General features: G+C 58.5%; 47 protein-coding genes (2 of these 47 running past the window's edge). 27 read left to right on the top strand and 20 right to left on the bottom strand.

Annotation, left to right across the window (positions count from 1 at the left end):
- The 3 genes in view from xdhC to xdhA are tightly spaced (at most 28 nt apart) and all read right to left on the bottom strand, a layout consistent with a single transcriptional unit that may run on beyond the window.
- A protein-coding gene (gene xdhC, locus KHU30_RS09470; RefSeq protein WP_211442417.1) for a xanthine dehydrogenase accessory protein XdhC crosses the window boundary here: on the bottom strand, positions 1-512 show its beginning. 589 nt of this gene lie to the left of the window's left edge; only the first 512 of its 1101 coding nucleotides appear in the window; the start codon lies at positions 510-512; the stop codon falls past the left edge of the window.
- 14 nt (positions 513-526) lie between these two features.
- Positions 527-2890, bottom strand: coding sequence for a xanthine dehydrogenase molybdopterin binding subunit (gene xdhB, locus KHU30_RS09465; RefSeq protein WP_211442416.1), 2364 nt, complete (start codon positions 2888-2890; stop codon positions 527-529).
- A gap of 28 nt (positions 2891-2918) precedes the next feature.
- A complete protein-coding gene (gene xdhA, locus KHU30_RS09460; protein WP_211442415.1) occupies positions 2919-4484 on the bottom strand; it encodes a xanthine dehydrogenase small subunit in 1566 nt (521 codons plus the stop codon).
- Between the two features lie 557 nt (positions 4485-5041).
- Here xdhA and KHU30_RS09455 point away from each other — a divergent pair.
- Positions 5042-6343, top strand: coding sequence for an NCS2 family permease (locus KHU30_RS09455; protein ID WP_211442414.1), 1302 nt, complete (start codon positions 5042-5044; stop codon positions 6341-6343).
- A gap of 28 nt (positions 6344-6371) precedes the next feature.
- Positions 6372-6515, top strand: coding sequence for a hypothetical protein (locus KHU30_RS09450; protein WP_211442413.1), 144 nt, complete (start codon positions 6372-6374; stop codon positions 6513-6515).
- Between the two features lie 89 nt (positions 6516-6604).
- Here KHU30_RS09450 and KHU30_RS09445 read toward each other — a convergent pair whose 3' ends face one another.
- The 5 genes from KHU30_RS09445 to rocD all read right to left on the bottom strand — a co-directional run bounded on the left by KHU30_RS09445 (position 6605) and on the right by rocD (position 14504).
- Complete coding sequence (locus tag KHU30_RS09445; RefSeq protein ID WP_211442412.1) at positions 6605-7345, bottom strand: hypothetical protein; 741 nt, start codon at positions 7343-7345, stop codon at positions 6605-6607.
- Positions 7346-7434: 89 nt separating this feature from the next.
- On the bottom strand, positions 7435-8331 hold the full coding sequence (locus KHU30_RS09440) for an SGNH/GDSL hydrolase family protein (protein ID WP_211442411.1): 897 nt from the start codon (positions 8329-8331) through the stop codon (positions 7435-7437).
- A gap of 165 nt (positions 8332-8496) precedes the next feature.
- Positions 8497-12258: a methionine synthase gene (gene metH / locus KHU30_RS09435; protein ID WP_211442410.1), complete on the bottom strand. Its 3762-nt coding sequence runs from the start codon at positions 12256-12258 to the stop codon at positions 8497-8499.
- 132 nt (positions 12259-12390) lie between these two features.
- On the bottom strand, positions 12391-13269 hold the full coding sequence (locus KHU30_RS09430) for a dimethylarginine dimethylaminohydrolase family protein (RefSeq protein WP_211442409.1): 879 nt from the start codon (positions 13267-13269) through the stop codon (positions 12391-12393).
- On the bottom strand, positions 13266-14504 hold the full coding sequence (rocD, locus tag KHU30_RS09425; RefSeq protein ID WP_211442408.1) for an ornithine--oxo-acid transaminase: 1239 nt from the start codon (positions 14502-14504) through the stop codon (positions 13266-13268). The genes KHU30_RS09430 and rocD overlap by 4 nt, the downstream gene beginning before the upstream one ends.
- Before the next feature lie 246 nt (positions 14505-14750).
- Between rocD and KHU30_RS09420 the strand changes: the two genes are divergently transcribed.
- The 3 genes from KHU30_RS09420 to KHU30_RS09410 all read left to right on the top strand — a co-directional run bounded on the left by KHU30_RS09420 (position 14751) and on the right by KHU30_RS09410 (position 16521).
- Positions 14751-15230, top strand: a complete 480-nt coding sequence (locus KHU30_RS09420) for an Lrp/AsnC family transcriptional regulator (RefSeq protein ID WP_230411132.1) — start codon at positions 14751-14753, stop codon at positions 15228-15230.
- A gap of 171 nt (positions 15231-15401) precedes the next feature.
- Positions 15402-16034 carry a cysteine hydrolase family protein gene (locus KHU30_RS09415; protein ID WP_211442407.1) on the top strand — a complete coding sequence of 211 codons (633 nt, stop codon included), beginning with the start codon at positions 15402-15404 and terminating at the stop codon, positions 16032-16034.
- 70 nt (positions 16035-16104) lie between these two features.
- Entirely contained in the window at positions 16105-16521 is a 417-nt protein-coding gene (locus KHU30_RS09410; protein WP_211442406.1) for a tautomerase family protein, read from the top strand.
- Between the two features lie 8 nt (positions 16522-16529).
- On the opposite strand, the gene KHU30_RS09405 is transcribed toward KHU30_RS09410, so the two are convergent.
- Positions 16530-16835, bottom strand: coding sequence for a 2Fe-2S iron-sulfur cluster-binding protein (locus tag KHU30_RS09405; RefSeq protein WP_211442782.1), 306 nt, complete (start codon positions 16833-16835; stop codon positions 16530-16532).
- A 137-nt stretch (positions 16836-16972) separates the two neighbouring features.
- On the opposite strand from KHU30_RS09405, the gene KHU30_RS09400 reads away from it, so the two are divergent.
- Positions 16973-17128 carry a DUF3096 domain-containing protein gene (locus tag KHU30_RS09400; protein ID WP_098494411.1) on the top strand — a complete coding sequence of 52 codons (156 nt, stop codon included), beginning with the start codon at positions 16973-16975 and terminating at the stop codon, positions 17126-17128.
- A gap of 12 nt (positions 17129-17140) precedes the next feature.
- Here the strand turns inward: KHU30_RS09400 and KHU30_RS09395 are convergent, their stop codons facing one another.
- A complete protein-coding gene (locus tag KHU30_RS09395) occupies positions 17141-18043 on the bottom strand; it encodes a LysR family transcriptional regulator (RefSeq protein ID WP_211442405.1) in 903 nt (300 codons plus the stop codon).
- Between the two features lie 70 nt (positions 18044-18113).
- The gene (locus KHU30_RS09390; protein ID WP_211442404.1) at positions 18114-19169 is read right to left on the bottom strand and encodes a BMP family ABC transporter substrate-binding protein; all 1056 of its coding nucleotides are present in this window, start codon (positions 19167-19169) and stop codon (positions 18114-18116) included.
- Positions 19170-19463: 294 nt separating this feature from the next.
- On the opposite strand from KHU30_RS09390, the gene KHU30_RS09385 reads away from it, so the two are divergent.
- A complete protein-coding gene (locus KHU30_RS09385; RefSeq protein ID WP_211442403.1) occupies positions 19464-20228 on the top strand; it encodes a class II glutamine amidotransferase in 765 nt (254 codons plus the stop codon).
- Positions 20229-20261: 33 nt separating this feature from the next.
- Here the strand turns inward: KHU30_RS09385 and KHU30_RS09380 are convergent, their stop codons facing one another.
- Complete coding sequence (locus KHU30_RS09380; protein ID WP_211442402.1) at positions 20262-21029, bottom strand: exodeoxyribonuclease III; 768 nt, start codon at positions 21027-21029, stop codon at positions 20262-20264.
- Positions 21030-21263: 234 nt separating this feature from the next.
- Here KHU30_RS09380 and pyrE point away from each other — a divergent pair, with 234 nt between their 5' ends.
- Both pyrE and KHU30_RS09370 read left to right on the top strand, forming a co-directional pair.
- Complete coding sequence (gene pyrE / locus KHU30_RS09375; RefSeq protein WP_061945005.1) at positions 21264-21929, top strand: orotate phosphoribosyltransferase; 666 nt, start codon at positions 21264-21266, stop codon at positions 21927-21929.
- A 140-nt stretch (positions 21930-22069) separates the two neighbouring features.
- Positions 22070-22660 carry a DUF4124 domain-containing protein gene (locus tag KHU30_RS09370; RefSeq protein WP_211442401.1) on the top strand — a complete coding sequence of 197 codons (591 nt, stop codon included), beginning with the start codon at positions 22070-22072 and terminating at the stop codon, positions 22658-22660.
- A gap of 67 nt (positions 22661-22727) precedes the next feature.
- On the opposite strand, the gene gatB is transcribed toward KHU30_RS09370, so the two are convergent.
- From gatB to gatC, 4 genes are all read right to left on the bottom strand, one after another.
- Positions 22728-24188 carry an Asp-tRNA(Asn)/Glu-tRNA(Gln) amidotransferase subunit GatB gene (gene gatB / locus KHU30_RS09365; protein WP_211442400.1) on the bottom strand — a complete coding sequence of 487 codons (1461 nt, stop codon included), beginning with the start codon at positions 24186-24188 and terminating at the stop codon, positions 22728-22730.
- A gap of 105 nt (positions 24189-24293) precedes the next feature.
- Positions 24294-24815 carry a hypothetical protein gene (locus KHU30_RS09360; RefSeq protein WP_211442399.1) on the bottom strand — a complete coding sequence of 174 codons (522 nt, stop codon included), beginning with the start codon at positions 24813-24815 and terminating at the stop codon, positions 24294-24296.
- Positions 24816-24831: 16 nt separating this feature from the next.
- Positions 24832-26298: an Asp-tRNA(Asn)/Glu-tRNA(Gln) amidotransferase subunit GatA gene (gene gatA, locus KHU30_RS09355; protein ID WP_211442398.1), complete on the bottom strand. Its 1467-nt coding sequence runs from the start codon at positions 26296-26298 to the stop codon at positions 24832-24834.
- A gap of 95 nt (positions 26299-26393) precedes the next feature.
- A complete protein-coding gene (gene gatC, locus KHU30_RS09350; RefSeq protein ID WP_211442397.1) occupies positions 26394-26696 on the bottom strand; it encodes an Asp-tRNA(Asn)/Glu-tRNA(Gln) amidotransferase subunit GatC in 303 nt (100 codons plus the stop codon).
- A 247-nt stretch (positions 26697-26943) separates the two neighbouring features.
- Here gatC and KHU30_RS09345 point away from each other — a divergent pair, with 247 nt between their 5' ends.
- The 11 genes from KHU30_RS09345 (at position 26944) to KHU30_RS09295 (ending at position 38563) form a co-directional block, all read left to right on the top strand.
- Positions 26944-27987: a rod shape-determining protein gene (locus tag KHU30_RS09345; protein ID WP_041742639.1), complete on the top strand. Its 1044-nt coding sequence runs from the start codon at positions 26944-26946 to the stop codon at positions 27985-27987.
- A 167-nt stretch (positions 27988-28154) separates the two neighbouring features.
- Entirely contained in the window at positions 28155-29165 is a 1011-nt protein-coding gene (gene mreC / locus KHU30_RS09340; protein WP_211442396.1) for a rod shape-determining protein MreC, read from the top strand.
- Complete coding sequence (gene mreD / locus KHU30_RS09335; RefSeq protein ID WP_211442395.1) at positions 29162-29674, top strand: rod shape-determining protein MreD; 513 nt, start codon at positions 29162-29164, stop codon at positions 29672-29674. The genes mreC and mreD overlap by 4 nt, the downstream gene beginning before the upstream one ends.
- Before the next feature lie 63 nt (positions 29675-29737).
- Complete coding sequence (mrdA, locus tag KHU30_RS09330) at positions 29738-31735, top strand: penicillin-binding protein 2 (protein WP_211442394.1); 1998 nt, start codon at positions 29738-29740, stop codon at positions 31733-31735.
- A 32-nt stretch (positions 31736-31767) separates the two neighbouring features.
- Entirely contained in the window at positions 31768-32880 is a 1113-nt protein-coding gene (rodA, locus tag KHU30_RS09325; RefSeq protein WP_211442393.1) for a rod shape-determining protein RodA, read from the top strand.
- 75 nt (positions 32881-32955) lie between these two features.
- The gene (locus tag KHU30_RS09320; protein ID WP_211442392.1) at positions 32956-34068 is read left to right on the top strand and encodes a septal ring lytic transglycosylase RlpA family protein; all 1113 of its coding nucleotides are present in this window, start codon (positions 32956-32958) and stop codon (positions 34066-34068) included.
- A gap of 228 nt (positions 34069-34296) precedes the next feature.
- The gene (gene phnC / locus KHU30_RS09315; RefSeq protein WP_230411133.1) at positions 34297-35142 is read left to right on the top strand and encodes a phosphonate ABC transporter ATP-binding protein; all 846 of its coding nucleotides are present in this window, start codon (positions 34297-34299) and stop codon (positions 35140-35142) included.
- Positions 35143-35208: 66 nt separating this feature from the next.
- Positions 35209-36183: a phosphonate ABC transporter substrate-binding protein gene (phnD, locus tag KHU30_RS09310; RefSeq protein WP_211442390.1), complete on the top strand. Its 975-nt coding sequence runs from the start codon at positions 35209-35211 to the stop codon at positions 36181-36183.
- 27 nt (positions 36184-36210) lie between these two features.
- Complete coding sequence (gene phnE / locus KHU30_RS09305) at positions 36211-36990, top strand: phosphonate ABC transporter, permease protein PhnE (protein WP_407928050.1); 780 nt, start codon at positions 36211-36213, stop codon at positions 36988-36990.
- 137 nt (positions 36991-37127) lie between these two features.
- The gene (locus tag KHU30_RS09300) at positions 37128-37619 is read left to right on the top strand and encodes a GNAT family N-acetyltransferase (protein ID WP_211442388.1); all 492 of its coding nucleotides are present in this window, start codon (positions 37128-37130) and stop codon (positions 37617-37619) included.
- Between the two features lie 92 nt (positions 37620-37711).
- Positions 37712-38563 (top strand): D-hexose-6-phosphate mutarotase, encoded by an 852-nt coding sequence (locus tag KHU30_RS09295; protein ID WP_211442387.1) that lies wholly within the window; start codon positions 37712-37714, stop codon positions 38561-38563.
- Between the two features lie 261 nt (positions 38564-38824).
- Here KHU30_RS09295 and KHU30_RS25145 read toward each other — a convergent pair whose 3' ends face one another.
- Positions 38825-39319, bottom strand: a complete 495-nt coding sequence (locus tag KHU30_RS25145; RefSeq protein WP_211442386.1) for a pilin — start codon at positions 39317-39319, stop codon at positions 38825-38827.
- A 1305-nt stretch (positions 39320-40624) separates the two neighbouring features.
- Here KHU30_RS25145 and KHU30_RS25550 point away from each other — a divergent pair.
- From KHU30_RS25550 to KHU30_RS09275, 3 genes are all read left to right on the top strand, one after another.
- Positions 40625-46438, top strand: a complete 5814-nt coding sequence (locus KHU30_RS25550) for a calcium-binding protein (RefSeq protein ID WP_211442385.1) — start codon at positions 40625-40627, stop codon at positions 46436-46438.
- A gap of 92 nt (positions 46439-46530) precedes the next feature.
- Positions 46531-48738 carry a type I secretion system permease/ATPase gene (locus KHU30_RS09280; protein ID WP_211442384.1) on the top strand — a complete coding sequence of 736 codons (2208 nt, stop codon included), beginning with the start codon at positions 46531-46533 and terminating at the stop codon, positions 48736-48738.
- Positions 48739-48747: 9 nt separating this feature from the next.
- The gene (locus KHU30_RS09275) at positions 48748-50169 is read left to right on the top strand and encodes an HlyD family type I secretion periplasmic adaptor subunit (RefSeq protein WP_211442383.1); all 1422 of its coding nucleotides are present in this window, start codon (positions 48748-48750) and stop codon (positions 50167-50169) included.
- A gap of 57 nt (positions 50170-50226) precedes the next feature.
- Here the strand turns inward: KHU30_RS09275 and fmt are convergent, their stop codons facing one another.
- Both fmt and def read right to left on the bottom strand, forming a co-directional pair.
- Entirely contained in the window at positions 50227-51180 is a 954-nt protein-coding gene (fmt, locus tag KHU30_RS09270; RefSeq protein WP_211442382.1) for a methionyl-tRNA formyltransferase, read from the bottom strand.
- 102 nt (positions 51181-51282) lie between these two features.
- Positions 51283-51813 carry a peptide deformylase gene (gene def, locus KHU30_RS09265; protein ID WP_211442381.1) on the bottom strand — a complete coding sequence of 177 codons (531 nt, stop codon included), beginning with the start codon at positions 51811-51813 and terminating at the stop codon, positions 51283-51285.
- Positions 51814-52019: 206 nt separating this feature from the next.
- Here def and KHU30_RS09260 point away from each other — a divergent pair, with 206 nt between their 5' ends.
- The 3 genes from KHU30_RS09260 (at position 52020) to KHU30_RS09250 (ending at position 54962) form a co-directional block, all read left to right on the top strand.
- The gene (locus KHU30_RS09260; protein ID WP_211442380.1) at positions 52020-53093 is read left to right on the top strand and encodes a LysM peptidoglycan-binding domain-containing protein; all 1074 of its coding nucleotides are present in this window, start codon (positions 52020-52022) and stop codon (positions 53091-53093) included.
- 104 nt (positions 53094-53197) lie between these two features.
- Positions 53198-54310, top strand: coding sequence for a DNA-processing protein DprA (dprA, locus tag KHU30_RS09255; RefSeq protein ID WP_329956665.1), 1113 nt, complete (start codon positions 53198-53200; stop codon positions 54308-54310).
- A 172-nt stretch (positions 54311-54482) separates the two neighbouring features.
- Positions 54483-54962, top strand: a complete 480-nt coding sequence (locus tag KHU30_RS09250; RefSeq protein ID WP_098494386.1) for a DUF494 family protein — start codon at positions 54483-54485, stop codon at positions 54960-54962.
- On the opposite strand, the gene KHU30_RS09245 is transcribed toward KHU30_RS09250, so the two are convergent.
- Complete coding sequence (locus tag KHU30_RS09245) at positions 54959-55183, bottom strand: hypothetical protein (protein WP_211442379.1); 225 nt, start codon at positions 55181-55183, stop codon at positions 54959-54961. The two genes, KHU30_RS09250 and KHU30_RS09245, sit on opposite strands and share 4 nt — an antisense overlap.
- A gap of 48 nt (positions 55184-55231) precedes the next feature.
- Here KHU30_RS09245 and KHU30_RS09240 point away from each other — a divergent pair, with 48 nt between their 5' ends.
- Positions 55232-57671: the 5' portion of a DNA topoisomerase III gene (locus KHU30_RS09240; RefSeq protein WP_211442378.1), read on the top strand. Its footprint extends 194 nt past the window's final position; 2440 of the gene's 2634 nt are visible here — the first part of the coding sequence; its start codon is at positions 55232-55234; its stop codon lies beyond the right edge, outside the window.

Here is a 57671-nt window from a genome sequence, read left to right as displayed (position 1 = left end):
CAGGCGCCAAGCGCCTTGGCGGACGGGGCCAGCAAGGACGGCAAGGTAGGCAAACGTCCCGGCCCGTGCAGGCGCGCGCCGTCGGCGTCGCACATGGCGGGTGGCGCCGCGTCGTCCAGCGCCACCAGGCGCCAGCTGTCTTCCGCGTCGCGCAGGCGGCGCTGCAGGAAACTGAAGTAGTCAGCCGAGGCGGAAGTCACGCGCTCAAATGCCAGGTGCACCACGCCGCCGCAGCACTGGCCCAGCGAGGGGCCGAGAGAAAAGCGCTGCAGGCGCCGTTCGCGGCTCAGCGACAAGCCTTCTTCCAGCATCTCGCGGGCGATCCTGACGGCTTGCAGTTCGAGGTGGCCGCCGCCGATGGTGTCGAACTGGCCAACCGCGGTCACCACCATTTTTGCGCCCGGCTCACGCGGCCCGGAGCCCTCGACCTGCGCCACGGTGACCAGGATCGCCGTCGTGTTCTGCGAGGTTTGCGTGATCAGCGTCGTGAGCGCTTCCAGCCAGTTGCTCATGGTGTGACTCCGGATCAGGCCGCGCGCGCCATGGCGCGGACCGCATCGACCGATTTAAGGATCGCTTCGCTGGTGGCCGGCGCATTCAATGGCGGATTGAAACGGTTGCCGCCGACGCTGGCGACGGCATCGCGGATCGCGAAAAAGACCGAGAACGGCAGCAGCAGCGGCGGTTCGCCAACCGCCTTGGAGCGGTGGATGCTGTCTTCGACGTTGCGGTTCTTGAACAGCTTGACGCGGAAATCCTGCGGGCAATCCGAGATGGCCGGGATCTTGTAAGTCGACGGCGCATGCGTCATCAGCTTGCCGTCCTTGTTCCACCACAGTTCTTCGGTGGTGAGCCAGCCCATGCCCTGGATGAAGGCGCCTTCGACCTGGCCGATGTCAATTGCGGGATTGAGCGACTGGCCGGCATCGTAGAGCGCATCGGCGCGCAGCAATTTCCATTCGCCGGTAAAGGTGTCGACCACCACTTCCGACACCGAAGCGCCGTAAGCGTAATAGGAGAACGGCCGGCCGGTCATGGTTTTCGGATCCCAGTGCAAGCCCGGCGTGGCGTAGAAGCCGTCGGACCACAATTGCACCCGTGACAGGTAAGCCTTTTGCGCCAGTTCGCCGAAGGCCAGGCTGTGCTCGCCCAGATGCACCGCGCCGGCGGAGAATGTAACTTCCTTGGCGTCGCCGTTGTGCAATTTGGCGAAGAATTCCGCCAGGCGCTGGCGAATCGTATGCGCCGCATTCTGCGCCGCCTTGCCGTTCAGGTCGGCGCCGGTGGAGGCCGCGGTGGCCGAGGTATTGGCCACCTTGCTGGTGTCGGTGGCGGTGACGCGCACCAGTTCCAGCGGAATCCCGAGTTCGTGCGCCACCACCTGCGCCACCTTGGTGTTGATGCCCTGGCCCATTTCGGTGCCGCCGTGGTTCACCAGCACCGAACCGTCGGTGTACACATGGACCAGCGCGCCGGCCTGGTTGAAGTGGGTGACGTTGAAGGCGATGCCGAACTTGACCGGCGTCAGCGCCAAACCTTTTTTCAGTACCGGGCTGCTGGCGTTGAACGCTTCGACCGCGGCGCGCCGCCGGCGGTATTCGCTGCTCGCTTCCAGTTCGGCGACCAGCTCATGGATCACATTGTCGACGACCTTCTGGCCGTACTGCGTGACATTGCGGCCCTCTTCGTCGTTGCGGCCGTAGAAATTCAGCTTGCGGATGTCCAGCGCGTCGCGTCCCAGGTTGCGGGCGATTTCATCGACGATGTATTCGATCGCAATCGCGCCCTGCGGGCCGCCGAAGCCGCGGAAAGCGGTATTCGACTGGGTATTGGTCTTGCCGCACATTGCCTTGATGTCGACGTCGGACAGGTAATAGGTGTTGTCGAAGTGGCAGACGGCGCGGGTAGCCACCGGCGCCGACAAGTCGGCCGAGAAGCCGGCGCGGCTGACCATCTCGACGCGGGCGGCGACGATGCGGCCGGCGTCGTCGTAGCCGACTTCATAGTCATAGTGGAAGCAGTGGCGCTTGCCGGTCACCATCATGTCGTCGTCGCGGTCGGCGCGCAGCTTGACCGGACGCTTCAGCTTGGCGGCGCCGATTGCCGCTGCCGCGGCCCACAAGGCCGATTGCGATTCCTTGCCGCCGAAGCCGCCGCCCATGCGCCGGCATTCGACCACGATATTGTGCGAGTGGACGCCCAGCGCATGCGCCACCACGTGCTGCATTTCGGTCGGGTGCTGGGTCGAGCACAGCACCAGCATGCCGTTCTGTTCTTTCGGGATGGCGTAGGAAATCTGGCCTTCCAGGTAAAACTGCTCCTGGCCGCCGACATACAGCTGGCCGCTGACGCGGTTGGGCGCTGTTTCAAACGCCCGTTGCGCATCGCCGCGCGTGAGCCGCATCGGCGGCAGCACGTACGATTTCGCCGCGTGCGCGGCCTGCGGCGTCAGGATGGCTGGCAGCTCTTCGTAATCGATGACGACCTTGCGCACCGCGCGCCGCGCATTGTCATGGCTGTCGGCGATGACGACGAAGATCGGCTGGCCGACATATTCGACCAGGCCTTCCGACAGGATCGGATCGTCGTGGATGATGGGACCGCAATCGTTGGTCCCGGGAATATCGGCGGCAGTGAGGACCGTGACCACGCCTGGCGCGCTGCGCACGGCGTCAAGATTGATCGAACGGATGCGGGCGTGGGCCTTTTGCGACATGCCGAGCGCGGCATGCAGCGTGCCTTGCGCTTCCGGGATGTCGTCGGTATAGGTTGCTTCGCCCAGCACATGCAGCACCGCCGATTCGTGCGGACGCGATTGGCCGACTTCCGCCCAGGCTGCGGAGTGCTGTTGCGGCTTGGCTTGCATAAAAACTTCAGTTTGCTTGTTCATGACGTCTACTCTTTATCTTCGTCGCGGCTTAGGCGCACACGAAAGGATTGACCTGGTCGGTACGCAACGGGGCTTCGATACGGGTTTCCAGCCAGAACCGACGCAGCAGGTTTTGCGAGGTCTTCATGCGGTACTCGCTGGAAGCGCGCATGTCCGACAGCGGCTTGTAGTCATCCGACATCAACGCCACCGCGGCTTCCATCACTGCTTCGCTCCAGACCTGGCCGCGCAGGGCGGCTTCAGTGAGCGCCGCGCGTTTCGGCGTGGCCGCCATGCCGCCGAAGGCAATCCGGATATCGCTGATCTTGTCGCCATCCAGCGTCACGGAAAATGCGGCACAGACGGCGGAAATATCCTGGTCGAAGCGTTTCGCCAGCTTGTAGGTACGGAAGCGCTGGCCGGCATGCGGCAATGGAATCCGCACGCTTTCGACGAATTCATCGGCCTGCATGTCTTTTTTCATGTAGTCCAGGTACAGCGCTTCCAGCGGCATCACGCGTTGTCCGTTCGGGCCGCGCAGCACGACCTGGGCGCCAAGCGCGATCAGCCACGGCGGCGAATCGCCGATCGGCGAGCCGTTGGCGACGTTGCCGCCCAGGGTGCCGGCATTGCGGATCGGCAGCGAGGCAAAGCGTTGCCACATCTCGGACAGCTCAGGATAGTGCTTGCAGATTTCGGTGTAGGCATCGTTCAGGGTGACGCCGGCGCCGATCTCGATCTGCTGCTGGTTGACGCTGAGGCTGTTCAGTTCGGCCACCTGGCCGAGATAAATGATGTCGCCCAGGTCGCGCATCTGCTTGGTGACCCACAGGCCGACGTCGGTCGAGCCGGCCAGGATGCGCGCGGCCGGCAGCGCGGCGCGCACTTCGACCAGTTGCGCCAGCGTGCGCGGCGCGTAGAAAGTCTGGCTGCCGTTGCGATAGACGAACATGTCGTCGCGCTGCAAGGGTTGCAGCGCATGTTGCAGCGCCTGGCGGTCGAAGCCGACCGCCGGCAGTTCGCCCATGCGGTGGGCAGCGTCGATGATGGGCCGGTAGCCGGTGCAGCGGCACAGGTTGCCTGACAAGGCGATGTCGATGTCTTTACGCAGCAGGGGTTGCGCTTGCTGCTGCTGTTGTTGCGGCTGGCATGCGCCCTTGGCCGAGCCGCAGGCAGGCGCCTGGCTGCCGTCATTCTTCAGGTACAGGTCCCACAGCGACATCACGAAGCCCGGCGTGCAGAAGCCGCATTGCGAGCCGTGGCATTCCACCATTGCCTGCTGCACCGGATGCAGGGCGCCATCGTTCTGTTTCAAGTCTTCGACGGTATACAAAGCTTTACCGTCCAGCGTCGGCAGGAACTGGATGCAGGAATTGACCGATTTCAGCGTGACGCCGTCCGCAGTCTGCTCGCCGATGACCACGGTGCAGGCGCCGCAGTCGCCCTCGGCGCAGCCTTCCTTGCTGCCGGTGCAATGCAGGTCTTCGCGCAGGTGCTGAAGGATGGTGCGGGTAGGCGCAGCCTGATCCACCGTATGGACTTCGCCACGATAGTAGAAGCGGATGACGCTATCGGCCGAGGAATTAGATGCGGACGTAGACAAGACGATCTCCATTCTGGTTTGGCGACTGTTGCAAAATGCTGCCTATCTGATCGTATTGCCTGGCTGCGGTGCAGGGACTACGTAGGGCTAGGCTGACTTTGCAACGGCCTATTAATTATGAGCTCAGATTAGCATTTGCGCCGGTGCTCCATATAGCGAAAGGGCTCATATCAATTATCTTCAGAATGGAATAGAGATCGCATATCTAATTCCAGTTAGCAAATAAAGGGGGCGTTTACGGGGCGGCGCCTCGATTCTGTGGTTTCTTTGATAATGCATGCGGGTTGCAGCATGGCTGCCATTCCTGAAAGCGGCGTGCAATCCGGACCAAGAGGGGATGTATTTAGCGTTGCGGCAGGGTTCTAACGGGCGCTGAGAGCGGTTATCATCACGCTGGAATAATTGATATTTACCCTGGAGCATATTTGTGACCCCATTCAGTACCCCACCAGTTTGCCGGAATCCTGCCAGCCGCCGCGCAGAATGGCAGCGCGGAAACCAACTATATATACAGACACAGTCCGGCCGGGCCGCTGCCGTCTCTGCTCAATAATCAAGGAGACACCAGAATGCAGTTTCTCGAAAATTTCTTCAAGCTGAAAGAAAACGGCACCGACGTCCGCACCGAACTGATCGCCGGCCTGACCACTTTCCTGACGATGGCTTACATCATCTTCGTCAACCCGGCGATCCTGGGCGACGCCGGCATGCCGAAGGGCTCGGTGTTTGTCGCCACCTGCGTGGCGGCCGCGATCGGCACACTGATCATGGCGCTGTACGCCAACTATCCGATCGCGCTGGCGCCCGGCATGGGGCTCAATGCCTACTTCGCCTACGCGGTGGTGAAAGGCATGGGCGTATCCTGGGAAGTGGCGCTGGGGGCGGTCTTCATCTCCGGTTGCCTGTTCATCATCGTCAGCCTGGTCGGCATCCGCGGCCTGATCGTCAACGGCATACCGCCCACCATACGGATTGCCATCACTGCCGGCATCGGCATGTTCCTCGGCTTTATCGCACTCAAGAGTTCCGGCCTGGTGGTCGCCAATCCGGCTACCTTCGTGCAGATCGGCGATCTGCACCAGATTCCGGTGATCCTGTCCATCCTCGGTTTCCTGCTGATCGTGGTGCTGGACCATCTCAAGGTCAAGGGCGCGATCCTGATCGGCATCCTGGCCGTCACCGTGCTGAGCTTCGTGGTGGGCGGCAATACGTTCAACGGCGTGGTGTCCATGCCGCCATCGATAGAGCCGACCTTGTTCAAGCTCGACATCATGGGCGCCTTGTCGATGGGGATACTGAATATCGTGCTGGTGTTCTTCCTGGTGGAAATGTTCGACGCCACCGGCACTATGATGGGCATCGCCAACCGCGCCGGCCTGCTGGTCAACGGCAAGATGGCACGGCTGAACAAGGCCTTGCTGGCGGACAGCACAGCGATCGTGGCCGGCACTTTCCTCGGCACCTCCAGCACCACCGCCTATGTCGAAAGCGCTGCGGGGGTACAGGCAGGCGGCCGTACCGGCCTGACTTCGCTGGCGGTCGGCGTCTTGTTCCTGGCCGCCTTGTTCATCTCGCCGCTGGCCGGCGCCGTGCCGGCCTACGCCACCGCGCCAGCCTTGTTCTATGTGGCCGGACTGATGCTGCGCGAACTGGTGCACCTGAACTGGGAAGATTCCACCGAAAGCGTGCCGGCTGTCATTACTGTGCTGATGATCCCGTTCACCTATTCCATCGCCAACGGCATCGCCTTCGGTTTCATCGCCTATGCGGCGCTGAAGCTGTTCACCGGACGCGCCAAACAGGTGCCGGCAATGGTCTGGATCATCGCGGCGATTTTCCTGTACAAGTTCATCCACCTCGGTGGCGATTGATCGGTTGTTTGTGAAGAGAAACTATTGGATGAAACCAGAAAACTGGAAAAGCGCCGCAATAGGCAAGGCGAGCGTCGTAGGCATCATGTTTTTCCTACTGCAAGGATGCGCCTGGATCACGCCGTGCTTCACCAAGGGCGAACAATGCCCGCAGGTCAGGGCGCATAACTGACCGTTGATGTCGGCCGCATTCCGCGCCTGCAAGCCCCGTCGTCGACGGGGCTTTTTTACGCCGGCCGATTTGTGCCGGAGCGGCAAGCGCTAATTCGCCACATTCGCCAGATCAGCCTGCAACTGGGCAAAATCGAAGCCAGGCGCAAAATCGGCAATACTGGCTTCGGCCGGCAGGATGGCGTAGGCCTCGTCGACGCAGGCATCCCACCACTCCCAGGTCGCCTTCTGCACATTGCCCCAGGTCAGGACCGTGACGCCGGCAGCGTCATACGCCACCGCATACACTGCGTGGCCATCGTTGGTCAGCTTGCCCGGTATCCACGGCTGGCGTGCCTCGAATTCCTGCAGGCAGTTTTCCTGCACCTGGAAACCCAGATAGACACCGCCGAACAATTGAATCGCCTGCTGGATGTGGGTGCGGTTCTTGACGTCGATACTGGTGTAGGCGTAGATCTTCTCACCGGCAAAAGCAGTCTTGCGCCAGTAATTCAGCACCTCGAGCTCGCTCAGTCCGGAGTCGACGCCGCCGGTCAGGTGCATGTAAAGCTTCACTACCGCTTGTTTGGCGGGGATTTTCTGCGTACCGACCAGGCCGTTGTAGGTCGTGATTGCGTGGGCCAGGGCGGCGATGGTGCAGTCCCCCAGCGTATCGTTGCCGTCCATGGGAAACAATTGCGTCGGGTCGCTTGCGCTCAATTTCTGATAGACACGCGCCAGCACGTCGTAGGAGGCTGGCGGCGGCGCCAGTTCGGCACCCAGGTAGTTCTTCAGGCGCAGCGTGCGGTAGTCATGTTTCGGCGGGTGTTTACCAAAGCGGAGTGAAGGCATGGAGCGGATTCCTCAGGGATAAGATCGGGCTTGCCTGCGCTAGCCGACGGTTGGGATGATTGGCGGATTTGCTGCAGTCCGCCGGCTGCTTAAATATGTCCGGAAAAACGCTGCCCCAGCGCGCCGACAAAGCGGGCGGCGAGTTTCTTGAAGCCGGCCGGATAGGGGTGCAGTTCGTTGGCCCAGTCAGTGCTGGCCAGCGTGCCCTGGGTTTCGATCAGGATGAAATTGTTGGCGGGCGCCGCCGCCAGTGCGCGCAAGGTGGCGGCGAAGGCGATCAGCGCCTGCTGTACAATCGCGCCGCCCTGGTCGGCAGTCCAGCCGGCGAAGGCCAGCGATGGCAGCAACCAGGGACCGGCGCACGCCGGATGGCTGCCGTTGGGGATGGCAAAATCATAGCAGTGGCCGAAAATCGGTACGCCCGGCGCGTACTTGTCGCGCAATGCAAACAGATCGAGATAGGATGCTTCGATCATGGCCAGCAGCCTGGGGAAACGCTGCCGGTCAAGGCCGCTGCCGCCGGCGCCGGCGTCATCCAGGAAAATGCAGAACTTGTCGCCGGCAATGTCGTTGCCGCCGCCGGAAAACAAGATGGCGTCGGGCTTGCCGTTGACCCAGTTGGTGGCATCCTGCAGGCAGGCGATCAAACGCTGCTGTTTTGGCAAGGCCATTTCATCCGAGCTGGAATCGCCGTAGTGCGAAAGATTCATGATGACCGGATGGACCGCGCCCATGTTCTCCAGCTGGGCGATGATGTCGGTGCTGTGCAATGCCAGCGCATTGCCGTTGAGGGGATAGTCGAACCACGAATCGCCATGGGCCAGCAACAGCAGCGGCTTGGGCGGCACTGCGCCGCCATTGGCCCTGAGATGTACGTCGCGGTTGCGCAGGATGGCCATTTTCGCGCGATGCTGCTGCGCGCGCTGGGCGATTTCAGACTTGATGGATTCCTGCAGTTGCTGCTTCAACACCAGGCTTTGACGCATGCCAAGCTCCTCATCTGCAATTAGAATATGCAACCGTTGGACATTGCCTGGCGCGTTGAGTTCTTCCATTGCAATACAAATTCAGCTTCGCAGATAAAAAAAGGGAGCGTCGACCATGCGACACTCCGACGCCCCCTTTTATTTTTTGTTTTTTATCTTTTGCTTTTACAGATTCGGCGCCAGCCAGCGCTCGATATCTTCCTTGTTGACGTCGCGCCGGGACGCCATGTCGCTGACCTGGTCGTCGCCGATCTTGCCGACGACGAAATACTTGGAATCGGGATGGGCGAAGTAGAAACCGGACACCGCCGCGCCCGGGAACATGGCGAACGATTCGGTCACCTGCATGCCGATTTCATCGCATTGCAGCAGCTGGAACATGTCGGCCTTGACCGTATGTTCCGGACAGGCCGGATAGCCGGGAGCAGGGCGGATGCCACTGTATTTTTCCTTGATCAGGGCTTCGTTCGACAATTCCTCGTCCGGCGCATAGCCCCACAGATCCTTGCGCACCCGCTCATGCATGTATTCGGCAAAGGCTTCCGCCAGGCGGTCGGCCAGCGATTTCAGCATGATCGACGAGTAATCGTCATGCGCATCTTCAAAGCGTTTTTCGTGCTTCTCGATGCCGATGCCGCTGGTGACGGCGAACAAGCCGATATAGTCGGCGATGCCGGACGATTTCGGCGCGATGAAGTCGGACAGGCACTGGTTCGGCCGGGCGACGCCGTCAATCACCGGCTTGACGGTCTGCTGGCGCACGCCGTAGTAGGTGAACGCGACTTTTTCGCGGGTGTCGTCGGTATAGATTTCGATGTCGTCGTCGTTGACGGTATTGGCCGGCATCAGGGCGATGACGCCATTGGCAGTCAGCCAGCGGCCGGCGATCAGCTTTTGCAGCAGGGCCTGGCCTTCTTCAAACACCTTGCTGGCCGCTGCGCCGACCACTTCATCGGTCAGGATTGCAGGATACGGGCCGGCCAGGTCCCAGGTCTGGAAGAAAGGACCCCAGTCGATATAGCGCGCCAGCGTGCCGAGATCGACGTTCTTGAAAACGCGGCGGCCGATGAACTTGGGTTTGACCGGTGCAAATTCGAGCTTGGTGCGATTCTCGCGCGCTGCCGCCAGAGACAATAGCGGCACTGCCTTTTTGTTGGCGTGCTGCTCGCGGATGCGTTCGTAATCGACCGCGATTTCCTCGATGTACTGGTCGCGCTGTTCCGGCGTCAGCAGCGATTGCGCCACCGAGACCGAGCGCGACGCGTCCGGCACGTAGACCACCGGACCTTCGTAGTTGGGTGCGATCTTGACCGCGGTATGGGCGCGGCTGGTGGTGGCGCCGCCGATCAGCAAGGGCATCTTGACGCTGCGGAAATAAGGATCGCGCTGCATTTCCTTGGCGACGTGCGCCATTTCTTCCAGCGACGGCGTGATCAGGCCGCTCAGGCCGATGATGTCGGCATGCTCGGCCTTGGCCATCGCCAGGATTTCCGAGCACGGCACCATCACGCCCATGTTGACCACTTCAAAGTTATTGCATTGCAGGACCACCGAGACGATGTTTTTGCCGATATCGTGGACGTCGCCCTTGACCGTGGCGATCACGATCTTGCCCTTGGGTTTGGCGGCGATGCCGGTCAGTTCTTCGTGCAGCCGCTTTTCTTCTTCGATGTAGGGAATCAGATGCGCCACCGCCTGCTTCATCACGCGCGCCGACTTGACCACCTGCGGCAGGAACATCTTGCCCTGGCCGAACAGGTCGCCGACGATGTTCATGCCGTCCATCAGCGGGCCTTCGATCACGTGGATAGGCCGGCCTCCGTTGCCCAACAGTTCCTGGCGCGCTTCTTCCGTGTCTTCGACGATCCACTGCGTGATGCCTTGCACCAGCGCATGCGCCAGCCGCTGCTGCACGGTGCCGCTGCGCCATTCCAGCGTTGCTTCTTCCTTCTTGTCGCCAGCCTTCAGGGTGGAGGCGATTTCGATCATGCGTTCGGTCGCGTCTTCACGGCGATTGAGGACAACGTCTTCGACCCGTTCGCGCAACTCGGCCGGCAGGTTGTCGTAGACGCCCATCATGCCGGCGTTGACGATGCCCATGGTCATGCCGGCCCTGATGGCGTGGTACAGGAACACGGTGTGGATTGCTTCGCGCGCCGGATCGTTGCCGCGGAAGCTGAAGCTGACGTTGGAGACGCCGCCGCTGATCTTGGCATGCGGCAGGTTCTCGCGGATCCAGCGGGTGGCGTTGATGAAATCGACGGCGTAGTTGTTGTGTTCTTCGATGCCGGTGGCAATCGCGAAAATGTTCGGATCGAAAATGATGTCTTCCGGCGGAAAACCGATCTGGTCCACCAGCAACCGGTAAGCGCGCTCGCAGATTTCGATTTTGCGTTCGAAAGTGTCAGCCTGGCCCTTTTCATCGAAGGCCATGACGATCACGGCGGCGCCGTAGCGTCGGCACAGCTTGGCTTGGCGCAGGAATTCCGGCTCGCCTTCTTTCATCGAGATCGAGTTGACGACGGCCTTGCCCTGCACGCATTTGAGGCCGGCTTCGATCACCGTCCACTTGGACGAATCGATCATGATCGGCACGCGCGCGATATCCGGCTCGGAAGCTATCAGGTTGAGGAAGCGCTGCATGGCGGCGATTGAATCCAGCATCGCCTCGTCCATGTTGATGTCGATCACCTGGGCGCCGTTTTCCACCTGCTGGCGGGCTACCGCCAGCGCTTCATCGTACTGCTCGTTGAGGATCAGCCGCGCAAACGCCTTGGAACCGGTGACGTTGGTGCGTTCGCCGACGTTGACGAACAGCGAGCTGTCGTCGATGGTGAACGGCTCCAGTCCCGACAGCCGCATTTCGTGGGTGGTTTCCGGCACGGCGCGCGGCGGGATCTTGGCCACGGTATCGGCAATCGCCTTGATGTGCGGCGGCGTGGTGCCGCAGCAGCCGCCGGCGATATTGACGAAGCCGCTTTCGGCGAAGTCCTTCAGCAGCGAGGAGGTCACGTCCGGAGTCTCGTCGAAACCGGTGTCGCTCATCGGATTGGGCAGGCCGGCGTTCGGATAGATGCAGACAAAGGTATCGGCGATCTTCGACAGTTCTTCCGCATAGGGGCGCATCAGCGCAGCGCCCAGCGCACAGTTGAGGCCGACCGTGAGCGGCTTGGCGTGGCGGATCGAGTTCCAGAATGCGGGTACGGTCTGGCCCGACAGGATGCGGCCGGAAGCATCGGTGACGGTGCCGGAAATCATGATCGGCAGACGCAGGCCCGACTCTTCAAAGAAGGTATCGATGGCGAACAGCGCCGCCTTGCAGTTCAAGGTGTCGAAAATGGTTTCCACCAGCAGCACATCGGCGCCGCCTTCCACCAGGCCGCGAGTTTGTCCCAGGTAGGAGGCGACCAGCTGGTCAAAGGTGACGTTGCGCGCCGCCGGATCGTTGACGTCGGGCGAGATCGACGCGGTTTTAGGCGTCGGGCCGAGCGCGCCGGCGACGAAGCGCGGCTTCTCCGGCGTCGAATATTTGTCGCAGGCGGCGCGCGCCAGCCGGGCCGAGGCGACGTTCATCTCGTAGGCCAGGTGCGCCATATGGTAATCGTCCTGCGCCACGGTGGTGGCGCCGAAGGTATTGCTTTCGATCAGATCGGCGCCGGCCGCCAGGTATTCTTCGTGGATGGCGCTGATGATGTGCGGCTGGGTCAGCGACAGCAGCTCGTTATTGCCTTTGACGAACAGCTCGCGCCCAGGACCGGTGAAACCGATGAAGCGGCCGTTGGGACCGCCGCGGTAATCTTCTTCCGTCAGCTTGTACTGCTGGATCATGGTGCCCATGGCGCCGTCCAGGATCAGGATGCGCTGCGCCAGCAACTCGCGCAGACGGGTTTCGGTGGATACGGCGGGGCGTGTTGCTGGAGGCGTCATTAGCGTACTCTAATCAGTAAGGACGCAAAAAACCCGGTCGCCGAAAGCGCCGGGTTATTTGCAATGGCAATACCAGAAATTATACGTTAAATCAATGGCTTGCGTATATCCAATAGCTGATACTGCTGATGCTTAAGCAGCTTCCTGACGGGCTGCCTGCGTCGCACCGTGATGTGGTTCATTCAGCTTCAGGGTCAGGCATTTCGCCGCGCCGCCAGCTTTCAGGAATTCAGTCAATGCTGTCTGATGCACAACAAAGCCGTGCGCCTGCAACTGCGCCACCAAGGCGTCCGAAGCCTGGTTCAGGAAGATGTGACGGCCGGAATTGACGGTATTGCAAGCAAAATGCAGGGCATCTTCGCTGCTGACGACGATGCGTTTGTCGGCCGGAACGCGGGCGGTGATTGCTGCTTGCGAAGCGGCATCGAATGCTTCCGGGAAATACATCACATAGCCTCCGGCCAGCGGGCAGAAGCAGGTGTCCAGGTGATAGAAGCGGGCATCCACCAGTTTCAGCGGCTGCACTTCGATCTCCAGCAATTCCGACAGGCGGGTAGCGCAGGCGATATCCGAACGGTGGCCGTGGCCAAACCACAGCAGGCTTTCACTGCGGTCCATCAGGGCGTCGCCGGCGCCTTCGAAAGGCAGTTCCGGCGGCAGGGTCAGCACCTCAAAGCCGTGCGCGGTGAAGGCGGCGTCGAAATAGACTTCTTCTGCCTGTCGTTCAACGTGACGGAAACGCGACAACACCACCTTGTTGCCCAGCACCACGCCGGCATTGGCCGTGAACACCAGGTCAGGCACGCCCGGCATGGCCGGCATCATCTTGATCTTGGCGACCTGGCCGATAGCCTCTACCAATGCCAGCCACTGCTGCATGGCGACGCTACGGTTGCCATGCGCAATATTGCCAGCCATCCACGGATTAATGACATAAGACACTTCAAAATGATCCGGAGCGCACATCAAGAATGTGTCTTCCGCGGTATGGTCCAGCAGGTGGTTGGTCATGCGTAGCTCCTTTCGGTCAGGTGAGTTGCGGGTGTATCGAGAGTGGTAAATGTGTGGCGGATGGCTTCCAGCGCGGCGTCGATGTCGTTGGCCGTAATGATCAGCGGCGGCGCAAAGCGCACCACGGTGTCGTGCGTGTCTTTCGACAAGATGCCTTGCTCCATCAGGCGCTCGCAGAATTCGCGGGCGGAGATGAAGCCCGGATCGAGATCCATGCCGATCAGCAGGCCTTTGCCGCGGAGCTGGCGGATCGCCGGATGCTGGATGGCCCGCAGGCCGCTCAGCAGGCGCTCGCCCATGCGCTGGGCGTTGTCAGCCAGTTTTTCTTCGCGCAGCAGGCGCAGCGCAGCGTGGCCCACTGCTGCCGACAGCGGGTTGCCGCCGAAGGTGCTGCCGTGATCGCCGGGTGTAAATACCGCCATCAGGTCTTCACGGGCCAGGAAGGCCGACACCGGCAGTAAGCCGCCGCCGAGCGCTTTGCCCAGGATCAGGCCGTCTGGTTTGACGCCGTCGTGGTCGCTGGCCAGCAGGCGACCGGTGCGGCCGAGGCCGGTCTGGACTTCATCGCAGATCAGCAGCACGTTGTGGCGGTCGCAGATTTCGCGGCATTGCGCCAGGTAGCCGTCGGGCGGCACGATGATGCCGGCTTCGCCCTGGATCGGTTCCAGCAGGAAGGCTGCGGTGCACGGCGTAATCGCGGCTTCTATGGCGGCGGCATCGCCGAACGGCACGCTGGGGAAGCCGCCGGAAAACGGCCCGAAGCCGTCACGGTATTGCGCTTCCGACGAGAAGCCGACGATGGTTGTGGTGCGGCCGGAAAAATTGCCGTGGCAAACGATGATTTCAGCGCGGTTTTCGGCAATGCCCTTGACTTTGTGACCCCATTTGCGGGCGGCCTTGATTGCGGTTTCAACGGCTTCGGCGCCGCTGTTCATCGGCAAGGCCTTAGGCATGCCGGTCATTTCGCACAGCAGCTGCAGGAAAGGTCCGAGCTGGTCGCTGTAGAAAGCGCGCGAGACGATCGCCAGCTGCGTCGCCTGCTTGGTCAGCGCGCCGACCAGGGTCGGGTGGCTGTGGCCGAAGCTGACGGCGGAGTAGGCCGACATCATGTCCATGTAGCGCTTGCCGTCCTGATCCCACAGCCAGATGCCCTTGCCGCTGCTGAGCACTACCGGCAGCGGTTCATAGTTGTGCGCGCAGTATCGGTCTTCGAGAGTAATTGCATGGTTCTTCATGGTCGGCTCCTGGTGAGGCCACTTCTAAGAACCTAGCCTGGCCAGGGCGGACCGGCCGCTGACTTGTTGTCCGCTGGCGGACGCTCGCTGAGACGCTTAGAGGTAGCTGCAAAATGCTGCGTTTATAGGTTTAATGCGATGTGCTGCATCTGGCTACATGATAATCACAAGCACTGGAAATATTTGTGCATAATGACCCATGAATTCGATGCAAGATGCACGAATCGTGCATATAAGGAGACAAGCATGGAAAATAAGGTGGAAAAACTGGATCGCTACGACCGTATCCTGCTGCGCACCCTGCAAGCCAACGGCCGCGCCTCCAATGTGGAACTGTCCGAGCAGGTGAATTTGTCGCCGCCGCAGTGCTACCGGCGCGTCCAGCGGCTGGAGAAGGACGGCATCATCCGCGGCTATGCGGCGCAGGTGGAGCCGGCGGCGATCGGCCTTGGCGTGGTGGCTTTCGTCAACCTGAACATCGCGCGCGAGCAGTTCAAGCAGGTGCGCAAGCTGGAAAAGGCGATCCGCCTGTTTCCGGAAATCCTGGAGTGCTACACGATTTCGGGGGATTTCGACTATCTGCTCAAGGTGGCCGCCAGTGACCTGAAATCACTCTCGGCCTTCCTGACGGACAGGCTGATGCAGGTGCCGGGCGTGGCGGGGGTGCGTTCCATGGTGTGCCTGGAAGAGATCAAGCCGTCCAGTCCTTTGCCGTTGGGAGATTGAAGAAGGAAAAGCCCTAAGCATTCCCAAGCGTCCAGTGTCATATTGGCAATGTGCTTGGCGTTGATTTGTGCTGAAAAGGCACAAATCATGTGTCGCCTGCCTGCTGTCCTATCGTTGTTCGCGGTCTTAAGCTGTGTACTCCTACTCACCGCTTCACCACCAGGAGCTCACATGAATGCCTCGACCAACAACCTGAGCCGTAACCCAACCATCCGCAGCATCGCCGGCGCCAGCGCCAGCACACGTCTTGAGCCAACCACGACGGCGCTGGTGGTGATCGATATCCAGAATGAATATTTCACCGGCAAGCTGCCGATTCCCGACGGCCTGGCCGTGGTGCGCAATGCCAACCGCCTGATCGCGCTGGCCGACAAGCATGGCATGCCGGTGTTTCATATCCAGCAATGGAGTTCGCCGGCGCGGCCTCTGTTCACGCAAAACACGGAGATGGCGGAATTCCACCCCGAGGTGCGGCGCGCTGCCCGCCACGTGACCATCCGCAAAACCTACGCCAGCTCGTTTGCCAGCACCGATCTGCATCAGCAGTTGCAGGCGCGCGGCGTCAAGACGCTGATCGTGAGCGGCCTGATGACCAATAACTGCGTCTCGGCGACTGCCTTCGACGGCGTCGCCAACGGCTATCAGGTCATCATCGGTAGCGATGCCAGCGCTACCCGCGATATCGACGCCTGGGACGGCGGCACGGTCAATCACAAGGACCTGCACCGCGCCGTATTGACCGGCATGTCGGATGCCATTGCCGAAATCCGCAGCACCAGTGAAATCCTGGAACTGGTCGGCTAAACAAGGATTGCCGGTTCTTTGTTGCAGTAAGCATTGTTTTTCTTTATCCCACAGACATTGAGAGCACATCATGCCCATACTTACCGTATTGTTATCCACCACGCCCGACACCGCGGTTTCTGCCAAGGTCGCTGCCGCCCTATCGCGCCTGACCGCAGAAATCCTGCACAAGGATCCGGGGCTGACCTCGATCGCCATTTCGCATGTCGATCCGGCGCACTGGTTTGTCGGTGGCCCCTCGCTGGCGACGCAAAGGAAAGCCAGCTTCTTCCTGGATATCCGCATCACCGATGAAACCAATACCGCCAATGAAAAGGCGCGTTATATCGATGCAGTCTTCAAAGAGATGGGCGTATTGCTGGGTGAGCTGCATCATGAAAGCTATGTCCATGTGCACGATGTGCGAGCGGCGGCCTACGGCTTCGGGGGCTTGACGCAGCAGCACCGGGCGGTGGCGGCGCGCTTGCAAAGTCCGTCCCTGGCTTGACGCGTGCTTTACCCGGGCAGGCGCCTGGCGCGCGGTTCTTCGATCACCAGGTCCGACTGCGGCCGGGCGACGCAAGGCAAGATATAGCCGTCTTTCTTTTCATCGCTGCTCAGGCCCGGCCATTCGATCTGGTAGCGTATCTGTCCGCTGAGCAGGCGGCACATGCAAGTCCTGCATGTGCCGTTCCTGCAGGAACTCGGCAAATCGATGCCCGACTGGCGCGCCGCCTCGCGCAGCGACAGGCCGCCAGGAGCGGGAAAGGACCATCCCTTCGGTTCAATCCGGACGCTGAATTCGCCGCCGGCAGGCGACATGTTTTCTTTACTCACAATTCCCTCTGGAAAATCATCGCATGACGGCGGCGATCTTGTAGAATCTCCAGCCAGCGGCAACAGCCGACGCCTGTCGTGGCGCTTCGCAGCGGCCATCCTCCATCATAAAAAGACTGCCCATGAATATACATTTTTCGCTTGTACCTATCGTTTCCCTGATCGCCGGCATCCTGATCCTGGTCACGCCTAAACTCTTGAACTATATCGTGGCTTTTTATTTGATCGCCATCGGCCTGATCGGTTTGTTCGGCGCCGGTCATTTCCGTATTCACTAAGACAACAACGGTTTAATCCCAGCGCGCCGTACCGTACCAGGCTACGGCAAAGTCGACAAAGGCCCTGACCTTTGGCGACAGGTGCCGGTTTTGCGGATAGATGGCGTACAGGTCGCGCGGCTTCAATTCGAAATCCGGCAGCACCCGCTGCAGATCGCCGCGCCGCAGATCCTCATGCACGATGAAGGAGCTGGTGGCGGCGATGCCCAGCCCGGCCAGCGCCGCCGAGCGCAAGGCAATGCCGGTGTTGGCTTGCAGGTTGCCGCGCACGGTCACCGGATGTTCGCTGCCGTCGGCGGCGTAGAACTCGTATTCGCTGGGTTTCTGCGCCAGCGTGTAAGTCAGGCAGTTGTGCCGCGCCAGATCGGCCGGCTGTTGCGGCCTGCCGTGTTGCTGCAGATATGCCGGCGCTGCGACCAGGAATATTTCGCAGGTCGCCAGCCGCTTGGCGATCAAGGTCGAATCTTGCAGGCCGCGGGTCAGGCGCAAGGCGACGTCGAAGCCTTCTTCGATGATATCGACCAGGCGGTCGTTGCAGACCAGGTCGATTTTCAGCTGCGGGTTGGCGCTGATGAATTGCGGCAGCCACTGCGCCAGTTCCAGCGTGCCGAAAGCCATCGGGGCGTTGATGCGCAAGGTGCCGGCCGGCCTGGACTGATGGGCTGATACTGCCTGGGTGGCGTCGTCTATCTGATCCAGTATGTGGCGGCTGCGCTCATAGTAGTCCTGGCCGGCCTCGGTCAAGGCAAAGCGGCGCGTAGTGCGGTTCAGCAGCTGCGCGCCCAGCGCCAGTTCCAGCTGCCGCACCTGGCGCGAAACGATGGTGTGCGACTGGTTGAGTTCGGCGGCGGCAGCGGTGAAGCTGCCGTTTTCCACCACGCGCCGGAAAGCGCGCATCGCTGCCAGTTGATCCATGCGCCATGCTCCAGGATAAATAAAGGCACAACGCTATCAGAATCGATCAATGGCCGCTATTTAATCCGCTTCAATCTATTTTCAGCTTGCCGCTGATGATCGCGTTGCTGGCTTCGCGCAGCTTTTGCAACAGCGGACGCTGGTGCAGGATATCGCATTCCGAGTAGGCTGCATCCAGGCCAAGCGCGGTCAGCGCGACTGCGCCTTCTTTCAGGCCGAAATCGAAGCGCGGCGCCGTCGAGCCGTTGGCCAGCAGGCCGACCGCCAGGATAATGGCGCTATCGGCATGCACTTCGACGTTGTCGAGCACTTTGCCCGGGGCCTGTATGCACTGGTTGACGCCGCTGCCGATGGCCTTGCCGCGGTTTTGCGGCGTGAGCGCCTTGAACACGCCGGAATTGCTGCCCGCGGCGGCGGCCCAGATCACATCCACGCCATCCCCAAGCATGGTCTTGGTCAGCGCTTCGGCGCGCGGCGGATCGTTGAAGGGTTGCGCGCCTTCCACCCACAGCGGCTCATGTACGGAAATTGCCGCTTTGGCGGCGTGTGCGCCATTGCTGAAGGCCTCGCTGTTCTTCTGGCGCAAGGCGGTGTTGCTGGCGCCGATCAGGCCGATCTTGCCGCTGGCGGAGACCAGCGCCGCCTGCATGCCGGCCAGGTAGCTGGCCTCGGATTCGCGGAAAGTGATGCAAGTGACATTGCTGGCGGCATTGTCGATGCAATGTTCGAGGATCACAAAACGGGTTTGCGGCGCCTGGCGCGCCACGCTGTCCAGCAAGTCCTTGAATTCGACTCCCATCACCACCACGATCCTGGCGCCTTGCTTGACCGCGCTGTCCAGTTGCTGCAGGCGGCCGGCGCGGGTGGCCTGGCTTTCCAGGGTGCTGGCTTGCATCTTGTACAGCTTGGCGGCGTTGTTGACGCCGCTTGTGCCTTGCTGCAGCAGCACGTCGTCATTGTTGGGCACCGGCCGCACGTAGATGATCTTGGGCAGGTCGGCGGCGCCGGCAATACTTGCCATTCCTAGCAGCAGCGGCAGCAGCAGCACCAGCAGCAGGCGCCGCATCGTGCCGGATATATCGGGGCGTGAACCTGCAGACGGCTTACGGGGGGCCAGTGTCATCATTGTCTCTTCCTCTTTATTAGGCGCCGGATCTGATGCCGGCACGCATTTGTTCCCACATATTGCTGGCAAAGCAGGCGCGCTCCATTTGGCGCAGGATATACAAGGTATTGCCGCCAACTGATGTGCGGCAGCGTGGCGCCAGGCCGGCTGAGCGCGGCGGCGGCAGGCGTCTCCACCATATTTAACTTTTTATTCAGGCGGCAGCGTGATACCGTTATCAAATTGAATAGTGCATGCCTTGTATTGCAATTGCACGCTGCAGTCAGTTACGTCTATCTCACCTGGTTCGGGAATATGTGTCAGTTACTTGGAATGAATTGCAATGTGCCGACCGACATTGTGTTCAGCTTTACCGGCTTCGCCACGCGCGGCGGCCAGACCGGTCACCACAGCGACGGCTGGGGCATCGCCTTTTTCGAGGGCAGCGGCGTGCGCCATTTTGTCGACTACCAGGCGGCGATCGCCTCGCCGGTAGCCGAGCTGATCCGGCGTTGCCCGATCAAGTCGAAGAATGTCATCGCGCATATCCGCAAGGCCACCCAGGGCCAGGTAGCGCTGCAAAACTGCCATCCGTTCGTGCGGGAACTGTGGGGCCGCTACTGGGTGTTCGCTCATAACGGCGACCTCAAGGAATTCGCGCCGCGCCTCAACGGGCCGTACCGGCCGGTCGGCAATACCGACAGTGAACTGGCGTTCTGCTACATGCTGCAGCAATTGCGCCAGCGCTTCGGCGATGCGCCGCCGTCGCAGGCCGAGTTGACCCTGGCGCTGCGCGAACTGACCAGCGAAATCGCCGCCCACGGCACCTTCAACATGATGCTGTCGGACGGTTCAGCCTTGTTCACCCATTGCTCGACCAATCTGTATTACATCGTGCGGCAGTTTCCGTTTGCCGAAGCGCATCTGTCGGATGAGGATGTCAGCGTCGACTTCTCGCAGGTGACGACGCCGCAGGACCGGGTGGCGGTGATCGTTACCGAGCCGCTCACCACCAACGAAGTGTGGACCAAGTTTGGCGAGGGCGAACTGATCGTGTTCGTCGACGGCCAGCCGGTCTAGGATCCCAGGACCGGGCTGCCGCCGGGAGTTGCCTCAGGCGTAGTCGATCGTCAGCGGCGCGTGATCCGAAAAGCGCTCATCCTTGTAGATCGCCACGGCATGCGCATTGGCCGCGATGCCCGGGGTGGATATGTGGTAATCGATGCGCCATCCTACGTTCTTGGCCCAGGCCTGGCCGCGATTGCTCCACCAGGTGTATTGCTCGTCGCGCTGGTCGACCTTGCGGAAGACGTCGACCAGGCCGACTTCGTCGAACAGATGGGTAAGCCAGGCGCGCTCTTCCGGCAGGAAGCCGGAATTTTTCTTGTTGCCCTTCCAGTTTTTCAGGTCGCGCTCCTGGTGCGCGATATTCCAGTCGCCGCAGATCACCACCTCGCGGCCGCTGGCCTTGAGTTCCTGCAGATGCGGCAGGAACGCTTCCATGAAACGGAACTTGGCGATCTGCCGTTCTTCGCTGGATGAACCGGACGGGCAGTACAGTGAAATCACCGTCAGGTCGCCGAAATCGCATTCCACATAGCGACCTTCGGCATCGAATTCTTCATTGCCGAAGCCGATCCGGACCGCGTTCGGCTTGCGCTTGCTGTACAGGCCGACGCCCGAATAGCCCTTCTTTTCGGCGTAATGGAAATGCCCGACGTAACCCTCCGGCGCCAGGAATTCCGGCGTCATGTCGGCGGCCTGGGCCTTCAGTTCCTGGACACAGATGAAATCGGCGGATTGCTTGGTCAGCCACTCGAAGAAACCTTTTCTGGCTGCGGAGCGGATGCCGTTGAGATTGGCGGAAATAATTCTTGGCATGTTTGTTGTTGATAAAAAAATAAGGTGGAATGATGCCGGCTTGGGTTCTAAGCATAACCGAAGCGAAGCCCGGGTGTGCAGACGGCCCCGTACGAAAAATACGGCCTTTGCAGGCACGCTGTTTGCACTTACCGCTGTGGAGCGAATGAACTCCATTTAAAATGACGGCCTGGTGTCGCTTTTGGTTTGTAAATAGCGACAAAATTTGTCAGCCTCAACCGTCTGGAGTGCATTTTGAACAATTTACGTCAACAATTTATTGAATTTGCGGTCAAGGCCGGGGTGCTGAAGTTCGGCGAGTTTGTCACCAAGGCAGGACGCACTTCCCCGTATTTTTTCAATGCGGGCATGTTTAACGAAGGCGCTGCCCTGGGTCAGCTGGCGCAATTTTATGCGCGCACCCTGATCGATTCGGGTTTGCAGTTTGACATGCTGTTCGGGCCGGCTTACAAGGGCATCACGCTGGCGTCGGCGACCGCGGTTGCGCTGGCGGCGCAAGGGCGCAATGTGCAGTTTGCCTACAACCGCAAGGAAGCCAAGGATCACGGCGAGGGCGGCAACATCGTCGGCGGTCCGTTGAAGGGCCGGGTGCTGATCATTGACGACGTGATTTCCGCCGGCACATCGGTGCGCGAGTCGGTCGAGATGATTCGTGCCGCCGGCGCCACGCCTTGCGCGGTGGTGATCGCGCTGGACCGGATGGAGCGTTCCGGCAAGGATGATGCCTTGTCAGCCAACTCGGCGGTAGAAGAAGTGACGCAAGCGTACGGCATGCCGGTGATTTCGATCGGCAACCTGAACGACTTGCTGGAATATATTTCCGGCGCTGGCGCCGATGCTGAACTGAACCGCTACCAGGCTGCCGTGGCAGCTTACCGGGAGCGCTACGGCGTAGCATGATCGCGCGGCTTGTGCTACACAGCCGTTGCTTTGCGTTTTGCGCTCGATAGCGTGGTGTGTGTCGACATATGTCGTGGATGATGGGAATGAAGCGGATTGCACTAACTCTTAAGCGGGCCTTTTTTTTCGGCGCAGCGGGCTTGCTGCCATTGCTGGCGCACAGCCAGATTTATACCTGCAAGGATGGTGCCGGGCGCACCGTCAGCGGCGATCATCCGATGCCGGAATGCGCTGACCGCAAGATCGTCGAGTTATCCAAGGCCGGAGTGCTCAAGCGTGAAATCCCGGCGCCGCTGACGGCCGAACAAAAGCGTCAGCAAGAGATCCTTGAGGAAAAGCGCCGGGTCGAGGCGGCAGCGGAGGAGCAGCGGCGCCAGCAGGACCGCGCGTTGCTGGCGCGTTATCGCAGCGAGGCCGATATCGAATCTTCGCGCCGCTACTATCTGTCCTTGTCGCAGGATATGATCAAGCGCGACCAGATCGGCATCGACGATGCCCGGAGCCAGCTGAAAGCAGCCAATACCGAAGCCGAGTTCTACAAGCACAAGAAAAGCTTGCCGATGAGCTTGCGCAACAAGATAGATGACGCCAACCGCGACATCGCTTATAACCAGAAAAACATGGCGGATCATCAGGCCGAACTGGGCCGCATCAATGGCAAGTTCGATGAAACTCTCAAGCACTACCGGGAACTGGCCAGCATGGCGGCAGAGGCGCCTGCGGCGCGCTAGGATCGGCGGGGGGATACAAGGCAAAACGGCTGGCAGGGCGCCAGCCGTTTTTTTTTGCCCGCAGCTTTTACGCTGTCAGTTTCTGTTTCAGCAGCTCGGTCAGCTGCGCCGGATTGGCCTTGCCCTTGGTGGCTTTCATGGCCTGGCCGATCAGGGAATTAAAGGCCTTTTCCTTGCCGGCACGGAATTCTTCGACGGATTTGGCGTTGGCGGCCAGCACTTCATCGATGATTTTTTCCAGCGCGCCGCTGTCGGAAATCTGCTTCAGGCCCTTGCTTTCGATAATCTCGTCGGCCAGGTTTTCCTGCGCCGACCTGGCATCCCACATTGCCGTAAATACTTCCTTGGCGATCTTGTTGGAGATGGTGCCGTCGGCGATGCGCTGCAGCAGCACAGCCAGCTGGGCGGCGCTGACCGGCGCTTGCGCGACGTCGACATTTTCCCGGTTCAGCGCTGACGACAGGTCGCCCATCAGCCAGTTGGCGGCGGGTTTGGCCTGTTCCTTGCCGGCCTTGACAGTGACCGCTTCAAAGTAGCCGGCCATGGCTTTCGATTGCGTCAGCACCGCGGCATCGTATTCCGACAGGCCGAACTCGCGCACGAAACGTTCGCGCATGGCCTCCGGCAGTTCCGGCATGGCGGCGCGCACGCGCTCCACCCATTCCGCGGCGATCACCAGCGGCGGCAGATCCGGATCCGGGAAATAACGGTAATCCTGCGAGTCTTCCTTGCTGCGCATCGAGCGCGTTTCTTTCTTGTCCGGGTCGTACAGGCGGGTTTCCTGCACCACTTTGCCGCCGTCTTCGATCACTTCGATCTGGCGCCGTACTTCATAGTTGATCGCCTCTTCCAGGAAGCGGAAGGAGTTGAGGTTCTTGATCTCGCTGCGGGTGCCGTAAGCCGCCTGGCCGAGCGGGCGCACCGAAACGTTGGCGTCGCAGCGGAAGGAGCCTTCCTGCATGTTGCCGTCGCAAATTCCCAGCCACATCACCAATGAGTGCAGGGCCTTGGCATAGGCCACCGCCTCGGCGGCGCTGCGCATGTCCGGTTCGGTGACGATTTCCAGCAACGGGGTGCCGGCGCGGTTGAGGTCGATGCCGCTCATGCCTTGATAATCTTCATGCAGCGACTTGCCTGCGTCTTCCTCCAGATGGGCGCGCGTGAGCTGCACGGTGCGCAGCTCGCTCTTGCCGTCTTTTTCCAGCATGAAGGAAACCTTGCCGCCCTGGACCACAGGGATTTCAAACTGGCTGATCTGGTAGCCTTTGGGCAGGTCGGGGTAGAAGTAGTTCTTGCGGGCGAAGATCGACTGCGGAGCGATCTTCGCATTCACCGCCAGGCCGAACTGGATCGCGCGCTCCACCGCGCCGCGGTTCAGCACCGGCAGCACGCCCGGCAGCGCCAGGTCGACCGGGCTGGCCTGGGTGTTGGCTTCAGCGCCGAACTGGGTCGAGGCGCCGCTGAATATTTTTGACTTGGTCGAGAGTTGCGTATGCGTTTCCAGACCGATCACGACTTCCCACTGCATAATTATTTCCTCATTTAATTTAGTTGAGGACAGAGTTGCACGGGTAGTGTAATCCGCCGCGCTGCGGCGGCTCATAAACTCTACCCGGGCGGCTCTGTCCCGCAATTATCTTGGGTAACTACACTCGCCGGTCTTCAAATCCACCGACAGTTCCGTAAAATTTCCTCGTGAGCCGCACAGCGCCGGGCAGCTCGGTATCACATGCAATTTGTCGCCGTCGCGCTGCAGGCGGATGCTGCAATTCATGCCGTGATTATAAAAATCATAGCCGCGCTGATGACGCGCGGCGACCGGATCTTTCAAGGTGATGCGCCAGTTTTCCTTACTGCCGCCGTGTTCGACTTCAGCTTGCGGATCGTCGCTGGTGTCGACGCTGCATTCAAAGCCGTGGGTCGGCCGGTACAGCGCCGATTCCCAGCGCAATGCTTCGATGCGATCGCCATCCAGCTTGAACTCGCCGGTGTCGCCATAAATCACTTTCTCGCCATCTTCATCGCGCGTCAGGTTGCAGCCGAACTTGGTGTGCAACTGCTGCGCCTGGGCGTGCGGCGCCAGCAGCGCGGCAGCCAGAACGAACAGCAGCAGGTTGCCCCGGCGGCCGACGCTTTTCAGCAAGGTCGATGACATGGCGCGGCTCGCTTTTTCAGCCAGGCGTACGCTGATGCCAGTCGGTGACGCGCTGGAACTGGTGCGCGACGTTGAGCAGCTTGGCTTCATCGTAATAGTTGCCGATGATCTGCAGGCCGACCGGGCGCCGCGCATTTTTCTCGCCCTGGCCGAAGCCGCAGGGTACCGACATGCCGGGCAATCCTGCCAGGCTGGTCGACAGCGTGTAGATGTCGGCCAGGTAGTTGGCGACCGGATCGTTGGCCTTGGCGCCCAGGTCCCATGCCACGGTCGGCGATACCGGCCCCATGATGACGTCGCACTGGCGGTTCGGGCCGCTCAGCGCATTCTGGAAATCCTCGGCGATCAGGCGGCGGATCTTTTGCGCCTGCAGGTAGTAGGCGTCGTAGTAGCCGTGCGACAGCACATAGGCGCCGACCAGGATGCGGCGCTTCACTTCTTCGCCGAAACCTTCCGCGCGCGACTTCTTGTACATGTCGGCCAGGTCCTTGTAGTCGGCGGCGCGGTGGCCGTAGCGGACGCCGTCGAAGCGGCTCAGGTTGGAAGATGCTTCGGCCGGTGCGATCACGTAATAGACCGGGATCGAGAGTTCGGTTTTCGGCAGTGAAATATCGACCAGCGTAGCGCCCAGCTTTTCGTACTCGGCCAGCGCAGCGCGCACAGCCTGTTCGACATCCGGCGCCAGGCCGCTGCTGAAATATTCGCGCGGGATGCCGATGCGCAAGCCTTTCAGGTCTTTCTCAAGATCGCGGCTGAAGTCTTCCTTGGGCCGTTCCAGGCTGGTCGAATCGCGCGGATCGAAACCGGTCATGGCGTTCAGCAGCAGGGCGCAGTCTTCCGCGGTCTGCGCAATCGGGCCGGCCTGGTCCAGCGACGAGGCGAAGGCGATCATGCCGAAGCGCGACACGCTGCCGTAGGTCGGCTTGATGCCGGTCACGCCGCACAGCGATGCCGGCTGGCGGATCGAGCCGCCGGTGTCGGTGGCGGTGGCGGCCGGCGTCAGGCGCGCCGCTACCGCGGCGGCGGAACCGCCGGAGGAGCCGCCCGGAATCGCCGTCTTGTCCCAGGGATTCTTGACGGCGCCGAAATACGAGTTTTCGTTGGAGGAACCCATGGCGAATTCATCGCAGTTCAGCTTGCCGAGGTTGACCATGCCGGCGCTGTTGAAATGCTCTACCACGGTAGCGTCGAACGGGCTGGTGTAGTTTTCCAGCATCTTCGAACCGGCCGTCGCGCGCCAGCCGCGCGTCACGAAAATATCCTTGTGCGCGATCGGCACGCCGGTCAGCGGCGTGCTGTCGTTTTGCGCCAGGCGCAGGTCGGCGGCGCGCGCCTGTTGCAGCGTCAAATCCTGGTCGACATGCAGGAAGGCATTGAGATCGCTCTGCTCGATCCTGGCCAGATAGAGTTTTGCCAATTCTTCGGCGGAAATTTTCTTTTCGTGCAGCAGCACCGACAATTGCTTGAGTGTTTTGGTATGCATAAATACTTTTAATTAACTTAACTGTTAACTTTGCGGGGCAGCCCGTCAGGCCGAGGGCAGCAAGCCGAGCTTGCCGCAAGCAGGCACGTGGCGGCTTATTCGATGACTTTGGGTACCAGGTACAGGCCGTCTTCGATGGCCGGGGCCACCTTTTGATACTCCTCGCGCCGGTTCGGCTCGGTCACTTGGTCCTCGCGCAAGCGCAGGGAGAGATCCTGGCGGATCGCCGCAATCGGATGGCTCAGCGGCTCGATGCCGGTGGTGTCCACCGCGCGCATCTGCTCCACCAGCGAAAAAATACCGTTCAGTTTGTCCAGCGTGGAGGCGGCCTGGTCTTCGGTGAGTTCAAGGCGTGCCAAATTGGCAATGCGCTTAACGTCGGAAAGGGCTAATGACATGATTTTCGATCGCGCTTCGGGGCGCGGCTGCTAGTGTGGTTAAAAGAGAAACGGTTTGCTTGCGAAAAACTTCTCGGATTTTTGTAAAAAGCAAGCATTTTGAGCGCCATACGCCCTAAGTTGAGTCAAATTATAAGGTAGAATGTTGCGTCCATGCGGCAGGTAATACATCTTTACCATGCGCCGGATACTAGACACCCCCCTAAAAAACGTTTGAGCGCATCATTGTTGCGCATTGGAACAATTCATGTTTGGATTTTTACGCAGTTACTTTTCGAATGACCTGGCGATTGACCTGGGTACCGCGAATACGCTGATTTATGTGCGCGATCAAGGTATTGTCCTGGACGAGCCATCGGTTGTTGCGATTCGCCAGCAAGGCGGTCCTAACGGCAAGAAGACAATTCAGGCGGTCGGCCGCGAAGCAAAGCAGATGCTGGGCAAGGTTCCCGGCAACATCGAAGCGATCCGCCCGATGAAAGACGGCGTGATCGCCGACTTCACTGTTACCGAGCAGATGCTCAAGCAGTTCATCCGCATGGTGCACGACACCAAGCTGTTCAAACCGTCGCCGCGCATCATCATCTGCGTGCCTTGCGGCTCGACCCAGGTGGAGCGTCGCGCGATTCGCGAATCCGCCCTGGGCGCCGGCGCTTCGCAGGTGTTCCTGATCGAAGAGCCGATGGCTGCGGCGATCGGCGCTGGCCTGCCGGTCTCGGACGCCACCGGTTCGATGGTGGTCGACATCGGCGGCGGCACCACGGAAGTCGGCATCATTTCGCTGGGCGGCATGGTCTACAAAGGCTCGGTACGCGTCGGCGGCGATAAATTCGACGAAGCCATCGTCAACTACATCCGCCGCAACTACGGCATGCTGATCGGCGAACAGACCGCGGAAGCGATCAAGAAGGAAATCGGTTCCGCCTTCCCGGGTTCGGAAGTGCGCGAAATGGAAGTCAAGGGACGCAACCTGTCGGAAGGCATCCCGCGCTCGTTCACCATCTCCAGCAATGAAATCCTGGAGGCGTTGACCGATCCGCTCAACAATATCGTGTCGGCCGTCAAGAACGCGCTGGAACAGACGCCGCCGGAACTCGGCGCCGACATCGCCGAAAAGGGCATGATGCTGACCGGCGGCGGCGCGCTGCTACGCGACCTGGATCGCCTGCTGATGGAAGAAACCGGCTTGCCGGTGATTGTGGCCGAAGACCCGCTGACCTGCGTGGTGCGCGGTTCCGGCATGGCGCTGGAGCGGATGGACAAGCTGGGCTCGATCTTTTCTTACGAGTAATCCAGGCTGATGCGACGCTTGCCCAACCTCATCAGCTTGATCATGAGGGTGGGTAGCGGCAACCGGGTCGGTGCATTGATGCATGCGACCCATTGTTGTATCTGCGGTAGCTGCTTTCAAGCAAGTGTGCCGGCCATCACTGACCATACCGAATCTGTCCATTACTGATGGAATACAGTCCACCACCCCTATTCAAGCAAGGCGCGTCCGCCCGCGCCAAGGCGGTGATATGCACGCTGATGGCGCTGGCGCTGCTGATTGCCGATTCAAAAGTACACGCTCTGCTGCTGCTGCGGCAGGCGGTAGGCACCGCGCTCTATCCCTTGCAGATGGTGGCCCTGGTGCCGCGCGACACCAGCAATCGCGTGATCGATTATTTTTCTTCGCTGTCGACGGTGGAAAAAGAAAACCAGGCATTGCGCAGCAAACAGGGCGAGCGCGCGCAGCAGCTGCAGCAGGCGCAGCAGCTGGCTGCGGAAAATGCCCAGCTGCGCAAACTGCTTGGCGCCCAGCAGCGCTTGCCGGTGAAGTCGGTCATGAGTGAAATCCTGTACGACGCCCGCGATCAGTTCGCCCGCAAAGTCATCATGGACCGCGGTTCGCAGCATGGCGTCGCCACCGGCCAGCCGGTGATCGACGATGCCGGCATCGTCGGCCAGGTCACGCGCGTCTTCCCATTTACTTCCGAAGTCACGCTGCTGACCGACAAGGACCAGGCGATTCCGGTGCAGGTGCTGCGCAACGGCTTGCGCAGCGTCGCCTATGGCCGCGGCCAGTCGGGTTACCTTGACCTGCGCTTCATGTCGTCCAACGCCGATATCCAGAAGGGCGATCTGCTGGTGACCTCCGGCATCGACGGCGTCTATCCGGCCGGCCTTTCAGTCGCCAAGGTGATACAGGTTGAAACCAAGTCGGCCGACGCCTTCGCGCATATCGTGTGCGAACCGGTGGCGGGCATCGACCGTCATACGCAATTGCTGATCTTGCTGGTCGATCCTAATCCGATCGCACGTCCGGACGATGAAGCCGCCGTTCCCAACGGCAAAGCCGATATTCTCAGCAAGCGCCGCCTGACCGAAAGCACCCGCGACAAGACCAGGGAAGCTGCGAAAGATGCCGGCAAGGAAAGCAATCCGGAAGCGGCCCGTAAAAATCCGCAGGGAGCTGGCGTCCGATGATGCGTCCACATTACATTCTGTTGCCGGCCAATCCGCTGTTCATCGCGATGACCTTGCTGCTGGCGTTCCTGCTCAACTTGCTGCCCTGGGGCCAATGGCCTGGCGTGCCGGATTTCGTCGCGCTGGCGCTGGTGTTCTGGAGCATCCACCAGCCGCGCAAGATCGGCATCGGCATCGCCTTTTGCATGGGCCTGCTGATGGATGTGCATGAGGCCACGCTGCTCGGCCAGAACGCGCTGGCGTATACCCTGCTGTCCTATTTTGCGATCATGATCCATCGCCGGGTGCTGTGGTTCTCGGTCGGCGTACAGGCCTTGCATGTGCTGCCCCTGATGCTGTTGACGCAGGTGATACAGCTGGTGATCCGCACGCTTGTCAGCGGCAAGTTTCCCGGCTGGCTGTATTTTTCCGAGAGCTTTGTCAGCATGGCCTTGTGGCCGATCGTGGTGTGGCTGTTGCTGGCCCCGCAGCGGCGCGCGGTCGATCGCGATGATAATCGCCCAATCTAATTTTTGCTGCTGCGGCCAGTGCGGCCGATGCGGATTTGTTGCTGACCCGGCGCCGACATATCAATGACTGAATTTAAAAACACCGAACGCGAACTGCGCAATTTCCGCTTGCGGATTTCTGCAGCCATCGCGTTTGTGCTGCTCTGCTTTGGCTTGCTGTGCGCGCGTTTTGTCTGGCTGCAGGTGGTGCGCCACGACGCCTATGCCGCCCAGGCTGAGGACAACCGTATTTCGCTGGTGCCGGTGGTGCCTAACCGCGGCCTGATCATGGACCGCAACGGCGTCATCCTGGCCCGCAATTACTCTGCCTACACGCTGGAAATCACCCGTTCGAAAATCAGGGGAGATCTCGATCCCATGATTGATGAACTGGCGCAGGTGGTCAGCATCACGCCGAAAGACCGGCGCCGCTTCAAGAAATTGCTGGAAGACTCCAAGAGCTTCGCCAGCCTGCCGATCCGCACCCGCCTGAGCGATGAGGAGGTGGCGCGCTTCACGGCCCAGCGTTATCGCTTTCCCGGCGTCGATGTGCAGGCGCGCCTGTTCCGCCAGTATCCGCTGGGCGAAGTGGCGGCGCACGTGATCGGCTATATCGGCCGCATCAACCAGAAGGATGCCGACCGCATCGACGACAGCGACGATGCCGCCAACTACAAGGGCACCAGCTACATCGGCAAGGATGGCCTGGAAAAGAGCTACGAAAAGCAATTGCACGGCACCACCGGCTATGAAGAAATCGAAATCGCCGCCAGCGGACGGGCGGTGCGCAGCATGTCGCACGTGTCGGCGACGCCTGGCGATAACCTGATCCTGTCGATCGACATCGAATTGCAGAAGGTGGTGGAAGAAGCCTTCGGCAACCGCCGCGGCGCGCTGGTGGCGATCGAGCCTTCCACCGGCGACGTGCTGGCGTATGTGTCGCAGCCTTCATTCGATCCCAATCTGTTCGTGGAAGGCATCGACCAGCAAAGCTGGGACGAATTGAACAATTCACCCGACCATCCGTTGATCAACCGGCCGATGAGCGGCAGCTACGCTCCCGGCTCCACCTACAAGCCCTTCATGGCGCTGGCGGCGCTGGAACTGGGGAAGCGCACGCCTGCATTTGCGATCAACGACGTCGGCTACTTCATGCTGGGCGGCCATCAGTTCCGCGACGACAAGGTCGGCGGCCATGGCCGGGTCGACATGTACAAATCGATCGTGGTGTCGTGCGATACCTATTACTACATGCTGGCCAACGATCTTGGACCCGACACCATCCATGATTTCATGAAGCCGTTCGGTTTCGGCCAGCTGACCGGCATCGACCTCGAACATGAGCAGCGCGGCCTGCTGCCTTCGACCGACTGGAAGCGAAAATATTACAAACGCGTGGCGGCGCAGAAGTGGGTAGGCGGCGACACCATTTCGCTCGGCATCGGCCAGGGCTTCAATTCCTTTACGCCTTTGCAGATGGCGCACGCGGTGGCGACCCTGGTCAACGACGGCATCGTGATGAAGCCGCATCTGGTCAAGATCCTCGAAGACGGCGTGACGCGCCAGCACACCCAGACGGTGCCGAAGGAAAGCTACCGGATTCCGCTGAAGCAGGAAAACGTCGACTTCATCAAGAAGGCCATGGTTGGCGTTACGCGTGAAGGCACGGGCGCCAAGGTGTTTGCCGGCGCCGGTTATGATTCGGGCGGCAAGACCGGAACCGCGCAGGTGGTCAGTATCAAGCAGGGAGAGAAATTCGACGCCAAGAAGCTGACTTCGCGCCAGCTCGACCATGCCTGGTATACGGCGTTTGCTCCGGCCGACAAGCCGCGCATCGCGCTGGCCGTCATTGTCGAAAACGGCGGCTTCGGCGCGGCGGCGGCGGCGCCGATTGCGCGCAAGGCCCTGGATTTCTATTTGCTGCGCAAGCGGCCCGGAGATAACGACAAGGCGGCAGCGGCGGTGGCGGCGCCGGCTGCGGTGGAAGAGGAAGACGGACCGGCGCCGGCCGACATGAAACCGAATGACGGTTCTGAAGACAGCTATAAGCCGGGCGAAGCAACCTCGGGAAATCGGGAGTAACAGCAGATGGTCACCGAATTGAAAGCAGCAACATGAGCCTTGGCGACAAACATGCGTGGCTGCGCAGCATCAAATCCCATGTCGTGGTGTTCGATGCGGCGCTGTCGCTGATCATTTTCCTGATCCTGTCGGTCGGCATCGTTACGCTGTATTCGGCCGGCATCGATTTTCCCGGCCGGGTGGAAGACCAGCTGCGCAATATCCTGGTGGCGTTCGTCATCATGTGGGTGGCCGCCAATGTGCCGCCGCAGACCCTGATGCGGTTCGCGGTGCCGATCTATACGATAGGGGTGGCCTTGCTGATCGCGGTCGCCTTGTTCGGCATCGTCAAGAAGGGCTCGCGCCGCTGGATCAATTTCGGCGTCGTCATCCAGCCGTCCGAGATCATGAAGATTGCCATGCCGCTGATGCTGGCCTGGTATTTCCAGAAGCGCGAAGGCATGATCACCTGGCGCGATTATCTGGTGGCGGCGCTGTTGCTGGTGTTGCCGGTCGGCCTGATCATCCGTCAGCCGGATCTGGGCACCGGCACCCTGGTGCTGGCGGCGGGCTTTTACGTGATCTTCCTGGCCGGCCTGTCCTGGCGCGTGCTGGTCGGCCTGGCGGTGGCGGTCGGCGCCAGCCTGCCTGTGCTGTGGTCGGTATTGCACGATTACCAGCGACAGCGTGTGATGATGCTGATCGATCCCACCTCGGATCCGCTCGGCAAAGGCTTCCACATCATCCAGTCGACTATTGCAGTCGGCTCCGGCGGCATCTTTGGCAAGGGCTGGCTGAAAGGCACCCAGGCGCACCTGGAATTCATCCCCGAACGCACCACCGATTTCATCTTTGCGGTGTTTTCCGAAGAGTTCGGCCTGCTCGGCAACGGCGTCCTGCTGTTCCTGTACATGCTGCTGATCGGCCGCGGGATGATGATCGCAGTCAACGCGCCGACCATGTTCACGCGCCTGCTGGCAGGTTCCATCACGCTCATCTTCTTTACTTATGCTTTTGTTAACATGGGCATGGTCAGCGGTATTTTGCCGGTGGTTGGCGTACCTTTGCCGTTCATGAGCTATGGCGGCACGGCGCTGGTTACCCTGGGACTGGGGGCGGGTATCCTGATGAGCATCCAGCGTCATCGAAAACTGATACAGACATAGCATGGTTGAACTTGTATGCTTGACGCCAGGTCCATTAATGCTGTGCAATGGCCATCGAAATTTCAGGGAGAGTGCATGCTAGGCAAGCAGGGCGGAGAACATAAGGTGAGCGCCAACTACCGCGCAATCGCCCATTTGAGCATGCTGCTGGCGGCGCTGATCCTGGCCGGCTGCGGCAGCGCGCCGAAAGCGCCTTCCTCCTCGGCATTGCCTGCCAAGACGACCGCGGGCGTTCGTGGCGGGCCGGCGCTGCCCGCTGCCGGCTCCGGCCGCGGCGGCTACTACAAGGACGACGGCCCCGGCGACGTCACGCCTGAAGGGCTGCTGGATGTGCCGGATGCGGTGCCCACGATCGAGCCGTATTCGCGCACCGGCAACAAGCCGTATGTCGTGTTTGGCAAGACCTACACGCCGATGACCGATGACCAGCCGTTCAAGCAGCGCGGCACCGGCAGCTGGTACGGCAAGAAATTCCATAATCAAAAGACATCGTCCGGCGAACTGTACGACATGTACAAGATGACCGCGGCGCACCCGACCCTGCCGATTCCTTCCTATGCCCGGGTGACCAATCTGAAAACCGGCGCCCAGGTGATCGTGCGGGTCAACGACCGCGGACCGTTTCATTCCAGCCGCATCATCGACCTGTCCTACACCGCAGCGCTGAAGCTGGGCTATCTCGGCAGCGGCAGCGGCCAGCTGGAAGTGGAGCGCTTGCTGCCGGCGGATATCATCGCGCTCAACAAGCAGCGGCAGAACGGCACGCCGGCGCCAGCAGTCATGGCGCCGGCGCCGCAAGCCCAGCCTGAACCGCGCAGGGATGCCACGGCATCCGCCAACGTGGTGACCGAATCGGTGGACATGCCGGTTTTGACGGCGCAGCCATTGCTGCTTGATCCTCCCTCGGCCCCGGCCGCAACGACAGTCGCGCAAAGCGACGGCAACAACGCCCTGGCCAGCGGCTTCTACCTGCAGTTTGGCGCTTATGCGCAGCAAGCCAATGCCGACAGCGCCCGCAGCCGCCTGATGCAGGAATTGTCCGGCCTGGTCGACTCCCTCAACAGCGTCGCGGTCAATGGCCTGTACCGCCTGTATGCCGGACCATACTCCAGCCGCTCGGATGCCGACAGCGTCCTGCAGCAGATCCGCCAGCGCGCCAGCGTCAATCCGATTGTGGTGCAGCGCTAGGTTGCTCCACGGTTTGCGCAGCATCATTCTTCTTATGGAGAGCTGGTCAAACGGGCCTGCACTCCATGCAAAATCCCCATTTCTAACCTACTGGCAGCAAGTCAAAACAGACTTGTAGATTGTCTACATTTTCGCCGGTTGTAATCGAATGGTCACAAAACTTTCATACGCCTGACATATTTGACCGCAATACTTCGGCCATTCAAAAGCGTAATGGCGGTAACAATCATGGTCGAAATCAAAGGTTTGTCAAAGACGTTCCGTGGCGGCTTCCGGGCTCTGGACAATGTCAGCCTGTGTTTTGCGCAAGGCGAAATGGTGGCCTTGATCGGCGCGTCAGGCTCGGGGAAATCAACGCTTTTGCGTCATATTTCCGGCCTGATGGCGGCAGATAGCAGCGGCGGCACAATTTCCATCGATGGCCAGCCGGTCCAGAAGGACGGCCTGGTCGACCGCAATATCCGCGCAGTGCGCGCCAATGTCGGCTTCGTCTTCCAGCAATTCAATCTGGTCGGCCGCTTGCCGGTCCTGACCAATGTCCTGACCGGCGGCCTGTCGCGCATGCCGCTCTGGCGCAGCTGCTTCAAATTGTTCACCGCGGAAGAAAAGGCGCTCGGACTGGAAGCGCTGGCGCGCGTCGGCATTTCCGATCATGCCTATAAACGCGCTTCGGCGCTCTCCGGCGGCCAGCAGCAACGGGCGGCGATTGCCCGCACCATCGTGCAGAAGGCGCGCGTGGTGCTGGCCGATGAACCGATCGCTTCACTGGATCCTGAGTCGGCACGGCGGGTGATGCAAACATTGGCCGACGTTAACCAGCGCGACAAGAGCACGGTCATCGTCTCCCTGCACCAGGTCGACGTGGCGCTGCGTTTTTGTCCGCGCACGGTGGCGCTGCACAAAGGCCGCGTGGTATACGACGGCCCGTCCAGCGCCTTGACCGAAGCCATGCTGCGCGAGCTGTACGGCAGCGAGGCGGAAGACATCCTGGGCGGCTCCAACAGCCTGACCCGGCCGGCGGCCGCAGCGCCGACGCCGTTCGACAGCATTCCGGCAATGGCGGTCGCGGCCTGAATCCAAGCGCAATCTTTACGTACCAGCTCATTCAATCACATCCATCCTAATCAGGAGTTTCACATCATGTTTGCAAAATTATTTTCCGGCGTCGCAATGAGCATGGCGATGCTGGCGGCGACCGCTGCCCATGCCGACGACGCCAAGGTGCTGAACTTCGGCATCATCTCCACTGAATCGTCGCAAAACCTGAAGCAGGACTGGCAGCCGGTACTGGACGAAATGAGCAAGCGCATCGGCATCAAGGTGAATGGCTTCTTTGCCTCCGACTACGCAGGCATCATCGAAGGCATGCGCTTCGGCAAAGTGCAGATGGGCTGGTTCGGCAACAAGTCGGCCATGGAAGCGGTCGACCGCGCCAGCGGCGAAGTGTTCGCCCATGTCGTCAATCCGGACGGCACATCGGGCTACTACAGCCTGGTCGGCGTGCAGAAGGACAGCCCGTACAAGAGCATCGAAGACGTCCTGAAGAATTCCAAGAGCCTGACTTTCGGCATCGGCGATCCGAATTCGACTTCCGGCTTCCTGCTGCCGAACTACTATATCTTCGCCAAGAACAATGTCGATCCGAAGACCGCATTCAAGGCAATCCGTACGTCCAATCACGAAGCCAACATCCTGGCTGTCGCCAACAAGCAGCTTGATTCCGCCGTGTTCGCATCCGACACCATGGACCGCGTTGAAGAGCGCCAGCCGGCCGTCGCCAAGGAAGTGCGCGTCGTCTGGAAGTCGCCGCTGATCGCTGCCGATCCGCTGGTATGGCGCAAGGACCTGCCGGCCGACACCAAGGCCAAGATCAAGGATTTCTTCATCAACTACGGCAAGACGGGTCCTAACGCCGCGCAGGAAAAAGCCCAGCTGGCCAAGCTGCAATATAGCGGCTTTGCAGAATCCACCGATGTCCAATTGAACCCTATCCGTCAGCTGGAACTGTTCAAGCAAAAAGGCAAGATTGAATCCGACACCAATCTGAGCGCCGACGAAAAGAAGGCCAAGCTGGATGACATCAACCGCAAAATGTCCGACCTGGCCAAATCCTAAGCAATGACAAGTTCCGTACCTCTGAAAATGCAAACTACGTTCCCTGAGCCGCCAAAGCAATCGATTGGCCGCACGTTGTTCTGGGGCGTGCTGCTGGCAGTCCTGATCGCCTCCTGGAAGGGCGCTGACATGCGCCCGCTGGAACTGCTGCGCGACGGCGGCAACATGGGAACCTACGCCGCCAGCTTCTTCCCGCCTGACTTTCACGAGTGGCGCACTTATCTGCAAGAGCTGCTGGTGACGATACAGATTGCGGTCTGGGGCACCGCGCTGGCAGTGGTCTGCGCAGTACCGTGCGGCTTGCTGGCATCCTCGAATATCGCGCCAGCCTGGGTCAACCAGCCGGTGCGCCGTTTGATGGATGCGGCACGGGCGATCAATGAAATGGTGTTCGCGATGCTGTTCGTGGTGGCGGTTGGTCTGGGGCCGTTTGCTGGCGTGCTGGCGTTGTTTGTTGCTACCACCGGGACCTTGTCGAAACTGTTTTCGGAGGCCGTGGAAGCCATCGACCCGCAACCGGTCGAAGGTATCCGTGCCACCGGCGCCAACGCGCTGGAAGAAATCGTCTACGGCGTGTTGCCGCAAGTGATGCCGCTCTGGATTTCCTACGTGCTGTATCGCTTCGAAGCCAATGTGCGTTCGGCGACAGTGGTTGGCATGGTCGGCGCCGGCGGCATCGGTGTGATCCTGTGGGAAGTCATCCGCAGTTTCGAATACGCACAGACATGCTCGGTGTTGATCATGATCGTGATTGCAGTCAGCCTGATCGACCTGGTGTCGTCGCGCATGCGCAAGCTGTTTATTTAATTAAGTTTCTGTACGCATCCCCGTTGATGGCGCATCGCTTGCGAGGTATCGCAAGCCGATGGCGCCATTTTTTTTTGCGCCGGATTTTCGGCATGATCTTTATTTTCCCGTATCAATCCGACCCGGAGTAACGACGCATGACTTCTTCAACCGCCATCGAGCCGGCGCCGCATCTGACCGTGCGCCAGGCCACCCCTGACGATGCCGAAACCCTGGTAGCCCTGCTGGCCGACATGGATGAAGAGCCGGCGCGCGACGCCACGCTGGATGCCGACGGCGCGCGCCAGATCATGGGCAGGATGGCCGCCTATCCCTATTTCCGGGCCTACCTGGTCTTTGCCGACGACGTCGCGGTTGGCACCTTCAGCATCCTGGTATTTTGCAGCCTGACCCATGAAGGCACCCAGCAGGCCGTACTGGACGCCGTCGTCGTCAGCCGCGCCTGCCGGGGGCAGGGCATCGGTAGCGCGATGCTCGATCACGCGGTGCGGATTGCCGGCGAGGCCGGTTGTTACAAGATCGCGCTGTCTTCCAACCTCAAGCGCATGGACGCCCATCGCTTCTACGAAAATTTCGGTTTCAAGCAGCATGGCATCAGCCTGGCGGTGCCGGTTCCCAAGCCGGCATAACAACCGTGCCGGCTGCCATCCGGGGACCGGCCAGGTATTGGGAAATACAAGGCTCGGGAGCATAATGGGAGGATAGCCAGAGGAGACTGACCTTGCCCAATCCGCACAACCATCAACCGACTAACGAATTCATCGTCGCCACCGCAGCCGACGGCGCGCAGGTGGAGATCACCTTGCACGGCGGCCACGTCTGTTCCTGGCGCACGCCGGACGGCGTCGAACGCTTGTTCATGAGCCCATTGAATAGCTGGCGCAGCGATAGCCCGATCCGCGGCGGCATCCCGGTGGTTTTCCCGCAATTTTCCAGCGAAGGACCCTTGCCCAAGCACGGCTTTGCCCGTGTCAGTCCATGGACTTTGCTGGAGTCGTCGCGGCAGGTCGACGGCAGCGGATTGCTGCGGCTTGGCCTGCGCGATTCTGAAGAAACCCGGGAAATTTTTCCTCACGCCTTTGCGTTGGAGCTGCGCGTCAAATTTTCTGGGCAGACACTGAATACCGAGTTGATCGTTACCAACACCGGCGACCAATCTTTCGATTTCACCAGCGCTCTGCATACTTACCTGAATGCGCAAATTGCCGACACGGCGCTGTACGGCCTGAGCGGCTATCGTTATCGCGATTCAGTCGACGGCCGCCGCATCAAGCAGGCGGAAGAAGAGGTTTTGCACATCACAAGGGAAGTCGATCGCGTGTATTTTTCAGTCGACAAGCCGATTACCGTCAGCGGCCGCAAGCACAGCATCATCGCGACGCAATCCGGATTTACCGATGCGGTCGTCTGGAATCCATGGGAAAACGGCTGTGAAAAAATGGCCGACCTGAAGCTCGATTCCTACCAGCATTTCGTTTGTGTGGAAGCCGCTGCCGTCGTGCATTCGGTCACGCTGGCGCCGCATGCCAGCTGGGCTGGATATCAAAATTTGGAGTGTGTGCTGCTCGACTGATTTTTCTGTTGGTAGATGTTATCTATCAGTTGGCAGACACCAGCAAGTCAGAGCAAGAGTTCGAATCCAGACACAAACGTTGCTGACGTTCATCACTCAACGCACAAAAGCCCGGGCGTGGTGGAAAGCGCTTGCATCCTTGTCCCTAAGCAGGGATAAATGAGCAATACCGCTCGGATCATTACTGAGCGGTATTGCTGTCATCCCCATATAGAGTGGTGGGGTTAAGATATAAAATCTGTTTCGTTAAATACCAGGTATTTAAATTCTGGGCCGATGGTGTGGTTCCAAGTCTGTAGCAGCGTCAATCGTCCAAATGGAACTACCTACGCCGAAAGAACCGTTAAGTACCAGCTTTTTCCCTCCCATAGCCGCCGGAACATTGGTCCCCGCAGGTAGGTACAGGATAGTGATGGTTGCCGTCTGAGGATTGGCATTAGCCGCACTGGTTCCTACAGCTGTAACACTTTCCACCAATTTGCTGTTAAAAGTTGTTGCAGCGGGCAGACCCGTAAGATTATCTGGCCCGGTGGCATTTGTCACCGTATTAATGCTCCCATGTGCTGCCGCTTCGGCCAACGCCAGCTTCGCTGGCGCAGCTAAAGACAGCCCTTCAGAGACTTTGGCACGGATTGTGTAATCTTGATAGGCCGGTAATGCTAATGTCGCCAAGATGCCAATAATCGCCACCACAATCATTAATTCGATCAACGTGAAGCCACGTTGTCCGGATTTCACCATGTTAATTTTTTTCATTTTCCTATCCCATCAAGAGAAAATTTCGCGCGCGAGGAATCAGCGATTTCCTGGCATCAGAAAATCGAAAATGCCGACTGGCTCTGCGTGAAAAGCGAGGATGTTTGTCAGATCATCGACATTGCGTCGACAAATTTGCAAAAGGAAAAAGGCTGCTTCTTTGCCGCCGTCGATTTGATCCGACACCTGACGTCTGATGCCGATCTTGCTAGTGCACGCTAATGCAATATGGGATGCGACAAGACATGCTCGAGTTTATCGATAGCTCGTACTATTGAAATGAGCGGTCGCCCTAAACTGAGGACGAAAGTGATTAAGGTTTACAGAAATTTGTAGCGACAGTGATGAGATCGTCGAAAGATCTGCGCGTACATATGCGGGAGATTTGTGTCGGCTGCCGGTTATGCCAACGTTACCAATTTACTGCTTCTGCAACAGGAGCAGTCCGTTTCCTCGCACCTGCAATATTGTGCGAGATGCCGCCATGAAGCCCGCATCGGGAAAACAAAAAAACATCACCATCGGATTCATCGGCGCGCCCAAATTGAAAATGCGGCTTCGCCGCCAGCGGAATTTATCCTGAATGGAAAATATCTATCGAGTGGGATATGAGCGTAGGAGATAAAACCGTAAGCAAGTGCTGATTTATCCGACGTTTTGGCCAAAAGTGCAGCGGTAGTCATTAATGTACGGAATCGATTTATTGAGTGCGAATCACGTGCCTGCCTTCGTAGGTGATTGCGCACATGTAGGAACTTGCATGAGTGTGACCGCGATGAGATTCTCGCGATCGGAAAAACGAGTCCGATGTTTTGTGTAGCGCACGAGTAGGCGTTGGATTTGACGGTATGGAACATCAAATTGCATCGCCGTGTACTTTGGGGTGTCGTGGGAAAGCAAGAGAAAGAGGGATATGACGCAGTATTTGAAAATTACGTATCTATTGATGCTAGCCGTGTCTGCGATTACTGGATGGGTTCTTTACGAAGTCGGGCTCAAATACCCACGATTTTCTCAAAAGGATTCGCAGATTTTTTTCCTGATATTTTTTTTTGCTACGACTTATTTTTTCAGAGAGTTAGGCGCCATACGAAGACTTGACTGCTCTACAAGCATTCAAATTAGGGGTAATCCCTTATTCAAAATAACAATAGGAAAATTTATTCTGCTTTCTCTGCTCGGGACTTTCCTGTACGGGCGCTATGGGATAGATGGATTATTCAGTCAGATAGAGTTTTCGGTTGTGGTGTGTGTCTTTGTTGGAGCAGCTTTTGAATCTCATAGATATTTGAGGAGACCGAATTAATGAGCGTCGCAAAATATGTTGGCATGGGTTTGTGGCTAAAAAAGAAGACCTCTCAGTTATCTGATGCCTATGATCTATACCAAAGGACTCAGTCTGATGATGCTGCACTTGAGGTGGCTACAAAACTTGCAGAGATAGCCGCAGGAATTGGTGTCGGATATGTTGCAGGTGGTTTTGTGGGTGCCGTTCAAAAGACGGGGCTGGATCGCGTATTCGATTCAATTCGCAAGAACATGGCTCATGATGAGTATCTTAAAGAGCAAAAAATTTGGAAGGAGATTTCGGAAATCGGTGCAGAAGAAGCTACCGACGCGCTTATTGAATGGGGGCGGGATTATGTATCGAAAAATGGAACGCTCGACCCAGCGTTCAGATTTATCGACGATGCTTTAGGGATAGATAGGTGGAATGGAACTACTGGAGGCGTTGGTGGGGCTGGAGGCGGCCGTGGAGCAGCCGGCGGCATTGGCAGCGGCGGAGGTTCCGCTGGCGCCGGCGGAACTACACCCCCGCGACGTGATCCGCTTGCCTTGGATCTTGACGGTGACGGCGTAGAAACCACCAGTACCAGTGACGGCACGACCATTTTGTTTGACCACGATGGCGATGGTGTCAAAACGGGAACCGGCTGGGTTAAACCTGACGATGGCTGGCTTGTACTTGACCGAAACGGCAATGGCAGTATCGATTCTGGCCGTGAATTATTCGGTGTCGATACGATAAAAAGCAATGGCCAATTTGCCATCGATGGCTTTGATGCACTTAAGGATTTTGACGTCAATAAAGATGGAAAAATTGACGCAGCCGACGACGTTTTTGCTAACTTGCGCATTTGGCGTGACTTGAACCAGGACGGCATTAGTCAAGCGGATGAACTGACTACGTTGAGCGCGAATGATATTGTTTCGATTGAAGTGAATTCAACAGCAGTGCGTACCGATTTGGGGAACGGAAATATTCAGACAGCGGCAGGTATTTTCACACGCTCCAATGGCGCAACGGGCATAACGGGTGAAACAAATTCTACCGCAGCCAATCTTGACCTGTTGGTCGATACCTTTTACCGTGAATTCACTGATCGTGTCCCCTTGACCGATCAAGCCAGAGAATTACCAGGCATGCGAGGATCTGGCCGCGTGCGCGATTTGAGTGAAGCAATTAGTCTTTCGCCGTCCCTGGGAAATTTGGTGCAGGATTATACTCAGCAGGCTACACGGCAAGCACAACTTGACCTGCTAGGCAGCTTTATCGAGGAGTGGGCTGATACGTCTGATCTAAAATCGTTGAAGATGCAGGCCGACGCACTTTCAGATCAGGGAGTCAAACTTACTTATAACCTCGCCGGTTTGACCACAGGGACGGCGGAATATGACGACTTCATCCGTAAATTGGGAATAGTCGAGAGATTTATGGGTTTCACCTATGGAGGTGCGGGTGGCCAGGCGCGCTTTACGCCTCTGGATTCGACCTCGGGCAACGTCACAGTAACGTTGACGGCTGAGCAAATTTTCAGCATCTCCTTGGCATATAGTAGGTTTCAGACCGACATCTACGAATCTCTATTGCTTCAAACACGATTGGCACCGTATTTTGAGAAAATTGGCATAGCGCCCAATGGCAGCCAAAACATGTTTGATTTTGAACTTCTTGAGAATGCCTTCAAACAAGCCATTGCAGAGAATCCAAGAGATGGGATCATTGATCTTGTCGAATTTCTGAGTGCGGCTGGAGAAAGCCGCCTGAAGAATCTAAACTGGAACGCCATCGACTTCCTTGTCACCCAACTCAATCTCGCGCCTGATCTGGGCGCATTTAGCGAAGAACTGAGCAGCTGGACAGTTCGCTTCGCCGCCGCCACTGAACACAACCTCACCGGCACATCGCGGCCAGATTTGATCGTTGGCTCGAGCGGAGCAGATACCATCAAAACAGCAGATGGTGACGACATCCTGATCGGCGGTGGTGGAAATGACATATTGGAAGGTGGGGCGGGGGCTGACACGCTGAATGGTGGGATTGGCAGCGATGTACTCAAAGGCGGAGCTGGCAACGACACTTATGTGTTGTCGAAGGGTGACGGGATTGATGTCATCAAGGAGCCCTTTTTAGAAGAGAAGAATACCGATGTGGTGCAATTTACGGATGTGGCGTCAAGCGAAATTTTAGCAGTCATGCGTGATGGTACTAACTTGATAATCAAATACGGGACGTCTGATGAACTGACGGTTGAGAGCTACTTCTACAACAGTAACTACCAGGTTGAGCAGTTCATATTTAGTGATGGCGTGACCTGGACGTTGGAAGACATTGCAAAGCGGGTGGTGGGTACCGCTGGCAATGATATCTATACCGGCTTTGCCGGCATAGTGAACCAAATGCAAGGCTTGGCGGGCGACGATACGCTGACGGGCCGGGAAATGGCTGACACGCTGGATGGTGGTATTGGTAACGACACACTCGATGGCGGCATTGGCAACGACATCTTGTTAGGCGGCGTCGGCAACGATGTACTCAAAGGTGGAGCTGGCAACGACACTTATGTGTTGTCGAAGGGTGACGGGATTGATGTCATCAGGGAGCCCTTTTTAGAAGAGAAGAATACCGATGTGGTGCAATTTACGGATGTGGCGTCAAGCGAAATTTTAGCAGTCATGCGTGATGGTACTAACTTGATAATCAAATACGGAACGTCTGATGAGCTGACGGTTGAGAGCTACTTCTACAACAGTAACTACCAGGTTGAGCAGTTCATATTTAGTGATGGCGTGACCTGGACGTTGGAAGACATTGCAAAGCGGGTGGTGGGTACCGCTGGCAATGATATCTATACCGGCTTTGCCGGCATAGTGAACCATATGCAAGGCTTGGCGGGAGACGATACGCTGACGGGCCGGGAAATGGCTGACACGCTGGATGGTGGTATTGGTAACGACACACTCGATGGCGGCATTGGCAACGACATCTTGTTAGGCGGCGTCGGCAACGATGTACTCAAAGGTGGAGCTGGCAACGACACTTATGTGTTGTCGAAGGGTGACGGGATTGATGTCATCAGGGAGCCCTTTTTAGAAGAGAAGAATACCGATGTGGTGCAATTTACGGATGTGGCGTCAAGCGAAATTTTAGCAGTCATGCGTGATGGTACCAACTTGATAATCAAATACGGGACGTCTGATGAGCTGAGGGTTGAGAGCTACTTCTACAGTAGTCACTACCAGGTTGAGCAGTTCACATTCAGTGATGGCGTAACCTGGACGTTGGAAGACATTGCAAAACGGGTGGTAGGTACTGCTGGCAACGATATCTATACTGGCTTTGCCGGCATAGTGAACCATATGCAGGGCTTGGCTGGCGACGATACGCTGACGGGCCGGGAAATGGCTGACACGCTGGATGGTGGTATTGGTAACGACACACTCGATGGCGGCATTGGCAACGACATCTTGTTAGGCGGCGTCGGCAACGATACTCTCTATGGAAATGATGATAACGACATCTTGTTAGGTGGCGTTGGCAACGATGTACTCAAAGGCGGAGCTGGCAACGACACTTATGTGTTGTCGAAGGGTGACGGGATTGATGTCATCAGGGAGCCCTTTTTAGAAGAGAAGAATACCGATGTGGTGCAATTTACGGATGTGGCGTCAAGTGAAATTTTAGCAGTCATGCGTGATGGTACTAACTTGATAATCAAATACGGGACGTCTGATGAGCTGAGGGTTGAGAGCTACTTCTACAACAGTAACTACCAGGTTGAGCAGTTCATATTTAGTGATGGCGTGACCTGGACGTTGGAAGACATTGCAAAGCGGGTGGTGGGTACTGCTGGCAATGATATCTATACCGGCTTTGCCGGCATAGTGAACCATATGCAAGGCTTGGCGGGCGACGATACGCTGACGGGCCGGGAAATGGCTGACACGCTGGATGGTGGTATTGGTAACGATACACTCGATGGCGGCATTGGCAACGACATCTTGTTAGGCGGCGTCGGCAACGATGTACTCAAAGGTGGAGCTGGCAACGACACTTATGTGTTGTCGAAGGGTGACGGGATTGATGTCATCAGGGAGCCCTTTTTAGAAGAGAAGAATACCGATGTGGTGCAATTTACGGATGTGGCGTCAAGCGAAATTTTAGCAGTCATGCGTGATGGTACCAACTTGATAATCAAATACGGGACGTCTGATGAGCTGAGGGTTGAAAGCTACTTCTACAGTAGTCACTACCAGGTTGAGCAGTTCACATTCAGTGATGGCGTAACCTGGACGTTGGAAGACATTGCAAAGCGGGTGGTGGGTACTGCTGGCAATGATATCTATACTGGCTTTGCCGGCATAGTGAACCATATGCAAGGCTTGGCGGGCGACGATACGCTGACGGGCCGGGAAATGGCTGACACGCTGGATGGTGGTATTGGTAACGACACACTCGATGGCGGCATTGGCAACGACATCTTGTTAGGCGGCGTCGGCAACGATGTACTCAAAGGCGGAGCTGGCAACGACATTTATGTGTTGTCGAAGGGTGACGGGATTGATGTCATCAGGGAGCCCTTTTTAGAAGAGAAGAATACCGACGTGGTGCAATTTACGGATGTGGCGTCAAGTGAAATTTTAGCAGTCATGCGTGATGGTACTAACTTGATAATCAAATACGGGACGTCTGATGAGTTGAGGGTTGAGAGCTACTTCTACAACAGTAACTACCAAGTTGAGCAGTTCATATTTAGTGATGGCGTGACCTGGACGTTGGAGGACATTGCAAAGCGGGTGGTGGGTACTGCTGGCAATGATATCTATACTGGCTTTGCCGGCATAGTGAACCATATGCAAGGCTTGGCGGGCGACGATACGCTGACGGGCCGGGAAATGGCTGACACGCTGGATGGTGGTATTGGTAACGACACACTCGATGGCGGCATTGGCAACGACATCTTGTTAGGCGGCGTCGGCAACGATGTACTCAAAGGTGGAGCTGGCAACGACACTTATGTGTTGTCGAAGGGTGACGGGATTGATGTCATCAGGGAGCCCTTTTTAGAAGAGAAGAATACCGATGTGGTGCAATTTACGGATGTGGCGTCAAGCGAAATTTTAGCAGTCATGCGTGATGGTACTAACTTGATAATCAAATACGGAACGTCTGATGAGCTGACGGTTGAGAGCTACTTCTACAACAGTAACTACCAGGTTGAGCAGTTCATATTTAGCGATGGCGTGACCTGGACGTTGGAAGACATTGCAAAGCGGGTGGTGGGTACCGCTGGCAATGATATCTATACCGGCTTTGCCGGCATAGTGAACCATATGCAGGGCTTGGCTGGCGACAATACGCTGACGGGGCGGGAAATGGCTCACACGCTGGATGGCGGGATTGGCAACGATATTCTCAATGGTGGTAATGGCAACGACACCCTGAATGGCGGTGCGGGCAACGACATTTACCTGTTCGGCAAAGGCTCGGGAAAAGATATCATCAACAACTACGATTCTACTGGAACTGAAAGCGACCGTGTGATGATTGGCGCTGACGTATCAGAGAGCCAAATCTGGCTGCAGCGTACGGGCAACGATCTCCTACTGACGTTGATGGAAACCAACGACAAGTTGACGGTGCGAGACTGGTACAGCGGGTCGGCCTACCATGTGGACGGGTTCGATTTGGGTAACGGCAAGCATCTGCTGGAAAGTCAAGTCGATGCCCTAGTCTCCGCAATGGCAGCCTTCGTGCCGCCTGCTGCGGGTCAGACCACGCTCCCGGCGGATTACCAAACGGCGCTGAACCCGGTGATCGCTGCTAGCTGGAAGTAAGTCATGCGCCCAAGGCTACGGCGTTGCGCCCCATGGGTCTTGGCTTTCAGCCAAGACCCATGGGGCCATGTGGATGAAGAGAACAGCGTTTGATGATACAAGTACCCCGCGATAACCTGCTCAAAAAAGGGCCGACGATCACCGGCTCAACAACAGAACAGGAGCCACCCTCTTCCTCGCTGCCCAATATCGACACCGGCTTGGCGTGTTTGGTGATGATGGCGCGCTTGCACGGCGTGGCGGCCGACGCAGATCAATTAACACATGAATTGACAGCAACTGGCGGCTCCTTGGGTACGACCGACCTGTTGCTGGCAGCCAAACGCCTTGGGCTGCAAGCCAAAGCCGTGAAAGTGGATGTGGGGCGACTGGCCAAGACGCCGTTGCCCGCTGTGGTCGTAGGGAATGGCGATGACGGATCGATTGATTTCTTCATTCTGGCACGTGTGGATGGCGATCAGGTACTGATTCAATCGCCCTCGGTCGGCCGTCCCGAGACGTTGAATCTCATCGAACTGCAAGTGCGCTGGTCGGGCGAGGTGATCTTGTTCGCCTCGCGCGCTTCAGCGGTGGGTGAGTTGACCAAATTCGATTTCACCTGGTTCATCCCGGCCATTGTAAAGTACCGCAAGCTGCTGCTGGAAGTCTTGCTGGTCAGCTTTGTCTTGCAATTCTTTGCGCTGATTACGCCGTTATTCTTCCAGGTGGTGATGGACAAGGTGTTGGTGCATCGCGGCTTTACTACCTTGGATGTGATTGCTATCGGCTTGACAGTAGTTGTGCTGTTCGAGGTCTCGCTTACCGCCTTGCGCAGTTTTGTGTTTGCGCACACCACCAGCCGCATTGACGTGGAACTGGGCGCTCGCTTGTTTCGGCATTTGTTAACCTTGCCACTGGCCTATTTCCAGGCGCGGCGCGTCGGTGATTCAGTGGCGCGAGTGCGCGAGCTAGAGAATATCCGATCTTTCTTGACTGGCAATGCCGTCACTCTGGTGCTGGACCTGTTGTTTTCGGTGGTGTTCATTGCCGTAATGCTGCACTACAGCGGCTGGCTGACCTTGATCGTCGTGATTTCGCTACCATGCTACGTGATCTTGTCGGCTCTGTTCACACCCTTGCTGCGAGCACGCTTGCATGAGAAGTTTAATCGCGGCGCGGAGAATCAGGCCTTTCTGGTGGAGACCATCAGCGGCATCGATACCGTCAAGGCGATGGCGGTGGAGCCACACTGGGCCCGCAAATGGGACAATCAGTTGGCCGCCTATGTGTCCTCGAGTTTCAAGACCGCCACTGTCGGCACATTTGCCAACAGTGGCGTGACCTTGATCTCAAAACTGGTGACAGTGGCCACCATGTATGTGGGCGCACGGCTGGTGATCGACAATTACCTGACAGTTGGTCAGTTGATAGCCTTCAACATGCTGGCAGGTCAGGTGGCGCAACCGGTCATGCGGCTGGCGCAGTTGTGGACTGATTTTCAGCAAACAGGGATTTCTGTTCAGCGCCTGGGCGACATTCTGAATACCCCTACGGAGATTGCGGGCAACAAGAGCGCGTTGCCAGCGTTGAGCGGGCGCATCACGCTTGATGAGGTGGTGTTTCGTTATAGGCCTGACGGGCCGGAGGTGCTTAGGAATGTGTCGATAGACATTGCCGCTGGAGAAGTGATTGGCATCGTCGGGCGTTCTGGTTCAGGCAAGAGCACTTTGACCAAGCTGGTGCAGCGCCTATTTGTGCCAGAGCGTGGCCGGGTGCTGGTCGATGGCATGGATTTGGCGCTGGCTGACTCCACCTCACTGCGCCGTCAGATCGGCGTGGTGCTACAAGAAAACGTGCTGTTCGCTCGTAGTATCCGCGACAACATTGCCTTGGCCGACCCGGGGGCTCCTCTGGCGGCAGTGATTCAAGCAGCCAAACTCGCGGGGGCGCATGAATTCATTCTGGAGTTGCCTGAAGGCTACGATACCCTGGTGGGCGAGCATGGCTCTACCCTCTCGGGTGGACAACGCCAGCGCATCGCAATTGCCCGCGCTTTGATGACTAACCCGCGCGTGCTGATTTTTGACGAGGCCACCAGTGCGCTGGACTACGAAAGCGAGCGCATCGTTCAAGACAATATGAAGGCCATTTGCAAAGGTCGCACGGTCATTATTATTGCCCACCGCCTCTCAGCGGTGCGGGATGCGAACCGCATCGTCGTCATGGATCGTGGTCAGATCGTTGAAGCAGGAACGCATGCTGAGCTGCTCCAGCATGAGGCTGGTCATTATTCGCGCTTGCATTGCTTGCAGCAAGGCTGAAGAGTGAAGATGAGTCCACAGTTGCAAGCTTTCGGTGATCTTTTAAAACGGTACGGCGCAGCCTTCCAGCACGCATGGCAACATCGTGCCAGCACGGGGAGCGTACAGCGGCTACCACATGAGGTGCAATTTTTACCAGCGGCTTTATCGCTGCAAGAAACGCCAGTGTCACCTGCCCCGCGTATGGCCATGTGGATGTTGATTGGTTTTACAGCCATTGCGTTGCTATGGGCATTTTTTGGTCAAATTGACGTTGTGGCTACCGCGCAAGGAAAGGTGGTGCCAAATGACCGCACTAAAACTATTCAACCATTCGAGACGGCAGCCATTAAGGCTATTCATGTGAGCGATGGTCAATTCGTCAAGGCAGGAGATGTATTGATCGAACTCGATGCGACCGTGGCGACAGCCGATAAGGATCGTGTCGTGAGCGACCTTGCAGTGGCACGGCTGCTAGTGGCGAGAGGCCAGGCAATGCTCGTGGTAATCGATAGCGGAATGCCCCCGAGGTTGCAGCGTCCCGCCGATGTTGACGATGCAAAATTTCAGGAGGCACAACGCCTGCTTTTAGGACAATACGACGAATATGTCGCCAAGCTCAATCGTGTTGAGGCGGAAATTTCTCAACGCGATGCTGAGTGGCGTTCTACACAGGAATTGGTGAATAAACTTGCGCAGACAATGCCGATTGCACGCCGCCGCGCCGAAGATTTCAAGAGCATGTTGAAAGATAAATTTATTTCAGAGCATGGCTATCTTGAACGTGAACAGGTGCGGATTGAACAAGAAGGCGATTTGGCCAATCTGCGTAGTCGACTGAAAGAAATAGAAGCTTCATCGCGCGTAGCACGTGGACAACGAGCAGAGATTACAGCAGAAACGCGTCGAGTTAGCTTGGACAGCATTACTGACGGTCAGCAACAGGCTGCGGTGCTGGAGCAGGAATTGCTGAAGGCAGATTCGCGTGGAAAATTGATGCAGTTAATATCGCCAGTGGATGGCACGGTGCAACAATTGGCGATGCATACGGTTGGTGGCGTGGTGACTCCGGCGCAGCCGGTGATGGTCATCGTACCAGGCGATAATCCGTTGGAAGTAGAGGCTTTCCTGGAGAATAAGGACATCGGCTTCGTCAAGGTCAATCAGGATGCGGAGATCAAAATCGAGACTTTCCAATACACTAAATACGGCACAATTCATGCCAAGGTTGCATCTGTCTCTCACGATGCAATCAATGATGAGAAGCGCGGATTAATTTATTCGACGCGGGTCAAGATGGAGCGCGCCAAAATTAACGTCGATGGCGCCGATGTCAATCTAAGCCCGGGCATGGCGGTATCGGTCGAGATCAAGACCGGTAAACGACGAGTAATTGAATATTTCTTGAGCCCGCTCATACAGTACGGTCATGAGAGCTTGCGAGAACGGTAACCCTTCTCAGCGTGGATAGATTACGTGACAACCCGTAAACATCGGGCTGTATCCGGCTTAGTCAAATCGCCTATTCTGCATCGGAAAAGCTCTCAAGAATTCAGCCACTGGCAATCGCTTACCGCCCGGCTTCTGCAGTTCGGTAATCCGCAAAGCGCCGCTGCCGCAAGCCACCACCACGCCATCCTGCGGGTCGGCGCTGATGATGGTGCCGGGGGCAGCCTTGCTGTCAGAGTCAATTACCTGTGCGTGCCACACTTTCAAGGTAACGCCGGCGAATGAAGCGGAAGCGGCGGGGAAGGGATTGAATGCCCGTATCTTGCGTTCCAGCAGCTCTGCAGGCAGCGTGAAGTCCAGCGCCGCTTCTTCCTTGCTGATTTTGGCGGCGTAGGTCACGTCTTCCTCTGGCTGCGGGGTTGCCGGCAGTGCATTCTGTTCGAGGCGGCCCAGCGCTTCTACGATCATTTCGCCGCCCAGCTTTGCCATCTTGTCATGCAGGCTGCCGGTGGTGTCGGCGGCGCTGATCGCCAGTTTCTCGATCAGCAGCATGGCGCCGGTATCCAGGCCCTCGTCCATTTGCATGATGGTGATGCCGGTATCGCTGTCGCCGGCTTCGATTGCACGGTGGATGGGCGCTGCACCGCGCCAGCGCGGCAGCAGCGAGCCGTGGATGTTGAGGCAGCCGCGTGGCGGAATTTCGAGGATGCTGAGCGGCAGGATCAGGCCGTAGGCGGCGACCACCATGACGTCGTGCGGGGTTGCCCGCAACAGTTGATGCGCCTCGCTGGCGATCTCGGGATACTTGCCATCCAGCCGCAACGATACCGGCTGCGCTATCGGGATCTGGTGATCGAGCGCAAACTGCTTGACCGGCGACGCATGCAGCTGCATGCCGCGGCCGGCCGGGCGGTCCGGCTGGGTCAGCGCCAGGACGATCTGATGGCCGGCGTCGTGCAAGGCCTTGAGCGCCACCGCGGCGAATTCGGGAGTACCGGCGAAGATGATTTTCATGAGGGATATCGCAAGAGGGTGGCGAAAATGACTACGGGACAAACTGCAAGAGCCGTCCACAGGGCGCTTCTTGTAGTTTGTCCCGCAACATGGAAAAGATGCTTATCTAGTACCGTATTGCTTGTCGCGTTTCTGCTCGCGCTCTTCCTTGAGCATCTTGGCCTTGATGCGATTGCGCTTCAGCGGCGACAGATATTCAACGAACACCTTGCCTTGCAGGTGATCCATCTCGTGCTGGATGCAGACCGCCAGCAAGCCGTCGGCGTCGACTTCAAACGGTTGGCCGTCCGCGTCCAGGGCGCGTACTTTCACGCGCGCAGGACGTTCGACGCCATCGTAGACGCCCGGTACCGACAGGCAGCCTTCGTCGTAAATCTGTTTTTCTTCGCTGGCCCAGAGGATCTGCGGATTGATGAATACCCGCAGGTCGGTGCCGGTATCGGACGTATCGATCACCACCAGCTGCTCGTGGACGTCGACTTGCGACGCGGCCAGGCCGACGCCGGGCGCTTCGTACATGGTTTCGGCCATGTCGGCGATCAATTTTTTTAACCGACTGTCAAAAACTGTCACTGGCTTGGCAATTTTATGCAGGCGGGCGTCGGGATAACGCAGGATATTTAATAAGGACATGCTTGAATGCGTAACAATTAGGCGGTTCAGAAAGGGTTTTCTCTTGCTAGTTCAATCGATTATGGGCAAAATTTGATTCACTATGGCAAGTTTTTTGCTTTATTTTGCTTTACCAAGATCAAATGCCGTGGCGACGAACCAGTCAGGAGCCTGAAAGGCTCCCAGGGTACAGGCGCCAATTTAACGCAGTATTCACCGGAAACAATATGAAAAAGTTTAGCACAGCTGCACTCCTTCTTGCTTTATGCACCGGATTTGGCATTTCCAGCATGGCCCACGCCCAGGCCGTCAAGACCATGCGCTGCGAGTTCTTGCCGAACGCCCCGGACCAGCACGTGGTGGTGCGTGGCGACACGCTGTGGGGTATTTCCGGTCAATTTTTACAACATCCATGGTGCTGGCCGCAGGTGTGGGGCCTGAACCAGGATCAGATCCGCAATCCGCACTGGATCTATCCAGGCCAGATCGTGTATTTCGACCGCGTCAACGGCCGCCTGCGCCTGGGAAATAGCGCCAGCGGCGACACTGGCGTGGTCAAGCTGTCTCCGCAGACGCGGGTGCAAGGCATCGGGCGCGATGCGATCACCACCATTTCCACCGATGCAATCGGACCTTTCCTGTCGCAGCCGCTGATCATCGAAGGCGACGACCTGAGAAGCGCGCCGCATATCGTGGCGGTGCAGGAAGGCCATCTGAACCTGGGCAAGGGCGATAAAGCCTATGTGCGCGGCGACCTGGCCGACGCGGCTGCATTCCAGGTTTTCCGGCCGGGCAATCCGCTCAAGGATCCGGTCACCGGCAAGGTCATCGCCAATGAAGCGCTATACCTGGGCACCCTGAAACTGGAACGCCGCGGCAGTACGCCAGAGGAGGCGGCTACCTTCAGCGTGGTCGACACCAAGGAAGAAATGCAGGTCGGCGACCGCATCATCCCGCGTCCGGTCGAACCGATCCTGAACTATGTGCCGCATGCGCCGGCCGGCAATGTCGACGCCCGCATCGTTTCCATCTACGGCGGCGTAGCCACGGCAGCGCAGAACCAGATCGCCACCATCAACCAGGGCAAGGCTGACAATATCGATGTCGGCACGGTGCTGCAGCTGTCGCGCCTGGGCCGGACCATCAAGGATCCTGCCGATCACAACAAGCTGGTCAAGCTGCCGGACGAACAATACGGCACACTGTTCATTTTCCGCGTGTTCAACCATATTTCGTATGGCTTGATCATGGAAGTCCAGAACACGGTCGATATCGGCGATACCGCCAGATCGCCACAATAAAGAAGGTCCTTGCTGTTAATAACGATAATCTTCATGACGATGATGGCGGCGCCGATCTGAGCCGCCATCAGGGCGCAACCGATGCCGAGGAGCTGGCAGCCTGGTTGCGCCTCGAACAGACTGCCGGAGTCGGCGCCGAAACTGCGCGCCGCCTGCTGGCGGCCTTCGGCCTGCCGGCCAACATTTTTTCCACGTCTTTCTCTGCCCTGCGCCAGATCGTGCCCGAGCGCGTCGCCCATGCCTTGCTGGCGGCGCCGTCGGACGCCACCCTGGGCCTGATCGAGCGCACCCTGGAGTGGCTGCGGCAACCCGCCAATCAGTTGTTTACCCTGGCGGATGCTGGCTATCCGCAAGCCTTGCTGGATATTGCCGATCCGCCCCTGATGCTGTATGTGAAGGGGCGCGCCGAGTTGCTGGCGCGGCCGGCGCTTGCGGTGGTCGGCAGCCGCAATGCGACGGTGCAGGGCATCGCCAACGCTGACCGCTTTGCCGAAATCCTCAGCCAGCGCGGCCTGACTGTCATCTCCGGCCTGGCTCTGGGCGTGGACGCCGCTGCCCACCAGGGCGCATTGCGTGGCGCCGCGGGCAATGCGGAGGCGGGCAGCACCATTGCCGTGATCGGTACCGGCGCCGATATCGTTTATCCGGCGCGCAATCGCGGGCTGGCGCATCAGATCGCCGAAGCCGGCTGCATTGTCAGCGAGTACGCCCTAGGCATGCCTGGCATCGCGGCAAATTTCCCGCGCCGCAACCGCATCGTCTCGGGGCTGGCGCGCGGCGTGCTGGTGGTGGAGGCGGCGGCCCAATCGGGTTCGCTGATCACTGCACGGATGGCCGGCGAGCAGGGGAGGGATGTGTTTGCCATTCCCGGCTCCATCCATTCGCCGCTGTCGAAAGGTTGCCATCAGTTGATCAAGCAGGGTGCCAAGCTGGTGGAATCGGCGCAGGACATCCTGGAAGAGTTGCACAGCTTTCACAGCCCGGCGAAGGCGCCGGCCAGTGTTGCCGCCGGCGAGGCGCTGGCGGCCGGCGAAGATCCTGTCGAGGCAAGCGATGACAAGCTGCTGCGGCAACTCGGCTACGATCCCGTCAGTTTCGATGTGCTGGCGGCGCGCTGCGATAGCGATGCGGCTAGCTTGAACGGCCGCTTGCTTGAGCTGGAACTGGCCGGCCTGATCGAAGTTCTGCCCGGCGGCCTTTATCGCCGCCTCGACTGACGTTGCGGCACCATATTGAAAGACTAATTTGCGGTTTCGGGCAGCTTTGCGCAAATCCTGCGATACTGATATACGTATATTGACGCTCGAAGCTACAACATTGTTGTAGAGCATTTCGCTGTTACGTTGCACTTTACTTGTCACACCCTTACCTTAGCGATACAGTAGAACCATGTTTGAAGTCCTTGTTTATCTGTATGAAACTTATTATCGGCCCGATGCCTGCCCTGAACCGGAGGCCTTGGTCAAGAAGCTGTCGGCGATCGGCTTTGAAGAAGACGAAATCGCCAAAGCCCTCGGCTGGCTGACGGATCTGGCGGAAGCCAACCACGAGTTCGCCGATAAGTATCCGCAGCAAACCTCTTTTTCCTTTGGCATCCGCATCTACGCTCAGCAGGAAATCGACGTGCTGGGCATAGCCGCGATCGGCTTTATCCAGTTCCTGGAATCGGCCAAGATGCTCAATCCGGTGCAGCGCGAGATTGTGATCGAGCGCGCACTGACCGTCAGCGAGACCCCGGTCCCGCTCGACAAACTCAAGGTGATCGTGCTGATGGTGCTATGGAGTCAGGGCAAGGAGCCGGACGGCTTGATGTTCGACGAGCTGTTTCTCGACGAAGACGACGATCCCGAACCGCGCCTCTTGCATTAGCCGCGCTCAGCGCCATCTGCCCCATGCTGGCAGATTTGCGCACTTGCGGCTTTTCCAGCAACCCGCTTATCATTGGCCGCAATATTTGCCCGCCACAGTGCTAATTTGATGTTAGCCGTGGAGTTGGCAGCGAAATCGTCTGGTGTATTATGAGAGAATTTCTCTCTGGCAACCAAATTCCGAATTGCCGCGATGGCTAAAAAGCAAGCCATGGCGTGCATGAGCAAAAAATGCGCTGAAATACAGCGCGCTACTTTCGAGACAACACTATGAGCAAGACCCTCATCATTGCCGAGAAACCTTCTGTCGCGAACGATATCGCGAAGACGCTCGGCGGCTTCACCAAGCACGATGAGTACTTTGAATCCGACGAATACGTCCTGTCATCGGCCGTCGGCCACCTGCTGGAAATCGCGGTTCCTGAAGAATACGACGTCAAGCGCGGCAAATGGACTTTCACCCATCTGCCGATGATTCCGCCGCACTTCGCGCTGAACCCGATCGCCAAGACCGAGTCGCGCCTCAAGGTGCTCAACAAGCTGATCAAGCGCAAGGATGTCACTTCCCTGATCAACGCCTGCGACGCCGGGCGGGAAGGCGAACTGATTTTCCGCCTGATCGCGCAATATACGAAAGCCAAGCAGCCAGTCAAACGCCTTTGGCTGCAATCGATGACGCCGGGCGCGATACGCGACGGCTTCACCCATCTGCGCGAAGACAAGGACATGCTGCCGCTGGCCGACGCCGCCCGCTGTCGCAGCGAAGCCGACTGGCTGATCGGCATCAACGGCACGCGCGCAATGACCGCCTTCAATTCGAAAGAAGGCGGTTTCTATTTGACCACCGTTGGCCGCGTGCAAACGCCGACCTTGTCGATCGTGGTCGATCGCGAAGAGAAGATCAAGAAGTTCGTGCCGCGCGATTTCTGGGAAGTGCGCGCAGAGTTCGTCTGCGCCGCGGGCATCTACGAAGGCCGCTGGCTCGATACCGCGCACAAGAAGGACGAGAACGATCCGGAAAAGCGCGCCGAGCGCCTGTGGAGCAAGGCTGCCGCCGAATCCATCGTGGCTGCCTGCCGCGGCAAGCTGGGCGCGGTGCGCGAGGAATCGAAGCCGACCACCTCGATGGCGCCGGCGCTGTTCGACCTGACCAGCCTGCAACGCGAAGCCAACTCGCGCTTCGGCTTTTCCGCCAAGAACACGCTGGGCCTGGCGCAGGCGCTGTACGAAAAGCACAAGGTGCTGACTTACCCCCGTACCGATTCGCGCCATTTGCCGGAAGATTACTTGAACACCGTCAAGCAGACGCTGGAGACGGTGTCGGAGAACAATAACTATCAGCAGTTCGCCGCGCAGATCCTGAACAAGGGCTGGGTCAAGCCGAACAAGCGGATCTTCGACAACGCCAAGATCAGCGATCACTTTGCGATCATCCCGACCACGCAAGCGCCGAAGAACCTGTCAGAGCCGGAGCAGAAGCTGTACGACCTGGTGACACGCCGTTTCATGGCGGTATTTTTCCCGGCCGCCGAGTTCCAGGTCACCACCCGCTACACTGAAGTGTCGGGCCATCAGTTCAAGACTGAAGGCAAGGTCATGACCAATCCGGGCTGGCTGGCGATCTACGGCAAGGAAGCCGCGGATGAAAAGGATCCGGAAAACAGCGGCACGCTGGTTGCGGTGGCCAAGGACGAGAAGGTCAAGACCGATAAGATCGCCGCCAACGGCCTGGTCACCAAGCCGCCCGCGCGCTACACAGAAGCGACCTTGCTGTCGGCGATGGAAGGCGCAGGAAAATTACTGGACGATGGCGACCTGCGCGAGGCGATGGCCGGCAAAGGCCTCGGCACGCCGGCGACGCGCGCCGCCATCATCGAAGGTTTGCTGAACGAGAAATACCTGCTGCGCGAAGGCCGGGAGATGATGCCGACCGCCAAGGCGTTCCAGCTGATGACCCTGCTGCACGGCCTCGGCGTCGACGAGCTGACCGAGCCGGAACTGACCGGCGAGTGGGAGCACAAGCTGTCGCAGATCGAACGCGGCACCATCAGCCGTGAAGAGTTCATGCGTGAAATCGCGCAGCTGACCCAGATCATCGTCAAGCGCGCCAAGGAATACGATAACGATACGATCCCGGGCGATTACGCCACCTTGCTGGCGCCGTGCCCGAACTGCGGCAGCGTGGTCAAGGAAAACTATCGTCGTTTCGCCTGCACCAAGTGCGAATTCTCGATGAGCAAGACGCCTGGCAGCCGCCAGTTCGAGATTCCGGAAGTGGAAGAATTGCTGACTAACCGCACCATCGGTCCGCTGCAAGGTTTCCGTTCCAAGATGGGCCGGCCGTTTGCTGCGATCCTGAAAATCAGCCGCGACGAAGAGATCAAGAACTTCAAGCTGGAATTCGATTTCGGCCAGAATGACGGCGAAGGCGAAGACGGCGAAGGTGTCGATTTCACCGGCCAGACCGCCCTCGGCCCATGCCCGAAATGCGCCAGCGGCGTGTACGAAATGGGCCTGGCCTATGTGTGCGAAAAAGCCGTAGCCAAGCCGAAGGCTTGCGATTTCCGCAGCGGCCGCATCATTCTCCAGCAGGAAATCCTGCCGGAGCAAATGGTCAAGCTGCTCAACGACGGCAAGACCGATCTGCTGCCAGGCTTCATTTCGCAGCGCACCCGCCGTCCGTTCAAGGCCTTCCTGGTCAAGGGCAAGG

Origin of the sequence: Collimonas humicola (assembly GCF_018304945.1) — a bacterium.
Taxonomy (GTDB): Bacteria; Pseudomonadota; Gammaproteobacteria; order Burkholderiales; family Burkholderiaceae_D; genus Collimonas; species Collimonas humicola.
The sequence above is the reverse complement of the archived record's forward strand: the minus strand, read 5'-3'. Positions and strand labels throughout refer to the sequence as shown.

What these genes read in the sequence shown, in the direction of transcription:
- metH (WP_211442410.1), bottom strand. Translation starts at nt 12,258, where the DNA reads ATGACGCCTCCAGCAACACGCCCCGCCGTATCCACCGAAACCCGTCTG.
- phnD (WP_211442390.1), top strand. Translation starts at nt 35,209, where the DNA reads ATGTTTGCAAAATTATTTTCCGGCGTCGCAATGAGCATGGCGATGCTG.
- rocD (WP_211442408.1), bottom strand. Translation starts at nt 14,504, where the DNA reads ATGAAGAACCATGCAATTACTCTCGAAGACCGATACTGCGCGCACAAC.
- KHU30_RS09390 (WP_211442404.1), bottom strand. Translation starts at nt 19,169, where the DNA reads ATGATGACACTGGCCCCCCGTAAGCCGTCTGCAGGTTCACGCCCCGAT.
- KHU30_RS09450 (WP_211442413.1), top strand. Translation starts at nt 6,372, where the DNA reads ATGAAACCAGAAAACTGGAAAAGCGCCGCAATAGGCAAGGCGAGCGTC.
- rodA (WP_211442393.1), top strand. Translation starts at nt 31,768, where the DNA reads ATGAGCCTTGGCGACAAACATGCGTGGCTGCGCAGCATCAAATCCCAT.
- KHU30_RS09445 (WP_211442412.1), bottom strand. Translation starts at nt 7,345, where the DNA reads ATGCCTTCACTCCGCTTTGGTAAACACCCGCCGAAACATGACTACCGC.
- KHU30_RS09430 (WP_211442409.1), bottom strand. Translation starts at nt 13,269, where the DNA reads ATGACCAACCACCTGCTGGACCATACCGCGGAAGACACATTCTTGATG.
- KHU30_RS09250 (WP_098494386.1), top strand. Translation starts at nt 54,483, where the DNA reads ATGTTTGAAGTCCTTGTTTATCTGTATGAAACTTATTATCGGCCCGAT.
- KHU30_RS09455 (WP_211442414.1), top strand. Translation starts at nt 5,042, where the DNA reads ATGCAGTTTCTCGAAAATTTCTTCAAGCTGAAAGAAAACGGCACCGAC.
- def (WP_211442381.1), bottom strand. Translation starts at nt 51,813, where the DNA reads ATGTCCTTATTAAATATCCTGCGTTATCCCGACGCCCGCCTGCATAAA.
- KHU30_RS09410 (WP_211442406.1), top strand. Translation starts at nt 16,105, where the DNA reads ATGCCCATACTTACCGTATTGTTATCCACCACGCCCGACACCGCGGTT.
- phnC (WP_230411133.1), top strand. Translation starts at nt 34,297, where the DNA reads ATGGTCGAAATCAAAGGTTTGTCAAAGACGTTCCGTGGCGGCTTCCGG.
- KHU30_RS09245 (WP_211442379.1), bottom strand. Translation starts at nt 55,183, where the DNA reads ATGCACGCCATGGCTTGCTTTTTAGCCATCGCGGCAATTCGGAATTTG.
- KHU30_RS09420 (WP_230411132.1), top strand. Translation starts at nt 14,751, where the DNA reads ATGGAAAATAAGGTGGAAAAACTGGATCGCTACGACCGTATCCTGCTG.
- KHU30_RS09260 (WP_211442380.1), top strand. Translation starts at nt 52,020, where the DNA reads ATGAAAAAGTTTAGCACAGCTGCACTCCTTCTTGCTTTATGCACCGGA.
- fmt (WP_211442382.1), bottom strand. Translation starts at nt 51,180, where the DNA reads ATGAAAATCATCTTCGCCGGTACTCCCGAATTCGCCGCGGTGGCGCTC.
- gatC (WP_211442397.1), bottom strand. Translation starts at nt 26,696, where the DNA reads ATGTCATTAGCCCTTTCCGACGTTAAGCGCATTGCCAATTTGGCACGC.
- mreD (WP_211442395.1), top strand. Translation starts at nt 29,162, where the DNA reads ATGATGCGTCCACATTACATTCTGTTGCCGGCCAATCCGCTGTTCATC.
- gatB (WP_211442400.1), bottom strand. Translation starts at nt 24,188, where the DNA reads ATGCAGTGGGAAGTCGTGATCGGTCTGGAAACGCATACGCAACTCTCG.
- KHU30_RS09400 (WP_098494411.1), top strand. Translation starts at nt 16,973, where the DNA reads ATGAATATACATTTTTCGCTTGTACCTATCGTTTCCCTGATCGCCGGC.
- mreC (WP_211442396.1), top strand. Translation starts at nt 28,155, where the DNA reads ATGGAATACAGTCCACCACCCCTATTCAAGCAAGGCGCGTCCGCCCGC.
- gatA (WP_211442398.1), bottom strand. Translation starts at nt 26,298, where the DNA reads ATGCATACCAAAACACTCAAGCAATTGTCGGTGCTGCTGCACGAAAAG.
- phnE (WP_407928050.1), top strand. Translation starts at nt 36,211, where the DNA reads ATGCAAACTACGTTCCCTGAGCCGCCAAAGCAATCGATTGGCCGCACG.
- xdhA (WP_211442415.1), bottom strand. Translation starts at nt 4,484, where the DNA reads ATGGAGATCGTCTTGTCTACGTCCGCATCTAATTCCTCGGCCGATAGC.
- KHU30_RS09385 (WP_211442403.1), top strand. Translation starts at nt 19,464, where the DNA reads ATGTGTCAGTTACTTGGAATGAATTGCAATGTGCCGACCGACATTGTG.
- KHU30_RS09275 (WP_211442383.1), top strand. Translation starts at nt 48,748, where the DNA reads ATGAGTCCACAGTTGCAAGCTTTCGGTGATCTTTTAAAACGGTACGGC.
- mrdA (WP_211442394.1), top strand. Translation starts at nt 29,738, where the DNA reads ATGACTGAATTTAAAAACACCGAACGCGAACTGCGCAATTTCCGCTTG.
- KHU30_RS09380 (WP_211442402.1), bottom strand. Translation starts at nt 21,029, where the DNA reads ATGCCAAGAATTATTTCCGCCAATCTCAACGGCATCCGCTCCGCAGCC.
- xdhB (WP_211442416.1), bottom strand. Translation starts at nt 2,890, where the DNA reads ATGAACAAGCAAACTGAAGTTTTTATGCAAGCCAAGCCGCAACAGCAC.
- KHU30_RS09440 (WP_211442411.1), bottom strand. Translation starts at nt 8,331, where the DNA reads ATGCGTCAAAGCCTGGTGTTGAAGCAGCAACTGCAGGAATCCATCAAG.
- KHU30_RS09300 (WP_211442388.1), top strand. Translation starts at nt 37,128, where the DNA reads ATGACTTCTTCAACCGCCATCGAGCCGGCGCCGCATCTGACCGTGCGC.
- KHU30_RS09360 (WP_211442399.1), bottom strand. Translation starts at nt 24,815, where the DNA reads ATGTCATCGACCTTGCTGAAAAGCGTCGGCCGCCGGGGCAACCTGCTG.
- KHU30_RS09320 (WP_211442392.1), top strand. Translation starts at nt 32,956, where the DNA reads ATGCTAGGCAAGCAGGGCGGAGAACATAAGGTGAGCGCCAACTACCGC.
- KHU30_RS09395 (WP_211442405.1), bottom strand. Translation starts at nt 18,043, where the DNA reads ATGGATCAACTGGCAGCGATGCGCGCTTTCCGGCGCGTGGTGGAAAAC.
- KHU30_RS09405 (WP_211442782.1), bottom strand. Translation starts at nt 16,835, where the DNA reads ATGTCGCCTGCCGGCGGCGAATTCAGCGTCCGGATTGAACCGAAGGGA.
- KHU30_RS09345 (WP_041742639.1), top strand. Translation starts at nt 26,944, where the DNA reads ATGTTTGGATTTTTACGCAGTTACTTTTCGAATGACCTGGCGATTGAC.
- KHU30_RS25145 (WP_211442386.1), bottom strand. Translation starts at nt 39,319, where the DNA reads ATGAAAAAAATTAACATGGTGAAATCCGGACAACGTGGCTTCACGTTG.
- KHU30_RS25550 (WP_211442385.1), top strand. Translation starts at nt 40,625, where the DNA reads ATGAGCGTCGCAAAATATGTTGGCATGGGTTTGTGGCTAAAAAAGAAG.
- KHU30_RS09415 (WP_211442407.1), top strand. Translation starts at nt 15,402, where the DNA reads ATGAATGCCTCGACCAACAACCTGAGCCGTAACCCAACCATCCGCAGC.
- KHU30_RS09280 (WP_211442384.1), top strand. Translation starts at nt 46,531, where the DNA reads ATGATACAAGTACCCCGCGATAACCTGCTCAAAAAAGGGCCGACGATC.